At 43.6% G+C, this 53,454-nt stretch carries 51 protein-coding genes; 33 read left to right on the top strand and 18 right to left on the bottom strand.

Going from position 1 to position 53,454, the window contains the following annotated elements; genetic code table 11:
* On the bottom strand, positions 1-272 hold a 272-nt coding region (locus K5R16_RS17735), incomplete at its 3' end, for a DUF3800 domain-containing protein (RefSeq protein WP_374758405.1).
* A 925-nt stretch (positions 273-1,197) separates the two neighbouring features.
* On the opposite strand from K5R16_RS17735, the gene rbsK reads away from it, so the two are divergent.
* The gene (gene rbsK / locus K5R16_RS17730; protein WP_259649920.1) at positions 1,198-2,376 is read left to right on the top strand and encodes a ribokinase; all 1,179 of its coding nucleotides are present in this window, start codon (positions 1,198-1,200) and stop codon (positions 2,374-2,376) included.
* Positions 2,377-2,505: 129 nt separating this feature from the next.
* Here the strand turns inward: rbsK and K5R16_RS17725 are convergent, their stop codons facing one another.
* The gene (locus K5R16_RS17725; protein WP_220739108.1) at positions 2,506-3,480 is read right to left on the bottom strand and encodes a nucleoside hydrolase; all 975 of its coding nucleotides are present in this window, start codon (positions 3,478-3,480) and stop codon (positions 2,506-2,508) included.
* A gap of 650 nt (positions 3,481-4,130) precedes the next feature.
* Here K5R16_RS17725 and betI point away from each other — a divergent pair.
* The 6 genes from betI to K5R16_RS17695 all read left to right on the top strand — a co-directional run bounded on the left by betI (position 4,131) and on the right by K5R16_RS17695 (position 10,794).
* Entirely contained in the window at positions 4,131-4,736 is a 606-nt protein-coding gene (gene betI / locus K5R16_RS17720) for a transcriptional regulator BetI (protein WP_220739107.1), read from the top strand.
* Positions 4,727-6,190, top strand: coding sequence for a betaine-aldehyde dehydrogenase (gene betB, locus K5R16_RS17715; protein ID WP_220739106.1), 1,464 nt, complete (start codon positions 4,727-4,729; stop codon positions 6,188-6,190). Before betI ends, betB begins: the two co-directional genes overlap by 10 nt.
* A 9-nt stretch (positions 6,191-6,199) precedes the next feature.
* The gene (gene betA / locus K5R16_RS17710) at positions 6,200-7,900 is read left to right on the top strand and encodes a choline dehydrogenase (RefSeq protein WP_220739105.1); all 1,701 of its coding nucleotides are present in this window, start codon (positions 6,200-6,202) and stop codon (positions 7,898-7,900) included.
* A 317-nt stretch (positions 7,901-8,217) separates the two neighbouring features.
* Positions 8,218-9,435 carry a BCCT family transporter gene (locus K5R16_RS17705; RefSeq protein ID WP_220739104.1) on the top strand — a complete coding sequence of 406 codons (1,218 nt, stop codon included), beginning with the start codon at positions 8,218-8,220 and terminating at the stop codon, positions 9,433-9,435.
* A gap of 31 nt (positions 9,436-9,466) precedes the next feature.
* On the top strand, positions 9,467-10,171 hold the full coding sequence (locus K5R16_RS17700) for a TorF family putative porin (protein ID WP_220739103.1): 705 nt from the start codon (positions 9,467-9,469) through the stop codon (positions 10,169-10,171).
* Between the two features lie 134 nt (positions 10,172-10,305).
* Positions 10,306-10,794 (top strand): MarR family winged helix-turn-helix transcriptional regulator, encoded by a 489-nt coding sequence (locus K5R16_RS17695; protein ID WP_220739102.1) that lies wholly within the window; start codon positions 10,306-10,308, stop codon positions 10,792-10,794.
* Between the two features lie 54 nt (positions 10,795-10,848).
* On the opposite strand, the gene K5R16_RS17690 is transcribed toward K5R16_RS17695, so the two are convergent.
* The 10 genes from K5R16_RS17690 to K5R16_RS17645 all read right to left on the bottom strand — a co-directional run bounded on the left by K5R16_RS17690 (position 10,849) and on the right by K5R16_RS17645 (position 17,038).
* Complete coding sequence (locus tag K5R16_RS17690) at positions 10,849-11,139, bottom strand: S24/S26 family peptidase (RefSeq protein WP_220739101.1); 291 nt, start codon at positions 11,137-11,139, stop codon at positions 10,849-10,851.
* A 9-nt stretch (positions 11,140-11,148) separates the two neighbouring features.
* The gene (gene sodN, locus K5R16_RS17685) at positions 11,149-11,652 is read right to left on the bottom strand and encodes a superoxide dismutase, Ni (RefSeq protein WP_220739100.1); all 504 of its coding nucleotides are present in this window, start codon (positions 11,650-11,652) and stop codon (positions 11,149-11,151) included.
* An 8-nt stretch (positions 11,653-11,660) separates the two neighbouring features.
* Positions 11,661-11,873: a hypothetical protein gene (locus tag K5R16_RS17680; protein WP_259649919.1), complete on the bottom strand. Its 213-nt coding sequence runs from the start codon at positions 11,871-11,873 to the stop codon at positions 11,661-11,663.
* A 112-nt stretch (positions 11,874-11,985) separates the two neighbouring features.
* Positions 11,986-12,447 (bottom strand): DUF2753 family protein, encoded by a 462-nt coding sequence (locus K5R16_RS17675; RefSeq protein ID WP_220739098.1) that lies wholly within the window; start codon positions 12,445-12,447, stop codon positions 11,986-11,988.
* 235 nt (positions 12,448-12,682) lie between these two features.
* A complete protein-coding gene (locus K5R16_RS17670; RefSeq protein WP_220739115.1) occupies positions 12,683-13,138 on the bottom strand; it encodes a GNAT family N-acetyltransferase in 456 nt (151 codons plus the stop codon).
* Between the two features lie 31 nt (positions 13,139-13,169).
* Entirely contained in the window at positions 13,170-13,826 is a 657-nt protein-coding gene (locus K5R16_RS17665; RefSeq protein ID WP_220739096.1) for a Bax inhibitor-1 family protein, read from the bottom strand.
* 580 nt (positions 13,827-14,406) lie between these two features.
* The gene (locus K5R16_RS17660; protein WP_220739095.1) at positions 14,407-14,886 is read right to left on the bottom strand and encodes a hypothetical protein; all 480 of its coding nucleotides are present in this window, start codon (positions 14,884-14,886) and stop codon (positions 14,407-14,409) included.
* Between the two features lie 152 nt (positions 14,887-15,038).
* Positions 15,039-15,620: a helix-turn-helix transcriptional regulator gene (locus tag K5R16_RS17655; RefSeq protein WP_220739093.1), complete on the bottom strand. Its 582-nt coding sequence runs from the start codon at positions 15,618-15,620 to the stop codon at positions 15,039-15,041.
* 209 nt (positions 15,621-15,829) lie between these two features.
* A complete protein-coding gene (locus tag K5R16_RS17650; RefSeq protein WP_220739091.1) occupies positions 15,830-16,426 on the bottom strand; it encodes a DUF6624 domain-containing protein in 597 nt (198 codons plus the stop codon).
* A 117-nt stretch (positions 16,427-16,543) separates the two neighbouring features.
* Positions 16,544-17,038 carry a hypothetical protein gene (locus tag K5R16_RS17645; protein WP_220739090.1) on the bottom strand — a complete coding sequence of 165 codons (495 nt, stop codon included), beginning with the start codon at positions 17,036-17,038 and terminating at the stop codon, positions 16,544-16,546.
* 1,168 nt (positions 17,039-18,206) lie between these two features.
* Here K5R16_RS17645 and mtnN point away from each other — a divergent pair.
* The 6 genes from mtnN to K5R16_RS17615 all read left to right on the top strand — a co-directional run bounded on the left by mtnN (position 18,207) and on the right by K5R16_RS17615 (position 22,105).
* On the top strand, positions 18,207-18,899 hold the full coding sequence (mtnN, locus tag K5R16_RS17640; RefSeq protein WP_220739089.1) for a 5'-methylthioadenosine/S-adenosylhomocysteine nucleosidase: 693 nt from the start codon (positions 18,207-18,209) through the stop codon (positions 18,897-18,899).
* 42 nt (positions 18,900-18,941) lie between these two features.
* Entirely contained in the window at positions 18,942-19,937 is a 996-nt protein-coding gene (locus K5R16_RS17635) for a cobalamin biosynthesis protein (protein ID WP_220739088.1), read from the top strand.
* Positions 19,938-20,090: 153 nt separating this feature from the next.
* Positions 20,091-20,468 carry a DUF2721 domain-containing protein gene (locus tag K5R16_RS17630; protein WP_220739113.1) on the top strand — a complete coding sequence of 126 codons (378 nt, stop codon included), beginning with the start codon at positions 20,091-20,093 and terminating at the stop codon, positions 20,466-20,468.
* The gene (locus tag K5R16_RS17625) at positions 20,465-21,091 is read left to right on the top strand and encodes a trimeric intracellular cation channel family protein (protein WP_220739086.1); all 627 of its coding nucleotides are present in this window, start codon (positions 20,465-20,467) and stop codon (positions 21,089-21,091) included. The genes K5R16_RS17630 and K5R16_RS17625 overlap by 4 nt, the downstream gene beginning before the upstream one ends.
* Complete coding sequence (locus tag K5R16_RS17620) at positions 21,088-21,567, top strand: nuclear transport factor 2 family protein (RefSeq protein ID WP_220739084.1); 480 nt, start codon at positions 21,088-21,090, stop codon at positions 21,565-21,567. The genes K5R16_RS17625 and K5R16_RS17620 overlap by 4 nt, the downstream gene beginning before the upstream one ends.
* 136 nt (positions 21,568-21,703) lie before the next feature.
* Positions 21,704-22,105, top strand: coding sequence for a hypothetical protein (locus tag K5R16_RS17615; protein WP_220739082.1), 402 nt, complete (start codon positions 21,704-21,706; stop codon positions 22,103-22,105).
* 318 nt (positions 22,106-22,423) lie between these two features.
* Here the strand turns inward: K5R16_RS17615 and tyrS are convergent, their stop codons facing one another.
* The gene (gene tyrS / locus K5R16_RS17610) at positions 22,424-23,620 is read right to left on the bottom strand and encodes a tyrosine--tRNA ligase (protein ID WP_220739080.1); all 1,197 of its coding nucleotides are present in this window, start codon (positions 23,618-23,620) and stop codon (positions 22,424-22,426) included.
* A gap of 126 nt (positions 23,621-23,746) precedes the next feature.
* Between tyrS and K5R16_RS17605 the strand changes: the two genes are divergently transcribed.
* From K5R16_RS17605 to K5R16_RS17585, 5 genes are all read left to right on the top strand, one after another.
* A complete protein-coding gene (locus tag K5R16_RS17605) occupies positions 23,747-25,147 on the top strand; it encodes a peptidoglycan DD-metalloendopeptidase family protein (RefSeq protein ID WP_220739078.1) in 1,401 nt (466 codons plus the stop codon).
* A gap of 38 nt (positions 25,148-25,185) precedes the next feature.
* Positions 25,186-26,295 carry an anhydro-N-acetylmuramic acid kinase gene (locus K5R16_RS17600; RefSeq protein ID WP_220739076.1) on the top strand — a complete coding sequence of 370 codons (1,110 nt, stop codon included), beginning with the start codon at positions 25,186-25,188 and terminating at the stop codon, positions 26,293-26,295.
* 209 nt (positions 26,296-26,504) lie between these two features.
* Positions 26,505-27,200 carry an aquaporin Z gene (gene aqpZ, locus K5R16_RS17595; RefSeq protein WP_220739074.1) on the top strand — a complete coding sequence of 232 codons (696 nt, stop codon included), beginning with the start codon at positions 26,505-26,507 and terminating at the stop codon, positions 27,198-27,200.
* A gap of 133 nt (positions 27,201-27,333) precedes the next feature.
* A complete protein-coding gene (locus K5R16_RS17590) occupies positions 27,334-27,714 on the top strand; it encodes a DUF2750 domain-containing protein (protein ID WP_220739072.1) in 381 nt (126 codons plus the stop codon).
* Positions 27,715-27,783: 69 nt separating this feature from the next.
* Complete coding sequence (locus K5R16_RS17585; RefSeq protein WP_259649918.1) at positions 27,784-28,227, top strand: hypothetical protein; 444 nt, start codon at positions 27,784-27,786, stop codon at positions 28,225-28,227.
* Between the two features lie 185 nt (positions 28,228-28,412).
* Here K5R16_RS17585 and erpA read toward each other — a convergent pair whose 3' ends face one another.
* Positions 28,413-28,763, bottom strand: coding sequence for an iron-sulfur cluster insertion protein ErpA (gene erpA / locus K5R16_RS17580; protein ID WP_020913868.1), 351 nt, complete (start codon positions 28,761-28,763; stop codon positions 28,413-28,415).
* On the bottom strand, positions 28,756-29,559 hold the full coding sequence (locus tag K5R16_RS17575; RefSeq protein WP_220739070.1) for a DUF6776 family protein: 804 nt from the start codon (positions 29,557-29,559) through the stop codon (positions 28,756-28,758). The genes erpA and K5R16_RS17575 overlap by 8 nt, the downstream gene beginning before the upstream one ends.
* A gap of 66 nt (positions 29,560-29,625) precedes the next feature.
* On the opposite strand from K5R16_RS17575, the gene K5R16_RS17570 reads away from it, so the two are divergent.
* The 6 genes from K5R16_RS17570 (at position 29,626) to K5R16_RS17545 (ending at position 35,667) form a co-directional block, all read left to right on the top strand.
* Positions 29,626-31,341 (top strand): chloride channel protein, encoded by a 1,716-nt coding sequence (locus K5R16_RS17570; protein WP_220739068.1) that lies wholly within the window; start codon positions 29,626-29,628, stop codon positions 31,339-31,341.
* Between the two features lie 583 nt (positions 31,342-31,924).
* Positions 31,925-32,245 (top strand): c-type cytochrome, encoded by a 321-nt coding sequence (locus K5R16_RS17565; protein ID WP_220739066.1) that lies wholly within the window; start codon positions 31,925-31,927, stop codon positions 32,243-32,245.
* Positions 32,245-33,471, top strand: coding sequence for a sulfite oxidase (locus K5R16_RS17560; protein ID WP_220739065.1), 1,227 nt, complete (start codon positions 32,245-32,247; stop codon positions 33,469-33,471). Before K5R16_RS17565 ends, K5R16_RS17560 begins: the two co-directional genes overlap by 1 nt.
* Entirely contained in the window at positions 33,471-33,878 is a 408-nt protein-coding gene (locus K5R16_RS17555) for a cytochrome C (protein WP_220739063.1), read from the top strand. The genes K5R16_RS17560 and K5R16_RS17555 overlap by 1 nt, the downstream gene beginning before the upstream one ends.
* Before the next feature lies 1 nt (position 33,879).
* Positions 33,880-34,287, top strand: a complete 408-nt coding sequence (locus K5R16_RS17550; protein ID WP_259649917.1) for a cytochrome c — start codon at positions 33,880-33,882, stop codon at positions 34,285-34,287.
* Between the two features lie 534 nt (positions 34,288-34,821).
* Complete coding sequence (locus tag K5R16_RS17545) at positions 34,822-35,667, top strand: glucosaminidase domain-containing protein (protein WP_374758406.1); 846 nt, start codon at positions 34,822-34,824, stop codon at positions 35,665-35,667.
* Positions 35,668-35,742: 75 nt separating this feature from the next.
* On the opposite strand, the gene K5R16_RS17540 is transcribed toward K5R16_RS17545, so the two are convergent.
* Entirely contained in the window at positions 35,743-37,605 is a 1,863-nt protein-coding gene (locus K5R16_RS17540; protein WP_220739059.1) for a methyl-accepting chemotaxis protein, read from the bottom strand.
* Positions 37,606-38,015: 410 nt separating this feature from the next.
* Here K5R16_RS17540 and K5R16_RS17535 point away from each other — a divergent pair, with 410 nt between their 5' ends.
* The 4 genes from K5R16_RS17535 to K5R16_RS17520 all read left to right on the top strand — a co-directional run bounded on the left by K5R16_RS17535 (position 38,016) and on the right by K5R16_RS17520 (position 41,437).
* Positions 38,016-38,969, top strand: coding sequence for an ornithine cyclodeaminase family protein (locus K5R16_RS17535; protein WP_220739057.1), 954 nt, complete (start codon positions 38,016-38,018; stop codon positions 38,967-38,969).
* Between the two features lie 441 nt (positions 38,970-39,410).
* Positions 39,411-39,944, top strand: a complete 534-nt coding sequence (locus K5R16_RS17530) for an RNA polymerase sigma factor (RefSeq protein ID WP_220739055.1) — start codon at positions 39,411-39,413, stop codon at positions 39,942-39,944.
* Between the two features lie 24 nt (positions 39,945-39,968).
* Positions 39,969-40,499, top strand: coding sequence for a hypothetical protein (locus K5R16_RS17525; RefSeq protein WP_220739053.1), 531 nt, complete (start codon positions 39,969-39,971; stop codon positions 40,497-40,499).
* Entirely contained in the window at positions 40,496-41,437 is a 942-nt protein-coding gene (locus tag K5R16_RS17520) for a DUF4097 family beta strand repeat-containing protein (RefSeq protein WP_220739051.1), read from the top strand. Before K5R16_RS17525 ends, K5R16_RS17520 begins: the two co-directional genes overlap by 4 nt.
* Before the next feature lie 127 nt (positions 41,438-41,564).
* Here the strand turns inward: K5R16_RS17520 and K5R16_RS17515 are convergent, their stop codons facing one another.
* Positions 41,565-42,479 carry a LysR family transcriptional regulator gene (locus tag K5R16_RS17515; RefSeq protein WP_220739049.1) on the bottom strand — a complete coding sequence of 305 codons (915 nt, stop codon included), beginning with the start codon at positions 42,477-42,479 and terminating at the stop codon, positions 41,565-41,567.
* Positions 42,480-42,943: 464 nt separating this feature from the next.
* On the opposite strand from K5R16_RS17515, the gene K5R16_RS17510 reads away from it, so the two are divergent.
* Complete coding sequence (locus K5R16_RS17510) at positions 42,944-47,920, top strand: S8 family serine peptidase (protein ID WP_220739048.1); 4,977 nt, start codon at positions 42,944-42,946, stop codon at positions 47,918-47,920.
* 127 nt (positions 47,921-48,047) lie between these two features.
* Here the strand turns inward: K5R16_RS17510 and rsuA are convergent, their stop codons facing one another.
* Positions 48,048-48,740 (bottom strand): 16S rRNA pseudouridine(516) synthase RsuA, encoded by a 693-nt coding sequence (gene rsuA, locus K5R16_RS17505; protein WP_220739046.1) that lies wholly within the window; start codon positions 48,738-48,740, stop codon positions 48,048-48,050.
* 348 nt (positions 48,741-49,088) lie between these two features.
* On the opposite strand from rsuA, the gene K5R16_RS17500 reads away from it, so the two are divergent.
* From K5R16_RS17500 to K5R16_RS17485, 4 genes are all read left to right on the top strand, one after another.
* Positions 49,089-51,173 (top strand): M13 family metallopeptidase, encoded by a 2,085-nt coding sequence (locus tag K5R16_RS17500; RefSeq protein ID WP_220739044.1) that lies wholly within the window; start codon positions 49,089-49,091, stop codon positions 51,171-51,173.
* A 240-nt stretch (positions 51,174-51,413) separates the two neighbouring features.
* A complete protein-coding gene (locus K5R16_RS17495) occupies positions 51,414-52,196 on the top strand; it encodes a RelA/SpoT domain-containing protein (protein WP_220739043.1) in 783 nt (260 codons plus the stop codon).
* A gap of 108 nt (positions 52,197-52,304) precedes the next feature.
* Entirely contained in the window at positions 52,305-52,706 is a 402-nt protein-coding gene (locus tag K5R16_RS17490; protein ID WP_220739041.1) for an SMI1/KNR4 family protein, read from the top strand.
* 38 nt (positions 52,707-52,744) lie between these two features.
* Complete coding sequence (locus K5R16_RS17485) at positions 52,745-53,245, top strand: DUF4447 family protein (protein ID WP_220739039.1); 501 nt, start codon at positions 52,745-52,747, stop codon at positions 53,243-53,245.
* Positions 53,246-53,454: the final 209 nt, after the last annotated feature.

The following is a 53,454-nucleotide window of genomic DNA, read 5'->3' as shown; positions in this document are numbered from 1 at the left end:
TTACGTATTACAATACAATGGAAAGCTAACCACTGATGTTTGAAGAACATTTCTATTAGTTCTTCATAAAATTCGGCATAGTGCTTCTTATGAGCTTTTTGCCATTTAATTTCATTGTGATATCTGTGTTTTTCTCTGAGTTCACGAATTTTGCTAACAAAATCACCGCGTCTTTGGTACTTCATCCATAGTGAACCAAAGCCATAATATTTTTGTCCGCCAACACCAGATTCGTCACAAGCCACATGCCAAATTAGTTTTCCGTCCTGCATCGAACCTCCGTGTCCTGAAGTAGTGAAATGTACCTAACGTCTTAGTATTTGCACGTTGCGCGTTTATTAGGTTAGAACAGCTTAGGCGATTACTCTCAAGCACTTGATCCATAAAGGTTTGTCACATTAAAACCTAAAGCACTGTCTGGAAAAGCGAGAATGCACACTTTGCTTTCCTGTTATCACTTACAAACCGAGCACGCGTGTTTTTAGTTACTTGAATTTACTATTTTTTTTATTTTAGCTCAATAGCAAACCGCGAACTGATTGTGCTAAATGAAGAGATTAACCGTGCAAAACCAATACTAGTGTATAGAAGCATATGCATTGGTGAACTAAAAGGTTTTCGACAGATGGAGCCGATACCTTTCTGACTGATGAAAAAGTATTACAAAGAGGTCAGCGCTGCATAAGACAAATTACTGGAGATAACACATTAAGGGGAAAGATTGGATTACAAGAATTGCAGAAAACACAAATTCCCCATCGAAGTTGCCGAAGTACGTTGAAGAAATAGCCGTAACGCCCACACGGACGTGGGCATAGCTTTCGCGAGACAGGATGTCCCATCGGAAGCGTTAGGCTATTTTGAATAAGTGCGAGGAAGAAAACTTCGTCTGGGGCGCTGAGGGATTGTCAAGGGGGACAAGCGCTTTCCCCCTTGGCTCTGGTGTGGGCGAAGCGCCACGACCTTTATCAAACGAAGTTTGATTGCTATCACGCTAAAGCTCTGGTGTGGGTGAAGCGCCACGGCTTTTCGGCCGCAAGGCCGCATCCACACCAAAGGAAAATTAGGATCGCTTCTAAAAAACAAACCATTTGGTTCACTTCCCATGCTAAGCTTTTAGCTTAATCACAACCTCTTTAAACCGCTACGCGTATATTCAACCCTATGAACAAACTCAGCCGAAATGAAAGACTGACAGTGATCTTAAAACTGCTCAGTGAACACAAAACCTTATCCAATGCCCAACTTGCCAAGTTACTGCAAGTTACGCCTAAGACCATTCGTTGCGATCTGGTGTTACTGCAAAACGAGCGACAGGTGATAAGGACTCATGGTGGTGTACAGATCTCAGCGGAGTTCGATGCCGATAAATATTGTCTGGATAACCTATTATCACAGTTAACCAGCAATGCCAGTTTATCGAGTCCATCCGCGCAGACTCCTAGTAAACGTAGAGGTAATGAAATGAATAACAAGGTGTTTATACTCGGCTCTTTTAATGTCGATATCGTCTCTACATTGGAGCGCTTTCCCCAGCCCGGTGAAACGTTACATGCGCTGAGCAACAATATTGGTGCTGGCGGCAAAGGGGCTAACCAAGCTTATGCCGCGGCAAAAGCGGGCGCCAATGTCACCTTTATGACCAAAATCGGTAAAGACCAATTTAGCCATTTTGCTAAAGAGCATTTGGCGACGACCGGGATTAATAACACGATTATCGCCGAATCAGATAGCACCCCTACTGGCAATGCCCTCATCTATGTTTGTCAGCAAACTGGTGAGAACATGATTGCAGTGCACTCTGGTGCCAATACCGACATTACCCAGCAAGAGATCAAACAAGCGGAGCAACACATTGTGGGTGCAGATCTGCTGCTAACTCAACTTGAGAACAATATCGATGCGGTTAAACAGGCGATGCAGATAGCTCACGCCCATGGCGTAAGTGTGGTGCTTAACCCTGCGCCCTACCATAACGAGACTCCAAGCTTATTAAAGTATGTCGATATGGTGACCCCAAATGAAACTGAAGCGTCTTTGATGACAGGCATCGAAGTGACCAATCTTGATAGCGCTAAACAAGCAGCTGAAAAGATGAGTCAAATGGGAGTAAACAAGGTCGTTATCACCCGCGGCGCTCAGGGTGTATTGTTGTATGAAAACGGCCGTTTCAGTGAAGTGGCCGCCATAAAATGCGTTGTTACTGATACCACGGGTGCGGGTGATGCTTTTAATGGCGCATTGGTTGCACAAATAGTAAAAGGCGACAGCCTATTAGATGCGGCAAGATTTGCTAACGCCTATGCCTCATTGGCTGTAGAGCGTGAAGGCGCAGCGAATATGCCAGATGCGAGCTTAGTCGCTGCAAGGCTTTAATAGCCCGAGGTTTAACAGTTTTCCTGCTAGCATAAGTCTGCAAGTCACAAAAAAGCCTAGTGTTAAACACTAGGCTTTTTTAGCTATCCGCTCAGCTTAAAAACCGTTTAACGCTTTCAAGCCTGATAATCACTGCTGCTTGTGGCCGTAATCAATAATGGTTTGGCGGTAAATTTCCAGCAGTTCGCTATCATTCACTGCAACCCCAATACGCTGTGGTGTTTGAGTTTGCCACTCATCATGCATGTATTGACGGCCATCGAATTTCTGAATGGTCATCCCTTCTGCAGGTCCTTCAGTCACCACGCGAACCGGCCCTTCTCTGAGGGTGAACAGCTCAGGTTTAATCACATAAGCAATCGCTGATGGGTCGTGTACATGACAAGCATTTAAGCCCACTTTCTCTTTGTAAAACTTAAGATAGAAGCGACTCACGTCCCAAATAAACTGACCGACTTCAGCGGCATCATCACGCAACTTGTCTAAGTAGTCTGCCGTGAAGAAGCTTTGCTCAGTAACATCAAGCCCAATTATCACTACAGGCCAAGCTGCGCCAAATACTATATCGGCAGCATGAGGATCGTCATGGATATTAGCCTCTGCATATGGGGTCACATTACCGCGGTGATCGTTAACCCCAAATGCGCCGCCCATGATCACCACTTCTTTCACTAAGTTGACAATATTAGGCTCAGCTTGCAGCGCCAGCGCTAGGTTAGTCAAAGGTCCGATGGCGACTAAAGTGATTTCGTTTGGCTCGGCTGTTACCGCATCAATAATATATTGGTAAGCAGGGCGACTATCGGCCTTGCCCGCAACATCAGCAGGTACCTGCACATCACCAAAACCACTTTCGCCATGTACCGCTACAGTAGGCCCAACCGGCGGTCTAACAATAGGCTTGCTAGCACCCTCTGCAACATCGGCCTCAAGGCCGTACTTTTGTTTTAGGTATAGAGCGTTATGCGTCGCGCCCGCAATAGTCACGTTACCGTAAATAGTGGTTATCGCTTTGAGCTCTATCTCAGGGTGTGCCTCAGCGAACAGGATCGCCATGACATCATCAATCCCTGGATCTGTGTCTAATATGATTTTCTTAACCATTGGATCTATCATCCTGTTTTCTGTGATATCGGTATCTAGTAGTTGCGCCGCTGCACGTTAAGCGCCTCGTGACATAGACATCAATATCAAATGAGTTAAAAGTGAATGAGTAAAAGCTTAGCAGCTTAACAACCCCCTAATATACGGACAGTGTTAAACAAGGAGTGTGATAAAACCAAGAACTTCTACAAAAAAGAGAACAACTCGGTTCGTATATCAAACTTGTGTTTTAAAAATGCTTTTATTCAGTAGTCATAATGCTGGATTTCTCCTTAGCACTAATAAGCTGATTATGGGCGAATCACCTCCCCTGAGCACAAAAGGATCGTCATTCGAATAACAACAGCCCAGAGCTATCGAATGCTAAAGATTACGGTTGAAACTAATTTTTGTTCAAATTTAATTTTTTGCAAAACAGCGACTATTGAACACTTATCATTCGTCGATTTAGTCCCATGTTAATCAAACACTTACAACCGGGCGTTCCCAAGCATAAATTCATAAAATGAATCTGTGATTCAAGTCTCAAATTTTAATAAAGGTTGATAGTTACAGCTCTAACCATTAGAGTTGTTATTAATTGAACGTTCAATTAACAATTTCAGCTACAAAAATACTAACAATAATAGCCATTCAGGATCTCGCCTTTTATGCCGCGCCCGCCAATGAAAACAGTCCGCCAACAACAGCTCATCGACGCCACTTTAGTGTCTGTTGAACGTCATGGATTGCACAACACCACCATCAATACGATTAGTGGTTTGGCGGGGTTATCATCAGGGTTAATTAGCCATTACTTTGGTGGCAAGCAAGGGTTAATTGAAGCGACACAAAAATACCTACTCGATCAGCTTAAACAAGCGCTACTGAGTCGCACGGCAGATAAAGAGTTATTGCCACTGGCGAGGTTACACGCCATTGTCGAGGCTAACTTTACCGAGTTGCAACGCTCAAGACCGGCAACCAAAACCTGGTTAAGCTTTTGGTCACAAGCAATGCACGAGCCAGGGCTCGCAAGGTTGCAGCATATCAACAGCCAACGCCTATATAGCAATCTTCTGTTCTCTTTCAAAAAACTACTTCCCCATACCAGCGCCATCACTGCAGCTAAACAAACTGCCGCCATGATTGACGGATTTTGGTTGCGTAGTGCCTTGAGCGCGGCACCAGAGAAAGAGTTCGAACAGGCACAAATTTTATGTAAGGCCTTTATCGAGGCAGTGATCATGCAGTACGGAGAAACCCGATGTCACTAGTTGTATATCCAAACTATATCCACGGACAAGCGCTCAAAAACAGTAGCGGCGAAACCTTTGAAGTGATTAACCCAGCAACTGGCAAGGTCAACTACTTAGTTGAAGTTGCCGATGAAAAAATCCAACAAGCAGCAATAGAAAGTGCCAAAGCAGGCTTTGCCGTTTGGTCGGCAATGACCACTTTTGAGCGCAGTCGTATTTTACTTAAAGCGGTTGCACTGCTGCGCGAGCGCAACGATGAACTTGCAGCAATAGAAGTACAAGACACAGGTAAGCCATGGCAAGAAGCGTCAGTGGTTGATGTGGTGACCGGCGCCGATTCAATTGAGTTCTTTGCTGGACTTGCGCCGAGTATCGAAGGCAACCAACAATCGGTTGGCGATGATTTTTATTACACCCGCCGCGAGCCTTTAGGCATTTGCGCCGGGATTGGCGCCTGGAACTATCCGCTACAGATCGCCTGCTGGAAATCAGCTCCCGCACTCGCATGCGGTAATGTGATGATCTTTAAGCCGTCGGAAGAAACGCCCCTTGGTGCATTAAAGCTTGCAGAGATATTTACCGAAGCAGGCGTACCCGATGGTGTATTCAACGTAGTACAAGGTGATGGCCGTGTCGGCGCTTGGCTAACCCATAATGAAGAGATAGCAAAAGTGTCGTTCACCGGTGAAGTGGGCACAGGCAAAAAAGTCATGGCAGCGGCTGCCAGCTCACTAAAAGAAGTCACTATGGAGCTTGGCGGTAAGTCACCGTTAATCGTCTTCAACGACGCTGATCTCGACAATGCTGTATCAGCAGCGATGTTAGGTAACTTCTATACCCAGGGCGAAATTTGCACCAATGGCACACGGGTATTTGTGCAGCAAGATATCTACCCTCAATTTATTGAAAAACTCCTTAAACGCACTAAAGAGAATATTGTCTGTGGCGATCCGATGGATCCTGCAACGAACTTTGGCGCGCTCATCTCTAAACCGCATCTGGATAAGGTGATGAGTTACATTGAGATTGGCAAACAAGAAGGCGCAGAGCTACTCGCTGGCGGCCACACTTTAAGCCCTGATAACTGCCCTAATGGCTATTTTGTTGCACCGACTATTTTTGGTCAGTGCAATGATGAAATGACCTTAAGCCAACAGGAGATCTTCGGCCCGGTGATGTCGGTACTACCGTTTAATGATGAAGATGAAGTCATTCGCCGCGCTAATGACACCCGCTTAGGCTTGGCCGCAGGCGTGTTTACTCAAGACATTACCCGCGCGCACCGCGTGATACATCAGATGCAAGCAGGTATTTGCTGGATAAATGCCTATGGCGCCTCACCAGCAGAAATGCCTGTCGGCGGCTATAAGATGTCGGGTATTGGCCGTGAAAACGGCAGCGAAACCCTAAAAGCTTACACTCAAATCAAAGCCGTATACGTGGGTATGCAGCCTCTTGAAAGTCCATTTTAAGGCGCTGACATGACCTCTAAATCAAACGAAAAGTACGACTATATTATTGTTGGTGCTGGTAGTGCGGGCTGTGTACTCGCCAACCGTTTATCTGCCGATGCCAACAACAAAGTGCTGTTATTAGAAACCGGCGGTAGTGACAAGAGCATCTTTATCCAGATGCCAACCGCGCTGTCTATTCCAATGAATACCGCTAAGTATGCGTGGCAGTTTGAAACCGAAGCTGAGCCACATCTTGATAACCGCCGTATGCACTGCCCTCGCGGTAAGGTACTGGGCGGTTCTTCATCAATTAACGGCATGGTCTATGTGCGTGGCCATGCGCGTGATTTTGATGAATGGCAGCAAGAGGGCGCTAAAGATTGGGATTATGCCCATTGCCTGCCCTACTTCAAAAAAGCTGAAAGCTGGGCTTTTGGTGAAGACGATTACCGCGGCGTAACCGGACCTCTTGCGGTTAATAACGGCAATGAGATGAAAAACCCGCTCTATAAAGCCTTTGTAGATGCTGGCGTTGACGCTGGTTACTTAGCGACTGATGACTACAATGGCGCGCAGCAAGAAGGTTTTGGCGCCATGCACATGACCATTAAAAATGGTGTGCGTTGGTCAACCTCAAATGCTTACTTACGACCAGCAATGAAACGCAGCAACCTTACGGTTATCACCCATGCATTGGTGCATAAGGTATTGTTTTCGACTAAAGCGGGCGAAAGCAAAAAAGCGGTCGGGGTGCACTTTGAGCGCAAAGGTAAGCACATTGAAGTTAATGCCAACAAAGAGGTGGTACTGTCAGCTGGCTCTGTTGGTTCACCGCATATTTTGCAGCTATCAGGTGTTGGCGCAAGCGAGACACTCAAACAAGCTGGCATTAAGCAAGTGCATGAACTGCCTGGGGTGGGCGAGAATCTGCAAGATCACCTCGAGTTCTACTTCCAATTTAAGTGCCTTAAGCCAATATCGCTTAATGGCAAACTCGACCCATTGAATAAGCTATTTATCGGTACCCGTTGGATCTTAAACAAGTCAGGTCTTGGCGCCACTAATCACTTTGAGTCTTGTGGTTTTATTCGCTCAAAAGCTGGGCTTGAGTGGCCAGACTTACAATATCACTTCCTGCCAGCAGCAATGCGTTATGACGGCAAAGAAGCTTTTGCCGGCCATGGTTTTCAGGTGCACATTGGCCATAACAAACCTAAAAGCCGCGGCAGTATTAAAGTGGTTTCTAGTGATGCGCATGTTGCGCCAAGTATTCAGTTTAACTATCTGTCACATCAAGATGATATCGAAGGCTTTCGCGCCTGTGTTCGCCTTACCCGCGAGATCATCAATCAGAATGCACTCGATGAATATCGCGGCGAAGAGATCCAGCCAGGTATTAGCGTGCAAACCGATGAGCAGATAGACAGCTTTGTACGAAGCTCCGTTGAGAGTGCTTACCATCCATCTTGCTCATGCAAAATGGGCGAAGACCCGATGGCAGTGGTTGATTCACAGACCCGAGTACATGGCATGGAAGGCCTTAGAGTGGTTGATTCCTCTATTTTCCCAACCATTCCAAATGGCAATTTGAATTCACCAACCATTATGGTCGCAGAGCGAGCGGCAGACTTGATTTTAGGTCATAGCCCATTAGCGCCGAGCACAGCGCCAGTGATTACTGCCAACAATTGGCAGCAACAGCAGCGCAACCATTTACCCAAAAGATAGCACCACGAGATAGGTCGCTTGGTTTAGCGCAGCATTTAAGCGCTAAACCAGTCGATGTCCCCAGCGAACTGGAGATGTTCCGCAATCAATTTGCGCATTTCAAAATAGCTGGGTATAGGCCTCGGTCAGCCTAAGCCAAGTAGGGCTAAATGGCCATAATCGCCAACTGTAATTTATCAAACCTTAACTTTCGTTAAATCGATAATTAAGGCTTGAGGGATTTTTGCAGCCAAAATTTGCTGCAAGTTAGCATAACAATAATAAACACAAGGATTTAAACCCATGTTTTATAACAATAATAAGTCGGGAGTTCTGTAATGACTACTTGGCTTACCATAGGGATATTATTTACGTTCGCAGCCATCGCTTTTGTGATTTACCGCTGGGGCAATGTTAAGTGTGTCGGAGTCACCCCCGTGCGTACTTTCACCTTTATCGCCATTTTGTTTACCTCAGGTTTGGACGTGGGACTGATTATGTTCCCACTGACCGAATTTGGCGGTTACGCTGATGTCGCTGCCAGTCCTGAGTACGGCTTTACCAATCCGCTAGCGATTGAGTTTGGCTTCTGGGCATTTCTAATCTGGGCGTTTTACTTTCTGACCTGTTTCTATTTCTGTGTCATAGAGCCAAGAGTCAAGTTCTTCGAAATCCCACTGATTAAGTTCATTAATAACGTGGTAATTATCGGTACTTGTGCGTTTACCGCTTACCTACTATTGACCAACTTACCTTGGTATCTACCAGAGATGGGCGATGGCGAAACGGTTGTTAGCAGCTTCTATCTCATTGTATTTGTGATTATTGCCGCAGCAGTTTACTCAAGCACCAGTATTCGCTACGTACGTAAGTTGAGTTTAGCCAGTACTTGGTTGTTCATGGGCTTAATTGTATTGATGTGGGCCGGCGCATTCTTATCAAAAGACTCAGGTGTGGGCGAGTTTGTCACTACCTTTGCCATGCTGGGTGATTACTTCGGTAATATCCACCAGTTTGTGTTGCCATTAAATGATTACCACGAGTTCTACCTTTTCTGGTGGTTTGCTTGGAGCATCATGATTGGTCAGTTTACTTCTCGCTTTGTCGGCGGCATGAAAACCTATCAGGTGTTAATCGCCATGATGGTATTCCCGTCACTGCCTATCGCCGTTTGGTTTACGGTGCTGTACTACTACAGTGCCAATGAGATAGCCACCACTGGCTTCTACAACATCGCCATGGTGTTAGTGGGGATCACCTTTGTGATCAACTCACTCGACTCATTAATCCGTCTATATACCGACAACTTAAACCTTACGGTTGAACGTTTCGGCAAGACCAAATATATCGTCGGCAATATCGTGCTAATGAGTGGTCTGACACTACTGTTCCAGCTTAACTTCCTTGAGATCCAGTGGGTTGGTGCATTAGCTATTGCACTTATTTTGGCGTGCTTTGGTTATATCTTAGCCACCAAATTTAACAAAGTGGCTGCGATTGAGCATTCACCAAAAGAAAACAAAATTGATTTTAGCAAAATTGAATTAGCTAACTAATAGCTAGTCAAAATAAGAAGAAAGGGAAATGATGAAAACAACAATTAAAAGTCTTGCGCTAGTAGGTCTAATAGCTTTACCGACCTCTGCTTTTGCAGGTGTTAGCTCAACCGTTAACGCGACCTCTGATTACACTTTTAACGGTGTGAGCCAAACAGACAATGGTCCAGCCCTGCAGGCAAGCCTTGACTATGCAGCCGATGCAGGTTGGTATGTTGGTACTTGGGCATCGAACGTTGATTACGGCTCAAGCGATGACACTTGGTTAGAGCTAGACTTTTACGGCGGTATGTTTTACCAGTTAAGTGAACGTGTTTCACTGGATGCTGGTATTGCTTACTACACTTACCATGGTGACGACGCTTCTAGCGATTACCAGTACCCAGAAATTTACACCAAATTTGGTTACGCTTCATCAGCAGGCCAATCTGAGCTGAACTTCTGGTATACCTGGGATTACTTTGGTGTTGATGCAGGTCACTACATCATGATGGCCGCGCACACATTTACTGTTGCTGAAGGCCATGATATTCGTATCAGCTTTGACCGCTCGACCTCTACCGATGAAGCTAAATGGTCATGGGATGGCGATAAGGCGTATAACCATTACCGCGCTGAATACATGACTAGCTGGAAAGGTTTCGACTTTAATCTAGCTGTTGAAGACACCAGCATGGATATCGACACTGCCGATACTCGCGCTGTGCTGTCTGTTGCAAGAACCTTTAACTTCTAACGATTAGCTTTTAAGATCGCTTAGCTAAGTTGCACATGCAGTCTAAAATACGGTATAACGCTCTGTCGTTATGCCGTATTTTTATTTTTGGCATCGAATTGCCGTTAATTCAGTTTCACCAGCATGGGAAAATTATGGAAAAGTACGAAGAATTATTGATCTCATTGCGTCGAGTGATCCGTGCCATTGATATCCATTCTCGGCAGTTGAATAAGCAGTCTGGCCTCACTGGGCCGCAGCTAATGGTAATGCAGAATATCGAGCAGCTTGATGCGCCATTGGCCAAAGAGATCGCCAAAGAGGTGTCTTTAAGTCCAGCCACAGTAACCACGATTGTTGATAAATTAGAAAGCCGTCAGTTGGTGGTTAGAACTCGCAGTGAGACTGATAAACGTAAGGTACATTTATCACTGAGTGACTCAGGTAAAGCGCTATTGAGCAATTCGCCAAAGCCGTTACAGGAGCACTTTATTACTCGCTACCAAAATCTAGAGCAGTGGGAGCAAAGCCAGCTATTGTCGTCAGTTGAACGTATCGCCTCGATGATGGATGCCAACGAGTTAGACGCCGCGCCAGTATTGTTGGTTGGACAGATCCAAGCGGATGATGCCGCTAAGGGCTAATCAGTCAGTATATTTCAATAATGCTTCAAGGCTTGATAGCGTCCTTGCAAGCTATTAGCCTAGCACCCATATGACTTTGCTCTTTATTTGGGAGGCTTTAATTGGCCCAATCTCCTCAATGCCTACGCTATCCTTATTCTCGCCTTTAAACCAATAGCTACCAGTATGGTCAATATCCACTAACGTTTTGACGATGTAACCATAGCGAGGGTGAAGTAATTTAATAATGTCACCCACTTTTAGTGCCTGTTTATCAACGTGTTCTGATAGCAGTATGAAGTTGCCACTTTTAAGCCGAGGAAACATGCTGTTTCCAGCGACTTTATTAAGGCTAAAACCAAACATAGCTGTCCATTACGACTCTAGATTTGGATAGATAACTAGTTCAGCAGGTGGATACGGACAGTTTGCTGAATAAACCTCTACCCCTTTGCTAAGCCAGAATACCTCCGCGAAGCGATTAACCAGTGTAAGCAGTTCCATCGTTGCAGCCCGATCAATGTGCTGTTTGCTTTTAGAGGCCGCTAACATGATGTTATGTGTGAGCGAATGCAGCTCAGGAAAAGCATCCAATTGCGGCTGTTTTATATAATCGCCCCAGATAACTTGTATTTCAGCTTTCACTTTTTTCCCATGCAGCTCTTTCTCCCCCACCAAACGGTTGAACTGTGCCAGTTGAGCAACCGACATTTCGCTTACTTTAGGTAGCTCATTCAGCAGATCGACCATACGGATCATAGTCAACACCGCAAGTTGCGCTGTAATAGGATCGTAGATTTTACACGGAATATCACAGTGGGCAGATATCGTCTCAAACGGATATTTGCTATCAATTTTGTCGAGTAACTTCGCTAACATTTTAGCTCCTATTTATTGCCATCAAGCGATGATCTTTTTACTAAAGCCGATCTAAGTAATTTGTAGGCCAATACGGCAGCAACAACGACAGGAGCCGCCCAAAGAAAATGAATGAGATTTGAGGACTCGGCACTATGATCATGACCTGGATGGGCCAAAGCAGAGGTTGAAAATATGGCCAGCAAGCTTGTCATAGCTGCTATCAGGTAATTTATATTCATCGGTAATCCTTTATGTATAAATTGACGAAAAACGCTTTTCGCATCCAAATTGATGCAATTTAAGAAACGGTCTATGCGCGTAGATCTACTTATCAATTATGCTCTTGATAACTTAATGTAATGCACTACTTTGCCCGCCGAGTGATGCAGCAGTTTCTTCTAACGCTGAAACACAGTCATCGCAAATTGGGTGTCGCTTAGCAAAATCGAGGAGTGGCGGTATGGTTAAACTAAGGCTATTAAAAGCAGAGCTTCGCACCTCTGCAATGACAGATTCATCTGCTGACAATGTTTGCACCTGTTTATGAGCGTGCTTCAAATAATGTAATGCTATTTCACTTTGGTGCTGAGACTCATACAAATGAGCCAAATTGTGCATCCCAGCGATCCAAGCAAACAATAACTCTCGGTCACTCAATTGGTGTGACCATTCACTCTCTATCAAGGAAACGGCTTGCTGATAGCAGTACTGAGCATCAAGCCAAGCTGCCTCTTTAAAATGCTGATTACCAGAGTTCATGAGTTGCTGCCAATTTTCCATTTCACCACCATTTAGTTGCGCGAGGTTATTCATCCGATATAGTGCCGCCAAGCGATAGCAAACTTACCATCGTTACATTCAACACAACTTAAATACGAATGATTCTCATTAAAATCTAACACAGTTAAAAGCGATGCTCAAATGGCACGTTGATAATTTACTTATGTAAAGGCTGGCAGTTGGCAGGAGTTAAAATGGGCGCAATCGTGGTTAAAAAAAAGGATACAAGCAGCAAGTGAAAGGCAATGATGTGAACAATGCCAGATGATTACAAGGTTAAGGTCATAAAAGAGCTATAGGGATCAACGTTATAATCGCCAAAAGGTAAGCACTCTTGAAAACCAAACTGCTGATATAATTTTTGTGCAGGCTTAAAAGCATCCATAGAGCCAGTTTCAAGGCTTAAGCGCTGATAACCTCGAGTTCTCGCCTCAGCAATCAGATGCGCCAATATTTTATGTGCAACGCCTTGGCGAAGAAATTGAACGCTAGTGCGCATTGATTTAATTTCGCCATGATATTTATCAAGCTGTTTTAGTGCACCAATACCTACTAATTGATCAGCGCACCACAAGCTCCAAAAGGTAACATCAACGGCTTTTAGACCCGATATATCGAGAGCATGCACACTCTCAACAGGTGAGTGCGACAACATATCTTGATGGTGCTCACTTAACAGCGCTAACACCTGTTTGTTATCTAACTCTCCAACTCGGATCTGCATATTAACCATAGGTAACCTTCTCGTTTAAAGACTATTTACGACCTAATATTCTCAGTATGCGTAAGAACAAGTTAATAATATCCATATATAAGGCCGCCGCACTATCAATTGCATTATCAACGGTTTTTGGAATTGCGTTCGCTCGCGCCCAATCGTAGCCAATATAACCACAAAAGATAATCGCAACGATCCAATCTAAGATACCGTGATGAGTGTTAAAAATGAATATTTCAATGAGTTCCACCACAATAACACACAGCAATGCGACGGTAAGACCACCCGCAATTTTGTTGAAAAAGGCTGGATACATAGACCCTAGAAGCATCATCACAAACGTTACCATGCCGGTGACTCTGATTGCTTCTACTACAATATTGGGATCATATTGGCTTACCACCAAGTTAATGATTAACCCAAAAGGTACCACCACAAAGTTGTAGCCGATGAAGCTAACAATCGGGCTATCGGATTTACTGAAAAGATAGATACCAAAAAAACATGATGCAAAATAACCAATAAAGAAAATTATCGGGTTAACGCTACTTATCGATTCAACAGGGATATTGACAACCATCAACCAATTTACGGCAAAGCCCCAAATTAGCGTTAGGCCGATAACAAGGTTATAAATAGAACCACTGATGATCTTATCGTTGGTTTCAGTCCGGTTAAATACTTTTACTTCCATTTTATGTCCCTATAAATTTAATCTTTACCGTTTTTGACGGTAATGAGTAGCAGAACGAAACACTGCTACCAATTACTTAGGGCGCAAATCTATCATCACTAAGTGATTGTTGTAAATGAGTAATCATTGTTTATCGTTAGCGGAGTGCAAACCAATATCTAAAAGTGGGACGAACGTTTGCCACTTTATCCAGAGTTAGACTGCGGCTAGCAACTAAAGTCGTAGCTATGCCACATATCAAGCTTCGCTTGGCCAAGGTCGTGGCGCTTCGCCCTGTCTTGCAACAAAGAGTCGAGCTAAAGGGCAAAGCGCTTGCGCCGCGCTCTTGATTTCATAAGAGTTTATCCCTCAGTGCCCAAACGAAGTTGTCTTCCTCATATTTATTCGAAATAGCCCAACGGGGAAGCTCATTATTGGACAGGAATGCCTTAGAGCTAAAGCGCTTGCAGTGATGAATTTCATTAGTGAAAATATAGCAATCGGATATGTGGTAACGCCCTAATAATGGGCAAAAAATTGTTAACTAAAACGTTGAGGAACGAAAACAGCCAACTGTAAATTTTCTCTCTTGAACGGTTTATTAGTGTTCCAATAGCCACTTTTTAGATTCTTCTTGCATTAGAGCGCCTATTTCAATAACACCATAATTATCATTTACTTCTAATTCATCTCTAGCGTAATAAAATCCATATAGATGCTCGATCCCTACATTATCTCCAACATATTTAGTCACATTTTCATGTAGATCAAAATTATCAATATCATTGAGTAACTGCCGAAATTGAATGAATGGGTCTAATTTTTCACCAGCGATCAACTTTAAGTGATGTTTGATTATTAAATGAATTGAATCCTCAAATGAAGGAAGTTGAGCAATAAGTTTTTCAAAAAGAGGTGAAACGATATCCCAACACTTAGGTTCTGCATCAATGATATCCAGTAACTCATCAGAATAAACGCCATTGTTTAACTTATCATTTTCATAGTTGACCAAATCATCAGTATCACAAGCACCAGCCACATATTTTGCTATAAAGTAATTTTCGTTTTCTCCATTCATCTTAAATTTGAAAGCCCATCTTTAAGGAACAATAACGCCACATTAAGCAGCAAAAAATTGTTGGCTAAAATGTTGAACGGAGAGAAAACAGCCAACTGTTTTTTTGTTCGTTTGAATGCCTTGATTGCCTTGATTGCCTTGATTGCAGTAAATTACTCAGTGTAAGCAAATTTTGCATAATTAGTAGTGATTTTAGTTCCTTTTTCAGTTTTCGTTATTATTGCTTTCTCAATAAAAATAACTGAGCTTTCCAAGTGTACCTTAACACTACCACTGGCGATTTCTGGTGTAGCTGTTTCCCACTTTGAATCAACTAAAACCTCATAAGTAAGAGTTTTTGGCAAGAAAATCTCTACATTGTTACTGTAAACTCGGTAATCATTATTTGTAGATGTTATGACTTCATCTGAGTATATTTTAATATCAGATGCCATCGTAGACGGCGCTAGGAATAAAACACTACTAAAAATGGCCGCTATCGTTGAAGATAATATCGCTATTTTGGATTTTGAAAAAATTTTCTTCGATGGGGTTTCAGGCTGAAATAACTTAGCCACATCTAGATCAAAACAAGAAGCTAGTGCTTTAACCGTTTCGAGTGAACCTGAACCATTATTTTCGACTCTTTGAATCGTTCTTAAACTTACAGCACTAACATCGGCTAAATGTTGCTGGCTCCAAGCTCTAACTTTACGTTCTTCTATGATTTTTTCAGCGTTTATTTTCATTTCCATTTGTATTTATCACATGAATATATTGAAGCTATATCCTGTTGAAAAATTCCTTTTATGTATACGACACATTTACGTCACCTTAACGACAGATCAATGCCATACAGCTAACGCCGCATTAAGAGGCAAATAAATAATTGGTTAAAATAAGCGAGGTACGAGCAAAAGCCAACTGTTTCTTGTCCTGCTTTAATGACTTGATATATCTAAATTTAGTTAAGTTCTATATCTGGATGATCTTTAATCCCATACATTTTTTCCATTACCTTTCGATAAAATTTTAGTGACGGCATGTTCATTTTTTTTCGACGTTTATCTACATTAGCTTCATCCTCTATGGGGCTGAAAATGACTTGACCTTCACTCAAGTCCGCTTGAGTACCATAGATTTGTTTTTTTCCTTGAGCGATAAGAACCCTATCGGTTAACAGTGCAACTTGTTGCCCACTAACACCTCCATTATTTAAATATGATTTTTCTAGATAAGGTAACATTTCTTCTTTAAATGCGATATCTGGAGAGTGTTGAATAATTAAAAAAGCAGCTCCAATACCTTCAACTTCAACTAACTGTTTAGTTAACCAAGAATGTTCTTTTATAATATCTTTAAGCCTATCTGTATTACTCTGATCTATTTCTCGTAGTTTTTCTAACAATTCCTTTGGCGAATTTTTCCAGCCTGCTTTCCCTAGTTCACTTCGTATTTGTTGATCTTTACTACCCATATCAATTAGCTGTTTCTGAAGTGGTAAATTTACTTCTGCAAAAGATATGAATGGAATAAATAATAGAGTTATTAAATAGCGCATAGTTGGAACATTCCCTGTACATATAACAACGCCCTGTTAACAGGCTAAATATAGTTGGCTATAATGAGCGACAAAGGAGCAAAAGCCAACTGTATTCCCCCCCTGTTTAACAGCTTGTCATACGCTTTTATATTCAGACACCCAAGGGTCCGTGCATCCAGTTTCAATATATACTTCTATTGTATTATTGATTAAATTCCTAGCTAGTTTAATAAATTCTACAGAGTAGCCAGGGCGAACCTTATCTTTTGGTGATTCGTAAATATATCTATCTTCAATAAATGTATTTGCATAACGCTCTATCAATCTTCTAGATTTAGTTGCAGGAATTCCGTCTTTTGTTGGTGAAATTCCAAATCGACTACAAACCTCAGTTGGTAATTTATTAGCAAGCTTATTTAAATCATGACCACGTTTTGAATTATAGGTTTCGCAAACTTCACCTTCATGTTGATCAGATTTAGAAATGAAACTTTTAAGTAGCATTTCGATCGAAAGTGCTGCATTGATTTGTGCTTGCCGATGCAAATAGTTATGCGTTGCAAGTAACTCTGCTGCTAAACAATATCGATTTGCCTCTTCAACCATCCATGCTCTATGTACAATTTCCATGCCTGACTCCATAGTGAAGCGTATAACAGTATATTAGGCTGAATTCCGCATAAGAACGGTCTTAATAAGAACAAGCGGCTAGTACTTTAATCACTCAAGACTAACAGTAAAACAGTGTATCAACAATGAGTTATAACATAGAAAAAACTGATTCCCTGTTTCTTTGCCTGAGTGAAACAAAGAACCTCTATCATTGCATAAAGTGCAATGTTCACGCAGGAGGAAAAGTCTCTAGGCTGCGGCATATATGATAATTCGGGGCAGATCTTTTATCTTGCGCCCCACATTAGCTTTTGTAAGCCCAAAGCTTTAATTGTGCTACTTACCATTTTTATCAGTGAAAATGACTTTGGGGCAAAAGTTAGTTTTCAAAAGCTTACAGAACACACAACTCCCCATCGGAGTTGCCGAAGTATGTTGAAGAAATAACCGTAATGCCCACACGGATGTGGGCATAGTTTTCGCGGGACAGGCCGTTCTTTGGCATCCATGCCATCACGGCATTCGCAAATCCATTTACATCAGATGTTCCATCGGAAGCGTTAGGTGATTTCAAATAAGTACGAGGGGGACAACTTCGTCTGGGGCGCTGAGGGATTGTCAAGGGGCGCAAGCGCTTTGCCCCTTGGCTCGGGTGTGGGCGAAGCGCCACGACTTAGGTCAAGCGTAGCTTGATAAAACTTATAGAGGTCCAACTAACTTTGGGGCATTTCCTTGTTAGAAATCCAAACTCTACAGCCTAATGATTATTCCAATTATCCAAGTGCAGATACGGCCGCGACCGTCCATGACATGGACGTCATGGCCGAGCTTCCATGGATGGACTTGCTGCGTGTCACAGCAGTGTCTACACATGCGATCGTTCATTCACATTTAACCCATAGGGATATGGGAAATGTCATAATGGTGTAGAGAACACAAGTTCAAACAGGTTGCTTGGCAACACAATTCAAAAAATGTAATCAGTCTTCATTCGAAGGCCAATTAACTTTGAGACACGTCCCAGTTAACCACTAGCAAAGGCAACTCCAATGGCTTGCAGCTAGCAAGCTGCAGCTAGCCGTGCTTGCACCATATCTCAACTTACCACTATGGCTTTTTCACTATCACCATAGGCCGTGGTATATTAGCGCCCATAATCATTCAGGCAGTTAAAAAAGGTCATTTCATGAAAATCGGTATTATTGGCGCTATGGAGCCAGAAGTTGCGCATTTAGTTGAATCGATGGAAAATTCGACTTCTACCACTATTGCGGGTATCGAGTTTGTCGCCGGTCAATTAGCCGGAAAAGACGTTATTGTCACTCGCTCTGGGATCGGTAAAGTTACTGCGAGTATCGCGACGACACTGCTTATTGAAAAATATGCACCCGATGTCATTATCAATACAGGTTCTGCAGGCGGTTTCGCTGCTGACCTTGCTATTGGCGATATTGTTATCTCATCAGAAGTGCGTCATCACGATGTTGATGTGACCGCTTTTGGTTATGAAATTGGCCAAATGGCACAACAACCAGCGGCGTTTATTCCAGATGCAGCGCTGGTTGCAGCGGCGCAAAAAGCCGTTGCTAGCCTAGGTGAAGTGAAAGCAATTGAGGGGCTAATTTGTACTGGCGATAGCTTTATTTGCGATCCTGTGCGAACTAAGACTATGTTAGAGAACTTTCCTACAATGGCAGCGTGCGAAATGGAAGCGGCGGCAATTGCTCAAGTATGCCATCAGTTTAGCGTTCCTTTTGTGGTTATCCGTTCGCTTTCAGATAATGCTAACGATGACTCAGCAGTCGATTTTGACGAATATATTGTTAAAGCCGGTCTGCATTCAGCCTTAATGGTTATCGCACTCATTAAGCAACTGTAAAGCTAGCTCTTTAGCCAGCAGAATAAGGATATATCAGCCACTATGGTTCCGGAGTTTACAAAAATCTTCTCTCAAGATAGTCAACTTTATATCGGTGCCTTAGTGCTGTTGATGTCGATCCTTTTAGCACGTATGGCGCCATTACCGCGCCAACTGCAACCTCTGGTGTGGCTAAGCAATTTAGCGATAAGTTTAAGTGTAAAAGTTAACCATACTCACCGTGCAGCATCACAACAGGTCATTGCAGGGGTGTTATCAACATTACTTTTAGTCATCCCCTTCTGGCTCATTATCAGCTTTTTTATCGAACTTGCTGAGTTTCCGTGGTTTTTTGAAGCTTTAGTTATCTACATTTGCCTGCAAGACGATCACTTTAGATATATTGCCCGCGAAGTATCCATTGCTATTCAACGGGATAATAAAGGCCGTGCTCGGGCACTATTGCAGCCTTGGCTCAATCGCAGCACTCAGTCATTGTCTAGTGTCGGCTTGAGTAAAGTCACCATAGAACGTTTAGCAACAACCCCGACCTATGGCATTGCCTCTACCGTGCTGTTTTACTGCATTGGGGGACTACCATTACTGCTAGCGGCTAGAATGCTTAAACAATTAGATAATGTTTGGCCAGTTTATAATCCACAGTATCGTTTCTTCGGCATTGCAGTGTATGCACTGAGTAGCATTGTTCATTTCATTCCCGCTAAACTTTGGAGCTTTACACTTGCGATTCAAGGCGGTCCAAAAAGTTTAGCCGTGTTGCTGAACCCTAAAATAAATGCAGTTCCAATTATTGAATATCAAACCAGTGCCGTTATCGCCAGTGCGCTTAACGTTGAGCTCGGCGGACCGGCCAAATTTCAAAGTGGTAAAAATGCCGATGAAAAAGTCATTTTGCCCAAATTAAAATATGGCCGCTTGCCCGAAGCCAGCGATATTCAACGTGCGTTAAAGCTTAATTCGATGGCGTTTGGCTTATGGATCTTTGCCATTATTCTGCTTCCAGCAATTTGGGGCACATTACGCATGTTAAATGGCTAGTTGGTCTTTTAGCTCCTAGCAGCTCGCCAGTGCGTTATAATTCAGCAAACAGCTGTAAATTCAGTCAGAAAAATACCATCATCTTGTATATATTATTGGCATTGGTACTATTGACTATTATCTCCGTTATGGGCTTTCGATTTGCTAGATAACATACATGTATCGCTTACTACGCCAGCATTGCTGTTTCCGGCAATCTCTTTGCTTTTGCTCGCCTATACCAACCGTTTTTTTGCGTTAGCCGCACTTATCCGCAACTTGAGCGCAGACGGCCAACCTGTCCACGACAGTCAGCTTAAAAACTTACGGCAACGAATTAGCATTATCAAAAGAATGCAAGAGTCCGGTGTTCTCAGTTTTGCACTGTGCGTTTTGTGCATGATTTTCATCTATATTGGCTTTAACAAAATTGGCTCGCTGATTTTTGGCTGTAGCTTGCTGTTATTGCTTTACTCACTGCTGTTGTCTGTCATTGAAATCCGTATCTCTGTCGATGCGCTAAACATCCACCTGAAAGAGCTCGACAAATGATAGATTGGATCTATTTCTTCGACCTGTGCGGAACCTCGGTATTTGCACTTTCTGGTGCACTTGCAGCTGGTCGACATAAAATGGATCCGTTTGGGGTGATTGTATTGGCCTCTGTTACCGCCGTGGGTGGCGGCAGTATTCGTGATGCAATATTAGGCGCTACGCCTGTATTTTGGATCCAAGACCCTAACTATATTATTGTTATTTTAGCGACCGTGCTGCTGACACTGATATTTGTGCGTAAGCCCAAACGTGTACCTCGATATATCTTTCCTGTGGCAGATGCCCTCGGTTTAGCGCTATTTACCATTATTGGCGCCGAAAAAGCCTTGAGCCTAGAGCTAGGAGGCATGATAGCAGTAGTGATGGGACTGATTACGGGAGTCGGTGGCGGTATCATACGCGATCTGCTTTGCCAACAAGTGCCCATGGTATTGCGCACAGAAATTTATGCGACAGCATCAATTATGGGTGGGATCTGCTACACCATTAGCTTATATTGGGGAGCGCCAGCTATGTTTGCGCTGCTGTTTGCTATGGCGACTGCATTAATAATAAGATTAGCTGCAATACGCTGGCATCTATCCTTACCTGCATTTGACTTAAAGACCCAACAAAAATGAGATTACAATTATTTAGTTTACTCTTGGTTTTTTTCAGTTTGCCAAGCTTCGCCAATATCGGCGACATGCCTAAAGAGCAACAACTAGCAGTCAAGTATATTAAGGCTCTCACTAGCCAAGATTACGCTAAGCTAACCTCATTTTATAATCGTGACAGCGTGTTTAATGACAGAACAGCCAAGCGTAAATACACTGGGAAACGCCACATATTAAGTTTTTTAAAACGTGCCCATAATGGCGTACTTGAGTACAACTTTAATATTGAGCATATGTTTAACTCAGGCTCTTTGGTTGTTCTCATTGGTAACTACCATTATAAAGGCCCTGGCGAGCAATTTGGTAAGCCTGGTCGTATTATTGACCTCGCCATTCCAGGGGTGACCACCTTAAACTTAGACATGACCAATCACCGGGTAAAAGAGCATCAAGATCTAATGGACTATCAAACCATGTCAGATCAGCTATCCACTCAATAACCGCTAAAACTTGCGAGTAAACTGCAAACCGAATAATTTTCGTGGGCGCTGGATCGCATTTTAAAACTGCTGTAGGAAACTTTTTCAATCTAACCTGTCAAAGCAATAGAGACATATTTTTTTGCTGTAGGTTGTTATGCGTTTTATCAATATTATTCGTCCCCTTTTTGCTGTTTCAGTCCTGTTCTGCAGCGCTGCGTCGGCCTATGAAAATCCGATCGTGGTTTCTTACGCTGTGCAGCCAATAAACAAGTTTAATCAGCAACTTGGTCAAGCTCAGCAGGAGTCGTTACAGTGGACTCAGGCACCGGAATCTATCTCAGCCCATTACTCTGGCGATAACTTTACCTTAGCGAGAATTAGAAACTTCGAGGGGAAGGTGGTCACTTACAGTGTTAGCCAACAGAATAGTAAGCACCCAAAAATGTTATTGATATTGTCGATGCAGAAACAGAAAGGTTTGTGGAGTGTAGATGCCGCTAAGCTTACTTGGCAATGTAAAAACGGCCTGCACTTTGGTACAGACCGTTGTCATTAATCAGCGCTTTATGGGCACTGTGGCAGTATAAATCTTTATATTAAAATAAAGCCTTATACCAATCAGTATAAAGATTTGATCGCTCAGCGAGAGTTTAACGGCTTTGAAGCAAGGCGATGAATGAAGAGCATAGTTATTCTACGCTCAAGTTCATTAACGCAGTATCAGAGCCGCTAAAACTCGCCTGTAGGAGTGTTTTGGGCTTGCTACTTCTACGTTGAATAAACTCATAAGGGAATAACCATTATGTCATTTATCCGCCTTGAATTAGCTTGCCAAAAACGCTCTGAGTAGATCAACTTCTTATACTGATTGGTATTATACCAAAGTGATTTTAGCGAACTTGCGCTTACCCACTTGGAAAACACCCGTTGTGCCAGCCGTTAGCTGCATACGTGTATCTTCAATCTTGTCACCGTCTATCTTAGCTGCGCCCTGCTTGATCATGCGCATTGCATCTGATGTAGAGCTAACCAGACCTGCTTCTTTAAGTAAGTTAGCAATCGCTATCCCGTCACCCGCTGCAATTTCTAGCTCTTGAATATCGCTAGGAAGCGCACCTTTTTGGAAGCGGTTGATAAACTCTTGATGGGCAGCGTCTGCAGCAGCTTCATCATGGAAACGAGCAATGATCTCTTTGGCTAATGCAATCTTTACATCACGCGGGTTAGCACCTGCTTCAATATCAGCTTTAAACTGCTCAATTTCTGCCAATGGACGGAACGAAAGCAACTCAAAGTAGCGCCACATCAACTCATCAGAGATAGACATGATCTTACCGAACATCTCTCCGGCTGGCTCACTCACACCAATGTAGTTGTGGGCAGACTTAGACATTTTCTTAACGCCATCAAGACCCTCTAGCAGCGGCATCATGATCACTGTCTGCGGTTTTTGCCCTGACGACTTCTGTAGTTCACGTCCCATCAGCAAGTTAAACTTCTGATCGGTACCACCCAATTCGACATCTGACTCAAGTGCTACTGAATCGTAACCTTGCAGTAATGGGTACATAAATTCATGAATCGCAATCGCTTGACCAGAACCATAACGCTTCTTAAAGTCATCACGTTCCATCATACGCGCAACAGTCTGCTGCGATGCTAAGCGGATCATACCCGCTGCGCCAAGTGGCTCTAACCAGCTTGAGTTAAATTCAATACGAGTTTTAGCAGGGTCTAAAATCTTAAACACTTGCTCTTTATAGGTCTCGGCATTAGCAAGTACTTGCTCACGCGTTAGTGGCGGACGAGTACTATTTTTACCACTTGGATCGCCGACCATACCAGTGAAGTCACCAATCAAGAAGATCACTTCATGACCTAGCTCTTGAAAGGTACGCATTTTGTTCAAAATAACGGTGTGGCCCAAGTGAATATCTGGCGCGGTTGGATCGGCGCCAAGTTTGATCTTTAGTGGGCGACCCTCTTTGAGCTTCTCCAGTAGATCCGCTTCAAGTAAAATTTCGTCAGTACCACGTTTAATTTCTGCTAATGCTTGCTCTAAATCAGCCATGTCGGCGGTTACTCCTGGGAGCGTAATCATAAAATCTGGGGACTAATGTTACTTGTTAGCCAGCACAAATGAAAGTGTGTACACTAAGGGGATCACTAAGAAAGAGCGAATTTGGTACCAAGGTCAATGGGAAAGGTTATAACTTTATTTAAATTACTGCCAAAATTACATCAAATACTCCTTTGTATCTTAGTTTTTGTCACCCTAATTATTGTGTTAATACCGTCAGATGATGTTCAAGCATCGAAGCAAACGGTGTCATCAAACGGTGAATATGGCTTAAATACACGTTATGACGTGCCTTTAGCATTTCGCACACCTACGCCTCCAGTAGATTCAGACTCGATCAATCAAAAAAATACTGAGATTCGAAAGCAGCCTTTGGCGCAAGCCTCTTCCCGTCATCAAGCGCCAACAGAACAAACAGCAGTAGATGTTGGACCAGTATTAAACGAAAAACATTTTCAAGTTAAGAGTGGTGACACCCTTGCAGCACTCTTTAGCCGTGCTGGTTTAACTGCAAAAGATGTCTACGATGTCACTCAATTGCCTAAGTCCAAAAAGAACCTGCTTAAAATCATGCCTGGCGATGAGTTAGTGATTGCGAAAAATGATAATGGCCAATTGGTGCAGCTACGCTATCACTTAGACAAGATCTCAACCTTAGTCGTCAACCGAGTTGATGATAAATATCAAGAGAGCATCAGCACTAAGCAGGTTGAAACTCGCAGTAAATTTGCCAATGCCACCATTGAAAATAACTTTTGGAATGCTGGCGTCTCCGCGGGCTTAACCCCAAACCAGATCATGCAACTGGCCACCATATATGGTTGGGACATTGATTTCGCGTTGGACCTTAGGAAAGGTGACAGTTTTGCCATTCTGTTTGAAGAGGAATACGCCGACGGTGAGTTTTTGCGTAACGGTAATATTCTGGCTGCAGAGTTTACTAATCAGGGCGACCTATACACTGCGGTGCGTTATAAAGACGGCAACTATTACTCTGCTGAAGGTCGCAGCATGCGCAAGGCGTTTTTGCGCTCACCGGTCGACTTTAAATATGTAAGCTCAAGCTTTAATCCGCGCCGCTTGCATCCGGTCACAGGCCAAGTGCGAGCCCATAGAGGGGTCGATTATGTTGCCGCCGTTGGCACACCGATTAAAGCCGCGGGTAAAGGCCGTGTAATAAAATCGGCCTATAATCAATACAACGGCAATTACGTTTTTATCAAGCACAATGACACTTACACCACCAAGTATCTGCACCTTAAAAAGCGTAAAGTTAAAACTGGCGCCTCTGTTAAGCAGGGACAAATTATTGGTACATTAGGCTCTACCGGACGAGTCACCGGCGCTCACCTACACTATGAGTTTATTGTGAACGGGGTACACCGCAATCCTCGCACCGTTAAGCTGCCAAAGTCTCAAGCTATTGCGAAAAAAGAGAAAGCCCAGTTTGCGATTGTCAGTAAAAAGCTAATGGGTGAGCTTGAACACAACAAACAAGTACAACTAGCATCGCACTAGGGCATGCTTAATCAAGGCTAACAGAAGAGATCAATACTATGAATAAAAGCTATTATATTGGTCTAATGTCAGGCACGAGCATGGACGGTGTTGACGCGGTACTGGTTAAATTCAGTGGCGACACACCTTCCTTGATAGAGCACCACTCGGAAGATATCCCTGCGGCTCTATTAAGAAACTTACAAAAGCTTTGCTTACCAGGCAATGATGAGATCAATCGATTAGGCCATCTCGATCGAGCGGTAGGAAAACTGTTCGCAAAAGCGGTCAATGTTCTGCTTGATAAAGCTGGCGTTGATAAACTTGCCGTTATTGCGATTGGCAGCCACGGCCAAACGGTTCGTCATATGCCCAACCTTGAGATGGGATTTACCCTGCAAATAGGCGATCCAAATACCATTGCAGCTGAAACTGGCATTGATGTAATCGCAGATTTTAGGCGTAAAGATATTGCCCTTGGTGGTCAAGGAGCACCGCTGGTTCCAGCCTTTCATCAGCATGTATTTGCCACGCCTAAGCATAAACGTATCATTTTGAATATTGGTGGTATCGCCAACATTACCTATTTACCAGGTAACACTGATGCTGTTACCGGTTTTGATACTGGACCAGGCAATACTTTAATGGACGCATGGATCCAATATCAGCAAGAGTTACCATTTGATAAAGATGGCGCTTGGGCCAAAGCGGGAACAACCGACGACAAGATGCTACAACATTTGTTATCTCATCCCTACTTTGCACTAAATGCGCCTAAAAGCACGGGGAGAGAGCTATTCAATCAAGCATGGTTAGAACAGCAACTCGCTGACTTTAATCACCTTAGTGATGCAGATATTCAATCAACGCTGCTCGATTTAACTTGTTTTAGTATTGCCAATGACACGTTAGCATTATCAACAGCAGGCGAGATGTATGTCTGTGGCGGCGGTGCTTATAATACCGAACTCATGTGCCGTCTAAAGCAACTTTTACCTCATTATAAAATCACTACCACAGCAGAACTGGGCATTAATCCACAATGGGTTGAAGGTATCGCCTTTGCTTGGCTAGCAATGCGCTTCCACCTAGGGTTACCAGGTAATTTACCTGCAGTGACAGGTGCAAGTCGTACAGCATTATTAGGCGGCAAGTTCAGTGCGCTTTAATGCACTAGATACAATATTACTCCTGCTCAACGAGTTCCCCACGACGCTTGCTTCCCAATTGAGCAAGCGTAATTTAGGTCATCAAATTAACATTTATTGAAATTATGCTTTATATTCAATAGCGAGTGCGCACACTTTACATAAAACCACATAATGAATTAGATCAGTTCATTGAGGTATGTCGGTCAAATCAAAAAGGATTAAGACTTATGAATATGTCTCAAAAAATGGCGGCTGAGTTTATCGGCACATTGTGGTTGGTGCTAGGCGGTTGTGGCAGTGCAGTGTTAGCCGCAGCTTTTCCGGAAGTTGGCATTGGCTTACTGGGTGTCGCCTTTGCATTTGGTCTCACGGTATTAACCATGGCCTACGCCATTGGCCACGTATCTGGCTGCCACCTAAATCCAGCGGTATCATTTGGCTTGTGGGCCGGAGGCCGTTTCCCAGCATCAGAGCTTGCGCCCTATATTATCGCCCAAGTATTGGGTGGTATCGCAGGTGCAGGTATTTTATATCTGATAGCATCTGGTCAAGATGGCTTTAGCCTAGCTGGCGGCTTTGCTTCTAATGGCTTTGGTGAACATTCACCGGGTGGATACAGCTTAACAGCTGCGCTGGTGTGTGAAGTGGTAATGACGCTATTTTTTCTTATCATCATTTTGGGCGCTACCGATGAGCGCGCCCCCAAAGGCTTTGCACCTATAGCGATTGGTCTTGGTCTTACGCTGATCCACCTGATTAGTATTCCGGTAACCAATACCTCGGTAAACCCAGCTCGAAGCACCGGACCAGCGCTGTTTGTTGGTGATTGGGCGCTGTCTCAGCTCTGGCTATTTTGGGTCGCACCGATTATCGGCGCCATACTCGCAGGGGTTATCTATAAGTTCTTTAACGCAAAAACATAGCATTCCCCAAAACAGAGCCGATTCGGCTCTGTTTTCTTTTTCATTCCTGCATGAAATGTTACTATCCACAGCAATTCGGCGCATTGCGTGCATAGCTTACGCTCGCCCCCTTTAAAATGAAGAGACGTACACCATGAGCAACAAAAGCAAAAGCTTAAAGCAAATTACTGAAATGACGCCAGAATCTCGTTACGACTACCTTGTTGAGCAAGTTAAAGAGCACAAAACCTTATGGTCATTACAAGACCTAGACGGTTGTGTAATGCTCACCACCGATGATGAAGATTGCATCCCGATGTGGCCAACAGAAGAAGCCGCTGCACTTTGGGCTGTTGATGACTGGAAAGATTGCCAAACACTAGCAATTCCAGTTGATGAGTGGTTAGAGCGTTGGGTTCCTGGTATGCAAGATGACGACTTGTTTGTCGCTGTATTCCCAGTACAAGATGATTTAGGTGTGGTGATCCCACCTTACGAACTTGAAGAGCGTTTAGCCCCTAAAAAGCGTCACTAATAACATATCGCTTTATGGCTAGCGATTAGCTAGCCTTTATTCCCTGCTGCATGCAAAAGAGATTAAAAAGTGGAAACCAATAATACCGCTAACAATACTGCCACCCCGACTAAAGTGAGCATGCCAAAACGGCTTATCGCTCTACTTACTTTTTTAGTGATAATTTCAGTCAGTGGCTTACTTGCCAAACAAGGTGTGCTGTTTAGTATATTGACCCTATTCATGGTACTGGCAATTATCGGCAGACAAAAAGCGGCATTAATCATGTTGCGGGTATACACCTCACTGCAACTCGCTATTGTTAGCATATTGCCTGTCGTGTTGTACGATCCAGAGAACCTTGCGGCTTCGGGTCCTTCAAATTTTGCTATCGGTAGCTTTAAAGCTCAAGTGCCAGACTGGATAATATTTAGCATATTGATTGTGTTAGCGATTGTACAAGTGTGGATAGCCTTCAATCGTAAGGTTAGCCTGTACTTTAATCGTGAAGTTAATCTCAATATTATGCGCTAAATAAGAGGCCGTAGCTCTTTCGAGCTTAGTTGTTGTTCGAGCTCAGTAACTTTCAAGGCTTAAACGATGATGCTTAGCTAGCTAACTGAAAGCTCTACAGCCCCTAGCAGACACAAAAAAGCCGTCAATTGACGGCTTTTTTAATCGGCGGAACTCAATCCGCCAGTTCTCAGTAAGCTATTGGCTTATACTGAGAAACTTGCACCACAACCACAAGTCGTTGTCGCGTTTGGATTCTTCACGAAAAAGCGTGATCCCTCAAGGCCAGAAGTGTAATCCACTTCGCCACCAACAAGGTATTGTAGGCTCATAGGGTCAACAACTAACTGAACACCCTGCTTCTCTACAGTAAAGTCGCCTTCGTTTACTTTCTCATCGAAAGTGAAACCGTATTGGAAACCTGAGCAACCACCACCAGTTACGTAAACACGTAATTTAAGGGCATCATTTTCTTCTTCATCAAGCAAGGTTTTTACTTTTAATGCAGCCGCATCAGTAAAGCTAATTGGCAAAGCATCTTCAGCTTGTTCAGTCATTACTACCTCTTACATCTATTTGCTGTGCAGAATTATCTAATACCTGACCGTTTTGTTCAAGTAATATGCTCTGCTCATTTTCATTCACAAGTAATTCTTGTGAACTATATTCCTGTTCAGTCTGTGACCCTTTAGTCCAGCGACTTGCTGGAACAACGACCTTAGCCTTCACTCTAGATAAGATGAAGCCTTCAGGTAAAGTGAATTCTGTTTCTAGAACCTGAAAATAGGTAAACTTAAATTTGAACGCTGCTTCACTTAATTCAGATAGCTTAATGGTTTTCGCTTTACCATCTTGTAGGCCAATAAAGCTCACCTCACTGCGCCCAGACACTGAACGGCGGCGTTTTTCAAGTTGAGTCAGCACCAATTTAAGACGGTACTGACGTGGTAACAGCTCCGGCATCAGCTCTAAACCATTAATCGCTATGCCTTCTGCACTGTTTTCTGGCGCCATCACGCTACGATAAAATGCCAGCTCACGAGAAAGCTCCTTCTGCTTCCCCTCTTGCTCTACAAACATAGCTTGCATGTTACTGTTGGCTTCTCGCTCTAATGCCAACTCAATATTGCGTGCTGCTAACGTATCGGCCTGCTCCTTTAACAGCACATTATACTCTTGGGTTCTATCTGCCTGTTGCTCGACTTTTGGCGTAAAATAACTAGAACCAACATCAAAACACAACGCCCCTAAAACAAAAGCGGTGACAATCAATAAAAATAAATATGCGCTAGAGGTACGAAATTGTCGCTCAATCACTTGCAAGCGATCGAGCCAACGATGATAATTTGCCATTAAGTAACAGCCCCTTAATAAAAATCTCACATTCGAATGTAAATGTGACAATCAAAAATTTTGGAAATGTCTGTGTATCAAACAATCGTTAAAATGCAGCAGCAAGTTAAAAAGTATCTCAGTACTGAACTTAAAGACACGCTTTCTCAAGCGAAGGTAAGTGTTCAGCTGTGTCTACTTGCATTGCTTTTCGCGTTGTTTGCATCAGGTGTCATCCTGCTTTTTAGATTGCTCTTAGTTTGGTTTGACACCTATACCCAGACTCAGGCTCTGAATTTTACGGATATCATCGATGACTGGCGAGTGTTATTGCCGCTTTTCGGATCTTTTTTGATCTGGGGCGTAGCAAAAATGGGATCTAAACGATATAAACGCATGGGAATTGCCTATGTAATTCATCGCGTTAAGCTACATTATGGCAAAATTCCACTGCAATCAGCCCCCGGTCAGTTCTTTCAAGCGCTGTTTGCCCTAGCAACTAACTTCTCTGTTGGCCGTGAAGGTCCAGCGATTCATCTCGGCGCCGTCAGTGCTAGCGTATTAGCTGAAAAATTCAAACTGCCCGATAACAGTGTCCGTATTATGTGTGCCAGCGGTATCGCTGCGGGTATCGCTGCCATTTTCAATGCGCCGCTAGCAGCGGTTATTTTTGTATTTGAAGTGGTGCTGCGTGAGTACAAAATTCACTACTTTTTCCCAGTAATGATCTCTGCTATTTGCGGCGCATTAAGCAGTCAGATAGTTTTTGGTAATGTGCATGAGTTTGAACAGATAGGTGCAGCAGTCATTCCCCTTAGCCAGTACCCACTGTTAGCACTATTTGGCATTGTACTGGGTTGTATTGCGGCCTTTTTTAACCGCTCACTACTGAGCATTACCGCAATGGGTCAAAAGTGGCCATTAATGCAAAGGCTGCTGTTGGCTGGAGCCATTACGACTTTAGTTGGGCTCGTGTTACCACAAGCTATTGGTAGCGGCGAACTGGCCATTGCAGAAACAATTAGTGAGCACCCAAGCATTTTATTTTTAAGCGCCATACTCATTGGCAAGATGGTGGCCACGATAGCTGCAATTGGACTTGGGATCCCTGGCGGTTTAATAGGTCCTTTGTATGGTATAGGCGCCCTGCTCGGCACAATACTCGGCTTAATTTGTGCTATGTGGTTCCCATCGATTGCACCTTATATTGGCCTTTACACCATTATTGGCATGACAGGTATGATGGGAGTTTGTTTAAGTGCACCACTAGCCGCTCTAGTAGCGCTCATAGAATTGACTGATAACGCTTCTATCATTTTACCGTCAATGTTTGTCGTTATTCCTGCGTTCTTAATCTCACACCAAGGGTTTAAAACCAAATCAATCTTCTTCAAGCAGCTTGAAATAATGGGGCTTGGTTATAAAGTCGCGCCAGTGAACCTAGGTCTACAAAAGGTTGGTGTTCGCCACCTTATGGATAAGCGATTTGTGATTGTTCGGGACGATGATGAGTTGCTATTAGAGGTGCTAAAACGCGCTGAAGGTCGCTCGGTATTAGCACGTAATACCAACAACGAAGTAGAGATGATCCAACTTGAATTGCAAGCCAGTGATACAGCCACCACCTTAACTAGACATCCGATCCAGGGAATAGCAGATACAGCCACCCTTAATGAGGTTTACCTGTGCTTGTCTAAAGAGCGACGCGGTGAGGTCTACATATATCAAGATAATGCAGACAATATAGTTGGCGTGATCAACTGGGCAACACTCCAAAAAGAGATCCGCTTAGGGCAAGTGTAAGTCGTTCAAGCTTACTTTTATTACGCGCCAATTTTGTAGTGATTCTTGGAGTTCAATATAAACTCATACATCGACTAAACCTTTAAAAAATGACGAGCCACTCGCCGTTAACCACCACTCAATCATTATTGGAACACCATGACTCTTTCGTCGACAATGACTAAAGAATGCGGTTATTTCTTGTTTCCAACCTCGCCCAAACAAAAAGCAGGCTTTCCTAGCAAGCTATAACCACAAGTTCAATAACCCAACAAAAATATCTCCCGCTGTTTTAGATTCGTATTTATCGAAAACAAACGTGCTTTATTGCCAGTTTTAAATCGAAAAAACAGTATCTTTTAGAACTTTTTAGAACTTTTCACAGGCCAAAGATCACATTTATCTGTAGTTTTACGATCTCAATCGCCAAGCGCATTACAACTGTACTGATTTATGTGCAGTCAAGAAATGTCGAGGCAATAATCGCATGTCCCGTTTGCAGTCTCTAGATATTAGTCACTTTAGAGCTGGACACTAAAACACCTAGGACATGCAGCCAACAATGTGAAAGTGGCGATAATTATCACCCCGACAAGGGCTATCTATGAGTGTTATGAAAATTAAGTTAGCTGCGTTTATTTTTGTACTCGCACCGCTTGCAGGACAAGTGCCACAATTGCAGGCACAAGACAGTCAAAAACTACTGAATATGTGTATCGCGTGTCATGGCGTCGATGGCAGTAACCTGTACGGTTCAATCCCCAACCTAAAGGGGCAAAATGCTGCGTATATGGTTGAACAGTTGAAACAATTCAAATCAGGTCAGCGTCAAGATAAGACGATGAGCAAGGTCGCGAAACTGCTTACTGAAAAACAGATGCAGCAGATGGCAAACTATTTTTATACTGGAAAGGAGCAACACTAATGGCTATCGATAGACGAAATTTTCTAAAAGGTGCTGTTGCAACCTCTGTATCTGTAATGCTGCCTACAAGTTGGGCGTTTGCTCAAAACCGCCCAGCAGGAATGGCACCGCTCGATGTATCTGCGGTGACCTGGTCAAAAGTCGATGACCTACCTAGCCATTTTAAAGTATTAAACTCAAACCCATTAAATGCGTTTCCACCTGAACACCTACTTGCTCCAGTAAAAACACCTGCCGATGTCGCGTTTATTCGCTGGAATGGTCAGATGCCCAACTTTGCTGAGATAGATGCAGACACATGGGAGTTCACCGTTGACGGTGAGTCAATTGAAACACCAAAAACCTACACCATTGCTGAACTTAAGCAAAAATTTAAAACCGTAACCCAGCAACTGGTCTTGGAGTGTGGCGGCAATAGCCGTGAGAACTTCTACCCTAACGCTAAGGGAAACCAATGGAGCAACACTGCTGTTTTCTGCGCAGAATGGACCGGTGTGTTAGTCAAAGATGTCCTTGCCGATTGCGGCGTTAAAAGTGATGCCGTATACACTGCTCACTATGGTGCAGATAAGCACATTAGCGGCAAAGGTGCAGCCATTTCACGTGGTGTACCGATTGACGCTGCGATGAATGAGAATGCCATGATAGCCTGGGGGATGAACGGCGAAGATATCCCTTATATGCATGGTTATCCGCTGCGAATAGTGTTTGGTGGTCGCCCTGGCTCAGTATCACAGAAATGTGCTGTAGGCATGGGCGTTCGAGACCGTGTTCATGACGGAAAGAAGATGGCCGCCCCCGCTTATCAAGTGCCTACTAACCCAGTAGCTCCAGGTGAGAAAGTCGACAATAAAGATTTTAAGATCATTGAGGAGATGATTGTTAAATCACTTATCACCGCACCACAAACTGGCGGAGAGTTGTCACTCGGAGACACATTGCAGGTTAGTGGACATGCTTGGGCTGGCACCCGTGACGTGGCAAAGGTAGAGGTCAGTTATGATTATGGCACCACTTGGCAGACTGCAGCGTTAACAAAAGCGGTAAACCCAATGGCATGGCAACAGTGGAATATCGAAATTAACCTACCTCAAACTGGCTATTATGAAGTCTGGGCGCGTGCAACCGACAGTAAAGGCGATACCCAGCCGATGGTTCAACCACAGTGGAACCCTAAGGGTTACCTCTTCAATGGTTGTCATCGTGTAGCAGTAAGGGTTGTATGATGAGAAAAGCACTCTTTTCTATAGCGGTGCTAAGCACAATATTAGTGCCTGTTGTGATGGCCGCTGACACCACTCAACTCAAAAGCTATCCCGTTGATCCCACCACAGGACTAATAATGGCACCGGGATGGGAAGTGGTTAAGCAGCAGTGTAATGCCTGCCATACCAGCCTAATCATTCCGCAGAATGTTGGCAGCCGAGAAGTTTGGCGCGATACCATTCAGTGGATGATCGATACTCAAGGCCTCTGGGATCTATCTGACACTTGGGAGCCAGTGCTTGATTACCTTGAAACCTATTACAACGAAACAGGCATTGATATGCAGATTTTCAGACGTAAGCCTTTGGATGCAGACAAAATGCCGCCCATGCCTAAGAAGCTATCATCAGCCAACAAGGAGCATTAATGTGCAGCACTCTATATTAAAATTTGCATGTTGTAGTGCATTAATGACTGGCCTAGCAGTTGGTAATGTACAAGCTGCTGACAACTCCTTTAAAGAGACTCTAGCCCTCAAAGAGCTAACTTTACCAAGTGAGATACTTAACTATCAAGCCGATGCAAGCAAAGGCGAGCAGTTAGCGAACCAACGTTGTATTGCTTGCCATGGTGACGCCATGCTGAAGATGATGGCAACCTACCCGAACCTCAAAGGACAGAAAGGTGCTTATCTGTTTAAACAGCTAGTACAGTTTAAACGTGGTGAACGTACCAACCCCATTATGCAGGCGCAAGCGAGTATGCTATCCGAAACTGAAATGAAAGATGTTGCACTCTATTATTCACAGCAAACAGCCGCCGATTTAAACCAATAACCAAGCTTCATCATCAAGCCCGGATATAACGCCGGGCTTTTACTTTTGTTGTAACATTGCCGCCTTTCTATTGCCTCACACTGCAACAACTCGCATGCTGAATAGCCGCGCTGATTCTATTCACTCTATATTCACCTCGCATTAAGCTTGATGGTGATATGCTGCCGCCCTCTAAGTTAAGTTAATAGAATTCAAGAATATTGACCAATCTTCGACTAGATTTAAACGGTAACCCACCCATTGCTAGTGCTTCATAAAAAGCAAATAAAGGACGCTTCAATGCTTAGAAAACCTCAAGTACAACTCGCGCTACTTGCAGCGGCTATTTTATCCCTCGTTTATGCTGCTAACTCTCAATTTAGCCCGGACAATGATAGCGCAGTCGTTAATACGACAGAGTCAGTTAAAAAAGCTGAAAAAGCGGCTAAGGTGATTGTCAATAAAAGCAGCAGCGAACAGCCCGATAACACAGCCTCAGAACAACACCTTGTTGCAGCAGATCTTGCAACAGAAGAGGGGTCGACGCAGACCCAAATGAGCTTCATTAAAGTCTCTGATGACAGACCGACTAAGGCTCCTAAAGATGTTCAAATTAACTCTCTTGATGAGCTTTCAAACCTGTTTGATTCACTCAATTACAATACAAAAAGTTGGAAAGATGGCAACCGAGAAGTTCCTAGACTGACCTTTGACTCGGTCAGTGAACGCTGGCAAAAAACCTCTAATCAAATTCCGGTACAACAAAAAAAGATGGTGTTCTTTCGATTACTGGCACCGCTAATATTAATGGCTAACGAGAATATTTTACTCGAGAGGCGCTTAATTGAATCAGCTCCTTTAGATGATATTGTATTACTCAATATCGCAGTGAAATATCGGATGATTAAGAGTGTTGCTCAACCCATAACCGAACAACAGCGACAGCAATTGCTTGAAGAGATAGATATTCTGCCGCCGTCATTGGTATTAGTGCAAGCAGCGGAAGAGAGTGGCTGGGCAACCTCAAGGTTTACTATCGAAGGTAATGCATTTTTCGGCCAATGGGATTTCAGTGGTAACGGTATGATCCCCAAGCAACAGCGAAAAGAACTTGGCAACTATGGTCTTGCCCGTTTTGATACTCCGTTAGCCTCTGTTGAAGGATATATGCTTAATCTCAATACCAATAATGCCTATAAGAAACTACGCAGTTTAAGGGCGAGCCTAAGGGCCAGTAACTCTCCGATAACCGGTATGGAACTGGCTGGAACCTTGGATAAATACTCTGAAAGAGGACAAGCTTATATCGATGGGATCAGACAGATGATTCGCTATAACAAGCTTGATCAAGTGGATGAGGCTTATTTAAGTGACGCCGCACCACTGCGTCTTGTTCCCTGAGCCTCCCCTCAGACAAGCTGCATAAAAAAAGGCTAGCAATTTAGGCTAGCCTTTTTTATCGCTCAAAGCATGAGGCTAGATTTTGAATTTACTCACTGCACGTTGTAAAAACTCAGCTCTCTCTTTTACATTTTCTGTTGCTGCAGAGTTTTCAGCGGCGGTATCGGCTGTGGCTTGAGCAATATCTCTAATCACCACCACGTTTTTATTTACCTCTGTCGCCACCATACTTTGCTCCTCAATCGCCGCAGCGATCTGAGTGCTCATATCCATAATATTAGTAACGTCACTGTTTATTTGTTGCAGTAGATCACCAGCTGACGCTGCCTGTATTGCGCTTTCATCACCTTGAATACGACTAGCGCTCATGACCTGCACAATGGAGCGTGTTCGGCTCTGAAGAGTTTGAACAATACTGGAGATCTCTTCTGTCGACTCTTGTGTTCTCAGCGCTAAACTACGCACTTCATCTGCCACGACTGCAAAGCCTCGCCCCTGCTCTCCTGCTCGCGCAGCTTCAATAGCCGCATTTAAAGCGAGTAAATTCGTCTGCTCAGCAATAGACTTAATCACACTTAACACGCTACCGATAGTTTCACTGTCTTTTTCAAGTTCATTAACAACGATTGAAGATTCATTAATTTGAAATGCTAATGACTGTATCTTTTCAATGGTTTGCTCTACGCCACGTTGCCCAAGCTGAGCATTTTCATGAGTGCTACTGGCCTTACTGGCCGCCAATTCAGTATTTTTAGCAATCTCCTCGATAGTCGCGCCCATCTCTGTGACCGCTGTTGCGACCATATCAGTCTCATTAAGCTGACTGGTCACCCCTTCTGAAGCCCGAGTCACGTTACTTGCGAGATCTTGGCAAGATTGGTTCATGGTATCGACCGATGTCGTGACCTGCTCAATAAGTTCCTGAAAGCTCTCAACCATACTGTTGAAGTGCTTGGCTATTTGGCCAAGTTCATCATCACTACTGTCATCACAGCGCATCGACAAGTCTTTGTTCTGTTCAATATGTGTGATCACCGCTGTGATCTGTTTAACTGGGTCAATAATACTGCGAATAATAACAAAAGTTGCGCCAGCTAAAGCCAGTGCAATTAATACAGCAATAGACAAACCCAAGAGAAATGCCGAGTCTTCTTTTTCTTCAATAGCTAAACGAGCTAATGATTCCAGTTGATTCAAGGCACTGTCAGTATTAGCAACTGCTTGTCTCAACTTGCCCATTTCGCCTTCGGTAATGCTAAGACCAAGTTGGCGCTCCTTAGCGACTAACTGCTTAAAGTCAGCACTATATTGCTTGATGAATTTTGCAATATCTTGCTTTGATGACTCCTCTAACAGCGATTGCGATAACACGCTATTAAACTGATTAATTCCTTCGTCAAACTTGGCAATATAGCTATCGCTGCGACGAAGCATAAAGTCTTTTTCTGCACGACGAAGCTGCAACATCTGCACCATTAATCGCGGCTCGTCATACTGCTTTACCAATGACTCAACCTGATGAACGGCGCTGCGAAGCGTGCCATATAGTCCAGACTTTGGGGTCAAGCCTATCTCTTGGTTTAGTGCGACGACATTTTTGAACGTATTACTGTACAAAGCCAAGTCACTATTAAATGCAGTGAGCGCCTCTGTAGGAATGCCATGGCGGGTAAACACATCATTGAGATCTTGGGTCAGTGTTTTAATATCATTATGATTTGATTGGTGTCTACCGACATACTTAAGGTCCAATCTAGACAGGAAATCTTTCTCATCACGACGCAAGCTTAACACTTCACTTTTAAGGCTAGAGATCTCTTGAGATGCTTTAGATAGTTCCGATTGAACTTGGCCAAAATAAAGCTGTAAACCAAACATAGCTGCAAGCGCAGCAATAGAGACCACAGCGCTTAAAAGCAACTTATGACGGATCAACATATAACCCCCAACAGCAAGATGAAAACATCTTATGAGTAACATTAACTAAGATCGCAATTCTACAACATTAAACTATTATTCACCGCAAATTTAATCATTAAAACTAGGGTTTGAGTTATTGACGGTTTAATGCAATGCCATTAATTACAACTGAGCAATAATAACGTATTGAGTAAATTAAGATTACCACGGCAAGCCTGATGATTATAAAGTCATCCAACCAGTTTAATTGAGCCCCATTTTAGCGATCTCAGCCGTCACTAACTGAACGATAAAAGTTTAGCCCGTTGTTATTTGTGTGTTTTTTATCCAACGATATCGAAACGAGTTGCAGCTCAATGGTACGAAAGTCGATTGACTCAACCAACCATCACAAATAGTATAAAGTATATTTAAAAGTAGGAGCCTGCATGTTAGTCATCAATGCCGAGTTAGTACACCAATCTTTAAGCTACCAAGAGCTAGTCAGCGCGCTCGATGAAACATTTTCCCGCCCTGCAGGAATGCCACAACGACAGGTGTTTAGCCTTGATGTATCATCCAGCCACAGTGATGCTTTTGCGGTACTGCCATCGTGGAACGAAAAAACCATTGCAGTAAAGGCTTTTACCTACTTTCCAAGCAATCCTAAAAAAGATCCAAACTTGGCTAGCCTCTATTCGAAAATCCTTATTTTTAGCCGCGAAACCGGTGAGCCACAAGCGTTAGTTGATGGCACTAGTGTGACCTACTGGCGCACAGCAGCGGTTTCAGCACTTGGCAGCCGGTATTTATCCCGTGAAAATTCAAGCAAGCTGCTAGTATGCGGCACTGGTAATTTGGCTTCATTTATGGCGCTTGCCCACGCAAGTGTTCGGCCTATCACTCAGATTAAGGTTTGGGGTCGCAGTGAAGTCAAAGCCCGGGCAACGATTGAGCTTGTACGTAATGAACGTCCAGATATTGAAGTGTTCTACTGCGATAATCTTGAAGCTAGCGTGCGTGAAGCAGATATCATTAGCTGCGCAACAGGCTCACCAACCCCTTTATTTCCTGGTGAGTGGGTACAAGCAGGTACCCATACCGATTTTGTCGGTAATCATAATCATGACCGCCGCGAATGTGATTCGGCATTGATTCAAAAGTCAGCGGTATTTGTTGATTCGAAAATCAATGTGTTTGCTGAAGCAGGTGAACTGCTGCTGCCGGCAGCAGAAGGCGTGTTCTCCCTCAATGATGTAAAAGGAGAGTTGGCTCAATTATGCCAATCTGGAACGCTAGCAAGAGAGAGTGCTGAACAAATCACCCTATTTAAAACGGTAGGCACAGCCCTTTCAGATCTTGTCGGCGCACAATTGGTTTATGCAAAAGTCAGCCAAGACTAAATCGCTACAAAAATGGGGTTGCCTATCAGCCCCATCAAACCTTGTTAGCCCCCTCTTTAGCCCGCTATCGCCTCAGCAACAACACCCAAGTTAATATTTATTTTATTTCTGTTTAAACCTTTTTATAGGTTAGCTTTGTCTAATACCAAGTGCATTAAGTATTTGGCCAGTTCAGAGCCCCTCAGTCTTTTCAATTCAAAGCGCATTGGTAAAGAAATGGTTATTCCCTTTTAAGCCAATGCAAAGCAGAAGTGGAAAGCCTGAGGAGCTCACGTAGTGTGGGTTTCAAATCGCTGTATGCTTCGCTTTGGGATTTGGATATAGAATAACTATTAGCTCAAGCCCCAATACTTGCCTACAGCGTTTTGAATTCCCGCTGAATGGTCAAACTTTTAATGCAATCGGCATTTACTATATCGGCAGGCACATAAGGAACATGTAGTGACAGCACAATTGAAGGTCTTACAACAGAGTTCATTTAATGAACCGGACCTTATCGATAGCGCCAAAAAAGGCGACAAAGCGGCGTTTAAGCAGCTTTATCAGCAACACCACAAACGAGTGTATGCGCTGTGCTTTCGCATTACAGGTCAAGTTGCCTTGGCGGAAGATGCCACTCAAGACTGTTTTGTTACTCTGTGGCAAAAGCTGCCTCAGTTTAAAGGGCAAAGCCAGTTCACCACTTGGTTACATAGCTTATCGGTAAATCAAGCACTGAATAGCCTAAAGAAGCATCGCTCTTTTTGGTCTCGATTTGTCGCCAGCGAAACCGATGTAGAAACGGTCAGTGATGAATATGAAGATCTCGACAAAATTTTGGTCAAGCTACCAGAGCGAGCTCGTATTGTTTTTGTGCTACATGCACTAGAAGGCTACAAACATGAAGAGATCGGTCAGCTTATGGGGATTGCTTCGGGAACCAGTAAGGCGCAGTACCATAGAGCACAAAAGTTATTAGCTGAAATGCTGGATTAAATGATGGTTAACAGGGGTATAGAAATGAGCCATTCACAAGACAAATTGCAGCAGTTGATCGCACAAACGCCCAACACATTAACGCCTGAGCGAGAACTGTGGACTGATATCGAAAAGCAACTGGATAAACCGGAATACAACCAGCCGAATCATTGGCGCAGAGTGGCAGTTGCAAGCGTGGTACTCCTCTGTGCAGTTATTGGCACAACACTATGGAATAACAGCGCTATCACGCCCACTTATACCGCGCAAACAGTGACTGTACCACTGTTAACAACACTTGCGGATATAAAGCTAGAACATGAGAAACAAGTTGCTTTATTAGAACAAAGTCAGAAGGTTAACTGGCAATCAAGTGAATTTGGCTTACCACTCAATAAGGGCATTGAACAACTCAGAAAAGCCGCTGAAAAAATTTACCAAACACTAAAGAAAACCCCCAACGATAAAGAGCTATGGCAACTGTGGCTTTGGACCCAACAACGAGAAATTGAGTTATTACAGCAAGGTCAAAAATTACCTGCTGCAGACAAAAATCAGGGAGCACTAATATGAATAGAACACCACTTATCGGTTTAGCATTAACCTCGCTTATCTTCAGTCAAACGCTACTAGCAGCAGAAGCCGTTGATCAAACAAAACAGATCCAAGGTAAGGCTAAGGTCAGTGTCAATATACAGCGAGGAGATGTGGTCTTTAAGTCTTGGGATAAAGATGAAATCTCAATTAAAGGCGAACTCGACGAGCTCAGTGAAGGATTAACCTTCACGGTGAAAGGAAGTCATGTGCAGATTGAAGACAAAATGCCAAGGCATTACAACGGTAATAACAAAGATGGCTCACAATTAACCATCATGCTTCCTCAACAGATAAAGTTACAAGCAGAAGGTGTTTCGGCTAATTATCGTATCGATGCATTTGACGGCAAAATGGATATTAGCTCGGTCAGTGGCGATATAAAAGCCAGCCAGCTAAAGGATAAAATCATGCTGCATACCGTATCAGGAGATATCACTAGCCGTGAACTTAGCGGCAAAGTAATGCTAGAAACTGTCTCAGGTGAGATAAAAGACACCGACAGTTCAGGCAAAGTCGCTTATCGTTTGGTGAGTGGAGAGCTGACTGCAAACAGTCGTGCCGACCAAGTATCTGTCGAGTTAGTCTCTGGCGATGCGACAGTTGCATTAGGTGATGTAGACAGCCTTAGCATAAAAACCGTTAGCGGCGATATTGAGCTTTCAGTTGGCAAACTGACTGACAAAGCAAAACTAGGCAGTGTCAGTGGTGATATTGACGTTCATTTTAATAGTGAAGTGAATGTGTCGTTCGATATCAATGGTGGCCCTGGAGGTACGATCAAAAACAAGCTAAGCAATGATCAGGTATCAAAAGAAAAGTACTCTCCACAAACATACCTTAAATTTCAAACTGGTGATGGCAGCGCTAGCCTCAGCGCTGCAACAATTAGTGGCAACATAGAACTATCTAACTAGGTTTCACTTTCAAAAACAGAGGCAGGAAAATTAACATTTAACTGCCTCTTTATTAAGTAGAACAGTATAAAAACAGTTCCCTCTACAGCTTTAGTAAAAGCCGAGAGTCACACTATAAATGACCCTTTTAATGGCAGGGATTGGCAACCAATGACTTAAAAAACTCAAGAAACAATTTATTGGTACCATCAGGCACTCGTGACTTATGGAATACCACACCATAATCGACTTTGATGTCAGGCATATCCAATACGTCTAAAAGTACCATCTCACCAGTGGCCAACTCATTGGCAATGACTATTTCAGGAATTAAACCAATCATATCGCTTTCTGCTATCGTTTTACTCACAGAGTGAAAATATTCAAATCTAAACAAACCTGAGAAGGCACTGCGATCAATATCAAACAGGTCACCAAATAAACTTTCGATATCTGAAGTCGTCGCTCTCGGCAATGAGATAGGAAAATCTTTTAACCTTGGAGTATAAAGGTGTTTCTCTTTTAACAATGGGTGTCCCGGTCGACAAAAAAACACTCCGCGAGACTTTTTATAGCTAATGACTTGTAACTCTTCTCTTTCTGACAAACCAGATACTTTTATCTCTGAAACAAAAAGATCTATTTCACCTTTTGAGAGTAAAGAATATAGTTCATCAACATCGCGAGTTCTTAATTCAACACTAACATTGGGGTGCGCTTTAGAAAAACTAAGCAATATATCATTTAATATATTGCTCGATGCTAACGTGCCACCACCAATCGTCAACTTTCCACTTGATCGACCACTGTTAATTTTAATGTCAGCTTCGAGATTACACACTGTATTGAGGATCTTATCACTGTGTTTTAATACTAAATCACCATGGTAAGTGAGGGCTACCCTTCGTGAATCTCTGGTAAATAGTTTCACACCTAAACTCTTCTCCATCTTCTGGATGCTTCGAGTCAATGAAGGCTGAGAGATATCCAGTTTGCTGGCAGCGATGCTGTAACTTTTGGATTGTGCGAGTGCTACAAAATGCTTTATATGCCTTAATTCCATCTCGCCCTCCTTATTATGCAACTGAATTTATTATATAAAAGTTAATATGAAATAGAATATAGACTCTAACACGAGTAGCTTAAGCAGCTATTAAGTTTGCGTTGTCACTGGTTAAACAGCTTTATATTCTCGATTTACCGCCATAAAGTATTGCAAATTACTGAGTGATACAAGCTACTCGCAAATACTTTGTATCAATTTGAATCAAGTGTATCTATTGAATACCTAGTGATTTTATTAGCCAACTTATTCATTAAAGTACGCTCAAACCTATATATTCCAACGAGGTTAATTTTATACAACCGCAATAACGACTATTTATATTGCTGATTAAAAACCCACTTTTCTTTTAAACTTTTTTTAAAATACATATAGCCTATCGGATAATACACTTTGCCTATTCGCCACAGCGATAACAAAGAGTCAACAATCTAGCTGCAAATATGCAACTAGAAGGCAGGATAATGAAACTAAAAAAAATAAGTATGATGACAATAGCTGCGATATACGCAGCTAGCGCAGGCAGCGTTGCCGCTTCTGGCAATGATAATAACAATATGCGCAGCATTGAAATTACCGATGCTATTATCAAATATAATGAAGAGCTCCGAAGTGGTAACAGCAGAGCCGGCAATACCGTAAACCGTCCAGCAAGCAACAGCCAAAATATTCACCGAGCGATTGCTACAAATCAAAACAGTAAGGTACCGTTTAAACACCAAGCGGGACTGCAAGGTGAGCAAACCTACATTGTCGAGTTAAGCGATAAACCCGTTTCCCTCTACCGCGGTGGTGTTGAGCAATTTAAAGCAACATCACCCACCGTTAACGCAATCCCTAGCATGTTGAGCCCGCGCGGCCACAACAAGCTTGATACCAAGAGCAGTTCAGTTAAGCAATACAGCCAATACTTAACAAGCAAACAAGACCAAGCATTAAACCAAATCTCGGCCACTGTTGGTGCTAACCTTGATATTAAAAATCGTTATACATTGGCGTTTAACGGTATGGCGCTGCGTATGACTCAGGAGCAAGCTGCAAACGTTGCTAATCTTCCTGGTATTCGCAATGTTAGTCTTGAAAAAATGTATGAGTTACACACAGATAATGGCCCAGGACACATTGGCGCTGATGCTATCTGGACAGGAAGTGCTGCTGACGATAAATACAAAGGTGAAGGCATTGTTGTCGGGGTACTGGATACTGGTATCAACTCTGATCATGCCTCTTTTGCCGCCGTTGCAGGCGATGGCTATACCCACAAAATGCCTGACCGCTATAGCAGTTACTTAGGTGATTGTGAAAAAGTTGAATTTGCCAGCATGTGTAACGACAAGCTTATTGGTATTCGTTCGTATGAAAGCATTACCGAAAGTTATATGGACGCGGCTTTTCAGCCAGATCAACCCTCTTGGAATATCACCGACCCTAAACGTCCGCAAAATGGTGAAGACTATAACGGTCACGGTTCACACACAGCCTCTACAGCTGCAGGTAACGAACTATTTGATGTAGAGCATGTGGTTGCCATTACGGGTGAAACGGGTGATGGCTTAGGAACGGGGCTGATGTTCGACAAAGTGTCAGGCGTCGCACCACGCGCAAATATCATTATGTACCAAGTGTGTTTCCCTGGCGATGGCAGCTACGGTGATAACTATGGTGGCTGTCCAGGTTCTGCATTGTTAGCCGGCATTGAAGATGCTGTTGCCGATGGTGTTGACGTGATTAACTACTCAATTGGTAGCCCTTTTGGTACATTCCCTTGGGACGACCCGATGGAGATGGGTTTCCTTGCAGCACGTGAAGCAGGCATTTCGGTGTCAGCTTCTGCGGGTAACTCCTACGCACCGCAATACGCCAGCCAGGCACGCGGAGCTATCGATCACTTTTCACCTTGGATCACTTCTGTTGCAGCCACTACCCATGGCCGTGAAATTGCGGTAGAAGGTAAGACCCTAGCTGACTCAACGGGTGGGGAAAAGCCACTTGATGTGTTAGTTGGTGGTGGGCTTACCGGCGCTTATACTGGGCCCGTAGTGCAAGCAAGTGCTTATGGCAGCGAGTTTGAAAAGTGTAATGAGCCCTTCCCAGTTGATTTCTTCTCAGTAGATCCAGAAGGTAACCCTTTTGCTACTGCACCTATTGTGGTGTGTAAACGCGGTGATATTGCCCGAGTCACAAAAGCAACCAACGTTGAAGCTGGTGGTGCTGGTGGCTTTATCTTATGGAACTCAGGCTATTCAGAAACCACTGCTAATGACCCTTACTCAATTCCAGGGATTCATATTGATTACGCGTCTTACTATGGTAACTACCAAAATGGTTATTATGGTTTAGAGGATTGGCTTAAAAGTGGTGATAGCCACAGCATCACCATCACAGCCTCTGAAGTTGTCGCTAATGAACGAGATGCAGACTACGTCGCAGATTTCTCATCTCGCGGTCCAAACCTCGAAGCACCTGATGTAATGTCACCCAACCTAGCAGCGCCAGGTGTTGATGTATTTGCAGCCTGGGCCGATGAAATGCCATTTAGTACCCAAGGTATGCCAGCTGATTACGCAGCGATTAGCGGCACATCGATGGCAGCGCCCCATGTAGCAGGTGCTATGGCACTACTTACTCAAGCACATCCTGATTGGACCCCAGCGGAAATTCAATCTGCATTAATGACAACAGCTTCATTGAATAATGCCACTCGCTCTAGAGATGGCTCACCCTATGATCCTGTTCCTGCAGGTTACAGTGATGCGGGTAGCGGTGTGATTAATGTTGCACGCGCTAATAATGCAGGTTTATTGTTAAGTGAAACGGCTGAAAACTACCGCGCAGCCAATCCAAATAATGGCGGTAACATTCATACCTTGAACCTGCCTTACTTCTACCAAGATAACTGCGCTAGTACCTGTAGCTGGATGCGCACTGTAACAGCAACAGAAGATGGCACTTGGACGGTTGATGCAACGGCAAACACTATGGATGGTGCACCGATGCTAGAGCTAGAGGCTTCGCCAAAGACCTTTACGCTTAAAGCGGGCGAGTCTCAAGCCATCAGCCTAAAAGCAAAAGTACTTGAAGTGGAAGCGATTGGCGCCGACTCTTCAGGACTACAACTTACCGGCTCAGTAAAGCTAACATCAAACAATAGCAGCACTCCAATGCAGCACCTGCCTGTAGGTGTTCGCTATAGTGGTGATGGTTTACCCGCTGAAGTGTCTGGCATAATCCATCGCGAGCAGGGCCATACATTAACGCCAATGCTCAATACTGATGAAATCCAATCACTTAACTCCAAGGTCTTTGGCCTTACAAAAGGTGAAACAATTACCTACGAACTGCCACGTGCAGAAGCACGTCTTTACTCCGACGGCTTAACAGTAGAAGAGATAGAAGCCGATGGTGGTGCAAAGGTACATTTCTTTGATGTTCCGGCAGGTACACAGCGCATTGTTTGGGAAGTGCTTTCAGCTCCTAAACATGCCTTTACCTCTATCGACCTTGGTATGGACATCAATGAAGATGGTGATATTCAATGGCTAGATGAAGCTATCTGTTACTCATTTACAGATAACGGTGACTTCTGTGCCATTAATAATCCAACGCCTGGTCGTTACTGGGCAATAGCCGCAAACTGGAAATACGACTATGAAGATCCTAAAAACCTAGCTGATGAGTTTGTATTGAGTCTCGGTATTGTAGGAGAGTCAGACGATGCCAACATCACTGTTGAAGGACCTGCAACCACTGATGGCATGACGCCATACCAATTGCAGCTTAACTACAACCTACCAGATGCAACTGAAGGTGATACTTACTATGGTGTTGTGGCGTTAGGTAGTGATGAGTACAACGCGACTAACTTAGGTGACTTCGCCGTTAAGTTACAACATATGGGCACTGACACTGAAATAACCGCATCGCAATCTGCAGCCAAGGTCGGTGATATTGTTGATTATGTTGTCGATTTAGCTCCTAACCTCGTCGGTGCTGAGCGAGAGTTTACTTTAAATGCAACCATCGCTGAAGGAATGCAGTTAATTGAAGACTCTATCGTTGTAGGCGGCGTAGGAGACTACGAAGCTGGATTAACCGTTAGCGGTAATGCGATTAGCATCAGTGCAGCCCAAGCATCTTCAAGTGATATGAAACGTCATTATGTTTATACCACTAACCTAGAAGACGCGACTTGTAAGGTGCCTTATGGCGACGATGAAACCTTCTATGACTTGCCGCTGCAAGGGTATCAAGACTTAGGTATCTCTGGTCTTTCTAATCAAATGCTTTACATTCCAATGGAAGAAAATGGCTTACCTCATATTCCTCTATACGCAAACCCTGAGCATTTTTCGCAAAATGTACTAGGGATCTCGCCATTTGGTTATATTCAATTAGACCAAAACCCTGAGTTCTGGAACTATAACCAACCCTTTACGGATATGTTCCAAACCTTCCCTGATACCGTAATCGCTCCACTATGGCGCGGTGATGTGAAGATGCCACAAGGGTCGATTGATTGGTCAACATTCCGTTATACCAACGTGGTGTATGGCGTGGTCACCAATGATCATTACATCTTCCAGTGGGATGGCGGTGAAGAATGGAATAGCTTCTTGGTCGGCAACACCAACCCAGATCCAGATGCTAAGTTCAACATTCAAACCATTATTTCAAACTCAATTAGCTTTGACCCTGAAACACCGGAGATGATTTTCGCTTATCAAACCTTAAAATCAACGAACGGCCACTTAGGTTCAATTGGCCTGCATGGATTCTGGGGCGAGCGTACTCCATTTGGTCCGCTATCTGGTTACTTAAATGATGGCTTTGCTTTCAACGATGTTGATGACAAAGTGAGTGAAGGTACTGTAGTTTGCGCCGATTACCGTGGTCCAGAACAAACAGCAGTGTCGCTTAAGTTCTCTGCACGAGTATCAGCAGCAGCGATTGGTGGCGACAATGTTGTTTCTGTAGACACTCAGTATGCTGACTCAGAGCTCGTTTCTGTCTCTCACACTTTATCGACGCCAAGCAACATCACAGTTGCAGCGATGTCAGATATGATGATGGAAGAGAACAGCACTATTGAAGGCCTAAGCGTGATGTACAACGACATAAAAGGCACAGTAAATGGTATGACAGTTACCGGTGACAACATCACCGCAGTGGTTACTGGCGAAACATTTGCTATTACCCCTGATGCCGATTGGCATGGTATGACTGAAGTAACAGTTACAGTGCACGATATGGCCTACCCTTCAGATCAAGGCAGTACTAGCTTTATGCTGACGGTTAACTCTGATGGCGTAGAACCTACACCCCCACCAGCAGAAGAGGCACCTGTTGAGGAGGAGTCTAATGATTCAAGCGGTGGTAGCTTAGGTTTCCTAGCATTAGCATTATTAGGACTATTAGCAGGTTCACGTAAGAAATTACATTAACCCGCTGTAGTCACGAGGTTAGGTCATTTCGATTTGCTTAACCTTATTAAAAGGCCCTCAATTGAGGGCCTTTTTATGAGCTAATTTCGACAGTAATAACGCTGTTAAAGTTGAATGTTTTATAGCGCTATTTTACTGATTGAATCTCAGTCTCTGTCAAAAAGCGCCATTCACCTAGCTCAAGCGTGTTATCGAGCTCTATCTCTCCAACGACTTCACGATGAAGTTTAGTCACCTTATTGCCGACAGCCGCCAGCATACGTTTAACTTGATGGTATTTACCTTCGGTAATGGTCAAACGCGCTTGATGCGTACCCAACAGTTCAAGTATGGCAGGCTTAGTTAGGCCATCTTCATTATTGAGCTGTAACCCAGTAGCGAACTGCTCAATTAAATCTTCAGTTAACGGCTCAGCAGTCTCTAACAAGTAACGCTTGCCACACTCTTTCTTTGGTGAAGTAATCTTGTGTGACCACTTTCCGTCAGTGGTGATCAATACTAACCCAGTGGTGTCAGCATCTAAGCGACCAGCAATATGCAGATCTTCAGGACGAATCACATCAAGCAGGCCAATAACTGATGGATACTCTTCATCAATGGTTGAACAGATAGTATCTACAGGCTTATTAAGCATAATAAAGCGTGGGCCGATGACTTTTAGTATCACACCTTCTAAACGAATTTCGTGCTCGTCAGTCACTTTAAAACCTGAAGTTTTAACCACCTCACCATTACAAGTGACATCCCCACGATGCAGTGCTTTCTTAGCAGAAACACGAGAATGGGAAGTTGACTCACAAATAAATTTATCTAAACGCACAGTAATACTCAGCTATATGACCATAATGGCCGACATTATGAGGGCTACTGGTGTAAAGGGCAAAGTTTTGCCAATACTTAAGGCTACGTTTATCACTGCTGTAGAGGCATTCACAACTTAATACGCTAATAAACATCGACAAATTTAGACGGTAAATAGTTCAGGAAACCTTTTCTTACACATGTTGATTCAATTTAGTCGATAAGTTTACACCTAAACCATATTCACAAAGCCCGAAAAACCTTAACATGTGTTACCCAATGTAATTTGTGCTATTTCGATAAAAGCACAAGTGCATCGTTTGATTTATAAAACAAAAACAAATTGACGGTATATAAAGGAAGAAAAATGAAAAAAGTACTCGTTGGGGGCTTATGCGCTTCCCTTATCGTAGGCCTAAGCGCCTGCAACAGCGACACCACAGCCCCTAAAGCACCAGAAACAAGCAAAACAGAAGCCGCTGTTGCCGTGCAAAAAGCACTAACTTCAGGCATTGATTTTGCCAACTTCGATAAATCAGTTCGCCCACAGGATGACTTTTACTCTTATGTAAACGGCACTTGGGTTAAGAACACCACTATCCCGAGCGATCGCACTAGCACAGGTGCATTTTATGATCTTCGTGAAAAATCACGTGATGACGTAAAAGCAATTATCGAAGAAGTCGCTGCAACACCTAACCTTAAAGCCGGTAGCGATGAGCAGAAAGTGGCTGATCTTTACCGTTCATTCATGGATGTTGAAACACTCAATAAACTGGGCGTGACACCAATTCAGAGCGAACTTGATAAAGTCAGTGCCATTAAGAATAAAGATGAGCTAGTGACTTATTTTGCTCGTAGCCAAGTGATTGGCGGCGGCACTCCAATGGCATTTTACATCGGTGTCGATGCGAAAGACTCTAGCCGTTATGCAACACATATCTGGCAGTATGGCTTAAGCCTGCCAGAAAAAGATTACTACTTTAACCAAGACGAGCGCTTCGTTAATATCCGTAAAGCGTTCGTAGCACACATCGAAAAGATGTATACCCTTGCAGGTCTTGCTAACCCTAAAGCTAGCGCTGAAGCGGTACTGGCTCTTGAAACATCAATTGCTGAAAAGCATTGGGATGTAGTTGAAACTCGTGATAGCACTAAGACCTACAACTTATACCAAGTTAAAGATCTGCCAACACTTGCACCAGACATCAACTGGGATGGTTACCTAGCAACCCTTGGCGCAGACAAGCAAGCTGACATCATCATCAACCAGCCTAGCTTTATCCAAGGACTGAATGAAGTCATCAAGACGACAGACCTAAATACTTGGAAGACCTACATGCAGTGGCAGGTACTGACACATGCAGCAAGTAGCCTAAGTGAAGAGTTAGATACTGAAAACTTTGAGTTCTTCTCGAAAACACTTAACGGCCAAGAAGAGCAACAACCTCGCTGGAAGCGCGGTGTCGCTTCAGTCAACGGTTTGTTAGGCGAAGTCGTCGGTAAAGTCTATGTTAAGCGTCACTTTGCACCAGAAGCTAAGACACGCATGCAGACTTTGGTTGAGAACTTACGTGGCGCTTACGGCGATAGCATTGAGTCACTAGAGTGGATGAGTGCTGACACTAAAGTCGCTGCTAAAGATAAGTTAGCTAAGTTTGATCCTAAGATTGGTTACCCTGATCGCTGGGAAAACTACGATAAGCTAGCCATTAAAGCTGACGACCTGTTCGGCAACAACCTGCGCGCAAGCGAGCTGAGCCATGAGAAAGAGCTAGAAAAACTCGGTAGCCCTATTCGCAAGTGGGAATGGCATATGACTCCACAAACGGTTAATGCTTACTACAACCCAACCATGAATGAAATCGTATTCCCTGCAGCAATCTTGCAGCCTCCATTCTTTAATATGGAAGCTGATGACGCGGTTAACTACGGTGGCATCGGTGCGGTTATTGGTCATGAAATGGGCCATGGTTTTGACGATCAAGGCGCTAAGTTTGACGGTGAAGGCAACATGCGTGATTGGTGGACAGAACAAGACTTGAAAGAGTTTGCTACTCGCGGTAAAGCCCTTATCGATCAGTACAATGATTACGCCGTATTTGACGACCTACACGTTAATGGCGAACTAACACTTGGTGAGAACATTGGTGATCTTTCAGGAGTCACTATCGCTTACCGTGCTTACAAGAAATCACTTAATGGTCAAGAAGCACCTGTGATTGACGGCCTAACAGGCGATCAGCGTTTCTTCATTGGTTTCACCCAGATCTGGCGTGCAAAAATCAAAGAAGAGTCAATGCGTAACCGTGTAGCGACAGATCCACATTCACCTGCACAGTTCCGTTCACTTGGCGCACTTTCAAACATGCCAGAGTTTTACAGCACTTATGACGTGAAACCTGGTGATGCTATGTATATTGCTCCAGAAAAGCGCGTTAAAATTTGGTAATTACAGCAATATAAACCGCCGTAATTAGCGATAAAAAAGCCGTTGATGACAAGTTCATTCAACGGCTTTTTTTTGTTATGCCCCTCACACACCTAATTATGAATAAATGTTAATTTGCCATTCAGCATAGCTTCAGTATCCACAGGTTAGATTAATACCAAATCTGATTAGAATTACCTCTTCTATACCAAAGAGGCAATCAGATTTGATATAGGTCTACAGCCATTAAAAGGGATAGCTATGAATCGGATATTACGAACGTTTTTTATTTTTTTATTGCTTCTTTCGACTCGTTCAGCCTTCGCACAAACCGTGCCTCTCGAACACGATATCAATACCTCAAAAGGTAGCTATAACGCTAAACTGGCATTTTCCAATGACCTAGATGGCCTTACCGCTATCGAATCAATACAGTACCAACAACCAAGGCAAACTAGCGCAGACTTAAATGCACTGTACGCCAACTCTGCGAACGCACAGCAAGAGCTGGCCAATTTACTGAACCACATTACCGAGCAAACTCAAACCCAATCGATTCTGGCGGATATAAAAAGCCGCGAAAGAGCTGAAGCGAAAGTGAGAAATAAACTTGATGGTGATGCCAGCCAACTGACTGATCTGGTTAGAGCCAGTATTGTTAGTAACGATATTCAAAACCTAATGCAAGCATTTGCACTGGTTAAAACCGATAGCCAAATTATTCAAGTTAAGAACCGCTTTGCCGAGCCCAAAGAGTCCGGTTATCGCGATCTTAACCTGCTGGTTAGGTTGCCGCAGTCACAGATGATTGCCGAGATCCAATTACACTTGGCTGATATCGCTGAGATTAAAAGCGGTGATGAGCATGAGGTTTACCAGCAAGTGCAGCAGATCCAAGCTAATGCCGCAGATCAATTACGACAACTTGATGATTTAGAAGCGGCAAAAATAGTCCAGCTACGCCAGCAGTCACACAAGCTTTACCACAAAGCATGGCTTAGGTATAAGCGCCTAGATCAAGCCAATATCCTAGCCGCTGCCTAAAACCTCTTATGCGGGGCCAAAAATACGCTCCGCAACTGACATCTCTTTTTGTGACTTGCCTGATAAAAGTCTATACTCCCGCCCAATAGTCTTCACACGCGAAAAAATATGAACGATATCATTGAGCAACTACAAGAGATGAGCGAAACGGTTCCGGTACCGTTAGAACTCGCAACCTTTGAACAAATTGTTGAAGTAGAGGAAGAGATCCTAATCCCGCTACCTTTGGCTTTGAAAGAGTACTTGATGGAAGCCAGTGATGTTATCGTCGGCAGCTTAGAGCCTGTCACTGCCAGCGATCCGCATTCCCATACTTTTTTGCCAGAAGTCGCAGCCTACGCATGGTCCATTGGTTTACCGCGTGAATTTGTCCCTATCTGCCAACGTGGCGATGCTTTTTTCTTTATCAGCCAAGAGGGCGAAGTTAAATTGTGGCAAGACGATGAGATAGAAGAGGACAGCTGGGAAACATTCTGGGAATGGGCTGAAAATGTTTGGATGCGTAGCTAAGTTAGCTAAAGTGCTACAAATTAAATAAAGGAAATACCATGTCTAAAGTTCTTGGGCTAAACGCCATTGAAATGCAGTACCTACGTCACTCACTTGCGCTAACCACCGCCCAAGTTGCCGAGATAGGCAAAGTCACAGAAGCCGATGTCATTGCATGGGAAGCGGGTGAAAAGCCAGCGCATATGCCTGTACAAAAAAAGCTGATTGAAATTGATGAAGCGATCGAAATGCAGGTACTGAATACTTGCGACGGTATTGAAGAGCTATTTACTAAAGAGCCTAAGCGCACACTGAGCTTTGTGGTTTACCCAACGCAAGCCCTATATGCCCAATATAACCCTGAGTTTCTAGGGACTCTGCCACTTGCAGAGCTATACAACACCTCTGCTTGGCGTATTAAGAAAGAGTGTAAATTGATGCTTGAAGTGGAAGTGGTTCTCGTCCCGCTTAATTTTGAGTCTTACAAAGCATTCCGCGACAAAGATGGCCTAAAAGAGAGCCGTGAGAATCGTGCTAAATGGGCTGCAGCTCAGTTATAAAGTTAACACCTAGCTTTTATAGTTAGGGTTATACCAATCAGTATAAGAAGTTGATCTACTCAGAGCGTTTTTGGCAAGCTAATTCAAGGCAGGCTAATTCAAAGTGAGTAATGACATAATGGTTATTCCCTTATGAGTTTATTCAACGTAGAAGTAGCAAGCCCAAAACACTCCTACTGGCGAGTTTTAGCGGCTCTGATACTGCGTTA

Origin of the sequence: Shewanella sp. c952, assembly GCF_019654975.1 — a bacterium.
GTDB lineage: Bacteria > Pseudomonadota > Gammaproteobacteria > Enterobacterales > Shewanellaceae > Shewanella.
The sequence above is the reverse complement of the archived record's forward strand: the minus strand, read 5'-3'. Positions and strand labels throughout refer to the sequence as shown.

Coding starts and splice junctions, on each gene's coding strand:
- K5R16_RS17725 (WP_220739108.1), bottom strand. CDS start 3,480: ATGGTTAAGAAAATCATATTAGACACAGATCCAGGGATTGATGATGTC.
- betI (WP_220739107.1), top strand. CDS start 4,131: ATGCCGCGCCCGCCAATGAAAACAGTCCGCCAACAACAGCTCATCGAC.
- betB (WP_220739106.1), top strand. CDS start 4,727: ATGTCACTAGTTGTATATCCAAACTATATCCACGGACAAGCGCTCAAA.
- betA (WP_220739105.1), top strand. CDS start 6,200: ATGACCTCTAAATCAAACGAAAAGTACGACTATATTATTGTTGGTGCT.
- K5R16_RS17705 (WP_220739104.1), top strand. CDS start 8,218: ATGACTACTTGGCTTACCATAGGGATATTATTTACGTTCGCAGCCATC.
- K5R16_RS17700 (WP_220739103.1), top strand. CDS start 9,467: ATGAAAACAACAATTAAAAGTCTTGCGCTAGTAGGTCTAATAGCTTTA.
- K5R16_RS17695 (WP_220739102.1), top strand. CDS start 10,306: ATGGAAAAGTACGAAGAATTATTGATCTCATTGCGTCGAGTGATCCGT.
- K5R16_RS17690 (WP_220739101.1), bottom strand. CDS start 11,139: ATGTTTGGTTTTAGCCTTAATAAAGTCGCTGGAAACAGCATGTTTCCT.
- sodN (WP_220739100.1), bottom strand. CDS start 11,652: ATGTTAGCGAAGTTACTCGACAAAATTGATAGCAAATATCCGTTTGAG.
- K5R16_RS17680 (WP_259649919.1), bottom strand. CDS start 11,873: ATGAATATAAATTACCTGATAGCAGCTATGACAAGCTTGCTGGCCATA.
- K5R16_RS17675 (WP_220739098.1), bottom strand. CDS start 12,447: ATGAATAACCTCGCGCAACTAAATGGTGGTGAAATGGAAAATTGGCAG.
- K5R16_RS17670 (WP_220739115.1), bottom strand. CDS start 13,138: ATGCAGATCCGAGTTGGAGAGTTAGATAACAAACAGGTGTTAGCGCTG.
- K5R16_RS17665 (WP_220739096.1), bottom strand. CDS start 13,826: ATGGAAGTAAAAGTATTTAACCGGACTGAAACCAACGATAAGATCATC.
- K5R16_RS17660 (WP_220739095.1), bottom strand. CDS start 14,886: ATGAATGGAGAAAACGAAAATTACTTTATAGCAAAATATGTGGCTGGT.
- K5R16_RS17655 (WP_220739093.1), bottom strand. CDS start 15,620: ATGGAAATGAAAATAAACGCTGAAAAAATCATAGAAGAACGTAAAGTT.
- K5R16_RS17650 (WP_220739091.1), bottom strand. CDS start 16,426: ATGCGCTATTTAATAACTCTATTATTTATTCCATTCATATCTTTTGCA.
- K5R16_RS17645 (WP_220739090.1), bottom strand. CDS start 17,038: ATGGAAATTGTACATAGAGCATGGATGGTTGAAGAGGCAAATCGATAT.
- mtnN (WP_220739089.1), top strand. CDS start 18,207: ATGAAAATCGGTATTATTGGCGCTATGGAGCCAGAAGTTGCGCATTTA.
- K5R16_RS17635 (WP_220739088.1), top strand. CDS start 18,942: ATGGTTCCGGAGTTTACAAAAATCTTCTCTCAAGATAGTCAACTTTAT.
- K5R16_RS17625 (WP_220739086.1), top strand. CDS start 20,465: ATGATAGATTGGATCTATTTCTTCGACCTGTGCGGAACCTCGGTATTT.
- K5R16_RS17620 (WP_220739084.1), top strand. CDS start 21,088: ATGAGATTACAATTATTTAGTTTACTCTTGGTTTTTTTCAGTTTGCCA.
- K5R16_RS17615 (WP_220739082.1), top strand. CDS start 21,704: ATGCGTTTTATCAATATTATTCGTCCCCTTTTTGCTGTTTCAGTCCTG.
- tyrS (WP_220739080.1), bottom strand. CDS start 23,620: ATGGCTGATTTAGAGCAAGCATTAGCAGAAATTAAACGTGGTACTGAC.
- K5R16_RS17605 (WP_220739078.1), top strand. CDS start 23,747: ATGGGAAAGGTTATAACTTTATTTAAATTACTGCCAAAATTACATCAA.
- K5R16_RS17600 (WP_220739076.1), top strand. CDS start 25,186: ATGAATAAAAGCTATTATATTGGTCTAATGTCAGGCACGAGCATGGAC.
- aqpZ (WP_220739074.1), top strand. CDS start 26,505: ATGAATATGTCTCAAAAAATGGCGGCTGAGTTTATCGGCACATTGTGG.
- K5R16_RS17590 (WP_220739072.1), top strand. CDS start 27,334: ATGAGCAACAAAAGCAAAAGCTTAAAGCAAATTACTGAAATGACGCCA.
- erpA (WP_020913868.1), bottom strand. CDS start 28,763: ATGACTGAACAAGCTGAAGATGCTTTGCCAATTAGCTTTACTGATGCG.
- K5R16_RS17575 (WP_220739070.1), bottom strand. CDS start 29,559: ATGGCAAATTATCATCGTTGGCTCGATCGCTTGCAAGTGATTGAGCGA.
- K5R16_RS17570 (WP_220739068.1), top strand. CDS start 29,626: ATGTCTGTGTATCAAACAATCGTTAAAATGCAGCAGCAAGTTAAAAAG.
- K5R16_RS17565 (WP_220739066.1), top strand. CDS start 31,925: ATGAGTGTTATGAAAATTAAGTTAGCTGCGTTTATTTTTGTACTCGCA.
- K5R16_RS17560 (WP_220739065.1), top strand. CDS start 32,245: ATGGCTATCGATAGACGAAATTTTCTAAAAGGTGCTGTTGCAACCTCT.
- K5R16_RS17555 (WP_220739063.1), top strand. CDS start 33,471: ATGAGAAAAGCACTCTTTTCTATAGCGGTGCTAAGCACAATATTAGTG.
- K5R16_RS17545 (WP_374758406.1), top strand. CDS start 34,822: ATGAGCTTCATTAAAGTCTCTGATGACAGACCGACTAAGGCTCCTAAA.
- K5R16_RS17540 (WP_220739059.1), bottom strand. CDS start 37,605: ATGTTGATCCGTCATAAGTTGCTTTTAAGCGCTGTGGTCTCTATTGCT.
- K5R16_RS17535 (WP_220739057.1), top strand. CDS start 38,016: ATGTTAGTCATCAATGCCGAGTTAGTACACCAATCTTTAAGCTACCAA.
- K5R16_RS17525 (WP_220739053.1), top strand. CDS start 39,969: ATGAGCCATTCACAAGACAAATTGCAGCAGTTGATCGCACAAACGCCC.
- K5R16_RS17520 (WP_220739051.1), top strand. CDS start 40,496: ATGAATAGAACACCACTTATCGGTTTAGCATTAACCTCGCTTATCTTC.
- K5R16_RS17515 (WP_220739049.1), bottom strand. CDS start 42,479: ATGGAATTAAGGCATATAAAGCATTTTGTAGCACTCGCACAATCCAAA.
- K5R16_RS17510 (WP_220739048.1), top strand. CDS start 42,944: ATGAAACTAAAAAAAATAAGTATGATGACAATAGCTGCGATATACGCA.
- K5R16_RS17500 (WP_220739044.1), top strand. CDS start 49,089: ATGAAAAAAGTACTCGTTGGGGGCTTATGCGCTTCCCTTATCGTAGGC.
- K5R16_RS17495 (WP_220739043.1), top strand. CDS start 51,414: ATGAATCGGATATTACGAACGTTTTTTATTTTTTTATTGCTTCTTTCG.
- K5R16_RS17490 (WP_220739041.1), top strand. CDS start 52,305: ATGAACGATATCATTGAGCAACTACAAGAGATGAGCGAAACGGTTCCG.
- K5R16_RS17485 (WP_220739039.1), top strand. CDS start 52,745: ATGTCTAAAGTTCTTGGGCTAAACGCCATTGAAATGCAGTACCTACGT.